This window comes from Ruegeria sp. THAF57 (assembly GCF_903914075.1).
GTDB lineage: Bacteria > Pseudomonadota > Alphaproteobacteria > Rhodobacterales > Rhodobacteraceae > Ruegeria.
In genome coordinates, this window is the sequence record NZ_CAIWNQ010000003.1 from 168982 (window position 1) to 225734 (window position 56753).

General features: G+C 57.9%; 55 protein-coding genes (2 of these 55 only partly in view). 36 read left to right on the plus strand and 19 right to left on the minus strand.

The annotated features are described in order from the left end of the window. The 10 genes from RUESEDTHA_RS08735 to RUESEDTHA_RS08780 form a co-directional block, all read left to right on the plus strand. Positions 1–440 carry the 3' portion of an SURF1 family protein gene (locus RUESEDTHA_RS08735; RefSeq protein WP_180886244.1) on the plus strand. Its footprint begins 238 nt before the window's first position, so 440 of the gene's 678 nt are visible here — the last part of the coding sequence; its start codon lies off the left edge, out of view; its stop codon occupies positions 438–440. Continuing rightward, positions 437–1825 carry a threonine synthase gene (gene thrC, locus RUESEDTHA_RS08740; RefSeq protein WP_180886246.1) on the plus strand — a complete coding sequence of 463 codons (1389 nt, stop codon included), beginning with the start codon at positions 437–439 and terminating at the stop codon, positions 1823–1825. Before RUESEDTHA_RS08735 ends, thrC begins: the two co-directional genes overlap by 4 nt. After that, the gene (locus RUESEDTHA_RS08745; RefSeq protein ID WP_180886248.1) at positions 1822–3084 is read left to right on the plus strand and encodes a pitrilysin family protein; all 1263 of its coding nucleotides are present in this window, start codon (positions 1822–1824) and stop codon (positions 3082–3084) included. The genes thrC and RUESEDTHA_RS08745 overlap by 4 nt, the downstream gene beginning before the upstream one ends. Then, positions 3084–3668: a GNAT family N-acetyltransferase gene (locus RUESEDTHA_RS08750; protein WP_171121872.1), complete on the plus strand. Its 585-nt coding sequence runs from the start codon at positions 3084–3086 to the stop codon at positions 3666–3668. Before RUESEDTHA_RS08745 ends, RUESEDTHA_RS08750 begins: the two co-directional genes overlap by 1 nt. Before the next feature lie 228 nt (positions 3669–3896). Then, positions 3897–5759: an adenylate/guanylate cyclase domain-containing protein gene (locus tag RUESEDTHA_RS08755; protein ID WP_180886251.1), complete on the plus strand. Its 1863-nt coding sequence runs from the start codon at positions 3897–3899 to the stop codon at positions 5757–5759. A 298-nt stretch (positions 5760–6057) separates the two neighbouring features. Next, complete coding sequence (locus RUESEDTHA_RS08760) at positions 6058–6648, plus strand: TetR/AcrR family transcriptional regulator (protein ID WP_180886252.1); 591 nt, start codon at positions 6058–6060, stop codon at positions 6646–6648. After that, positions 6645–6908, plus strand: a complete 264-nt coding sequence (locus RUESEDTHA_RS08765; RefSeq protein ID WP_180886254.1) for a hypothetical protein — start codon at positions 6645–6647, stop codon at positions 6906–6908. Before RUESEDTHA_RS08760 ends, RUESEDTHA_RS08765 begins: the two co-directional genes overlap by 4 nt. A gap of 9 nt (positions 6909–6917) precedes the next feature. Continuing rightward, on the plus strand, positions 6918–8069 hold the full coding sequence (locus tag RUESEDTHA_RS08770) for an aromatic ring-hydroxylating dioxygenase subunit alpha (protein ID WP_180886256.1): 1152 nt from the start codon (positions 6918–6920) through the stop codon (positions 8067–8069). A gap of 18 nt (positions 8070–8087) precedes the next feature. Next, complete coding sequence (locus RUESEDTHA_RS08775) at positions 8088–8561, plus strand: hypothetical protein (RefSeq protein ID WP_180886258.1); 474 nt, start codon at positions 8088–8090, stop codon at positions 8559–8561. A 12-nt stretch (positions 8562–8573) separates the two neighbouring features. Beyond that, positions 8574–9632, plus strand: a complete 1059-nt coding sequence (locus RUESEDTHA_RS08780) for a ferredoxin--NADP reductase (protein WP_180886260.1) — start codon at positions 8574–8576, stop codon at positions 9630–9632. Positions 9633–9710: 78 nt separating this feature from the next. On the opposite strand, the gene RUESEDTHA_RS08785 is transcribed toward RUESEDTHA_RS08780, so the two are convergent. Next, positions 9711–10364: a glutathione S-transferase gene (locus tag RUESEDTHA_RS08785; protein WP_255431661.1), complete on the minus strand. Its 654-nt coding sequence runs from the start codon at positions 10362–10364 to the stop codon at positions 9711–9713. A 453-nt stretch (positions 10365–10817) separates the two neighbouring features. On the opposite strand from RUESEDTHA_RS08785, the gene RUESEDTHA_RS08790 reads away from it, so the two are divergent. The 3 genes from RUESEDTHA_RS08790 (at position 10818) to RUESEDTHA_RS08800 (ending at position 15113) form a co-directional block, all read left to right on the plus strand. After that, positions 10818–12575 carry an adenylate/guanylate cyclase domain-containing protein gene (locus RUESEDTHA_RS08790; RefSeq protein WP_180886262.1) on the plus strand — a complete coding sequence of 586 codons (1758 nt, stop codon included), beginning with the start codon at positions 10818–10820 and terminating at the stop codon, positions 12573–12575. 262 nt (positions 12576–12837) lie between these two features. Then, positions 12838–13659 carry an MBL fold metallo-hydrolase gene (locus tag RUESEDTHA_RS08795; RefSeq protein ID WP_180886264.1) on the plus strand — a complete coding sequence of 274 codons (822 nt, stop codon included), beginning with the start codon at positions 12838–12840 and terminating at the stop codon, positions 13657–13659. A gap of 38 nt (positions 13660–13697) precedes the next feature. Continuing rightward, a complete protein-coding gene (locus tag RUESEDTHA_RS08800; protein ID WP_180886266.1) occupies positions 13698–15113 on the plus strand; it encodes an FAD-binding oxidoreductase in 1416 nt (471 codons plus the stop codon). Between the two features lie 36 nt (positions 15114–15149). Here RUESEDTHA_RS08800 and RUESEDTHA_RS08805 read toward each other — a convergent pair whose 3' ends face one another. From RUESEDTHA_RS08805 to RUESEDTHA_RS20850, 3 genes are all read right to left on the minus strand, one after another. After that, positions 15150–15632 carry a fasciclin domain-containing protein gene (locus tag RUESEDTHA_RS08805; RefSeq protein ID WP_180886268.1) on the minus strand — a complete coding sequence of 161 codons (483 nt, stop codon included), beginning with the start codon at positions 15630–15632 and terminating at the stop codon, positions 15150–15152. Between the two features lie 169 nt (positions 15633–15801). Further along, positions 15802–16341, minus strand: coding sequence for an adenine phosphoribosyltransferase (locus RUESEDTHA_RS08810; protein WP_180886270.1), 540 nt, complete (start codon positions 16339–16341; stop codon positions 15802–15804). Between the two features lie 80 nt (positions 16342–16421). Then, positions 16422–16556, minus strand: coding sequence for a hypothetical protein (locus tag RUESEDTHA_RS20850; RefSeq protein WP_255431662.1), 135 nt, complete (start codon positions 16554–16556; stop codon positions 16422–16424). Positions 16557–16662: 106 nt separating this feature from the next. Between RUESEDTHA_RS20850 and RUESEDTHA_RS08815 the strand changes: the two genes are divergently transcribed. Continuing rightward, positions 16663–16836, plus strand: coding sequence for a hypothetical protein (locus RUESEDTHA_RS08815; protein WP_219635839.1), 174 nt, complete (start codon positions 16663–16665; stop codon positions 16834–16836). A 4-nt stretch (positions 16837–16840) separates the two neighbouring features. Here the strand turns inward: RUESEDTHA_RS08815 and RUESEDTHA_RS08820 are convergent, their stop codons facing one another. Beyond that, positions 16841–17470: a LysE family translocator gene (locus tag RUESEDTHA_RS08820; RefSeq protein WP_180886274.1), complete on the minus strand. Its 630-nt coding sequence runs from the start codon at positions 17468–17470 to the stop codon at positions 16841–16843. A 52-nt stretch (positions 17471–17522) separates the two neighbouring features. Beyond that, on the minus strand, positions 17523–18539 hold the full coding sequence (locus tag RUESEDTHA_RS08825) for a DUF418 domain-containing protein (RefSeq protein WP_180886276.1): 1017 nt from the start codon (positions 18537–18539) through the stop codon (positions 17523–17525). Positions 18540–18776: 237 nt separating this feature from the next. On the opposite strand from RUESEDTHA_RS08825, the gene RUESEDTHA_RS08830 reads away from it, so the two are divergent. Next, positions 18777–19634, plus strand: a complete 858-nt coding sequence (locus RUESEDTHA_RS08830) for an alpha/beta hydrolase (RefSeq protein ID WP_180886278.1) — start codon at positions 18777–18779, stop codon at positions 19632–19634. Positions 19635–19637: 3 nt separating this feature from the next. On the opposite strand, the gene RUESEDTHA_RS08835 is transcribed toward RUESEDTHA_RS08830, so the two are convergent. After that, on the minus strand, positions 19638–20510 hold the full coding sequence (locus RUESEDTHA_RS08835) for an S-methyl-5'-thioadenosine phosphorylase (RefSeq protein ID WP_180886280.1): 873 nt from the start codon (positions 20508–20510) through the stop codon (positions 19638–19640). A gap of 72 nt (positions 20511–20582) precedes the next feature. Further along, a complete protein-coding gene (locus tag RUESEDTHA_RS08840; RefSeq protein ID WP_180886282.1) occupies positions 20583–21143 on the minus strand; it encodes a hypothetical protein in 561 nt (186 codons plus the stop codon). Between the two features lie 167 nt (positions 21144–21310). Here RUESEDTHA_RS08840 and RUESEDTHA_RS08845 point away from each other — a divergent pair, with 167 nt between their 5' ends. Next, the gene (locus RUESEDTHA_RS08845; protein ID WP_180886284.1) at positions 21311–22945 is read left to right on the plus strand and encodes a SulP family inorganic anion transporter; all 1635 of its coding nucleotides are present in this window, start codon (positions 21311–21313) and stop codon (positions 22943–22945) included. A 139-nt stretch (positions 22946–23084) separates the two neighbouring features. Here the strand turns inward: RUESEDTHA_RS08845 and RUESEDTHA_RS08850 are convergent, their stop codons facing one another. Next, a complete protein-coding gene (locus RUESEDTHA_RS08850; RefSeq protein WP_180886286.1) occupies positions 23085–23690 on the minus strand; it encodes a flavin reductase family protein in 606 nt (201 codons plus the stop codon). Positions 23691–23762: 72 nt separating this feature from the next. On the opposite strand from RUESEDTHA_RS08850, the gene RUESEDTHA_RS08855 reads away from it, so the two are divergent. The 5 genes from RUESEDTHA_RS08855 (at position 23763) to RUESEDTHA_RS08875 (ending at position 26808) form a co-directional block, all read left to right on the plus strand. Continuing rightward, on the plus strand, positions 23763–24257 hold the full coding sequence (locus tag RUESEDTHA_RS08855) for a GNAT family N-acetyltransferase (RefSeq protein WP_180886288.1): 495 nt from the start codon (positions 23763–23765) through the stop codon (positions 24255–24257). Positions 24258–24310: 53 nt separating this feature from the next. Next, positions 24311–25054: an EcsC family protein gene (locus tag RUESEDTHA_RS08860; protein WP_180886290.1), complete on the plus strand. Its 744-nt coding sequence runs from the start codon at positions 24311–24313 to the stop codon at positions 25052–25054. A gap of 121 nt (positions 25055–25175) precedes the next feature. Next, positions 25176–25640, plus strand: coding sequence for an NUDIX hydrolase (locus RUESEDTHA_RS08865; protein ID WP_180886292.1), 465 nt, complete (start codon positions 25176–25178; stop codon positions 25638–25640). Between the two features lie 71 nt (positions 25641–25711). After that, entirely contained in the window at positions 25712–26167 is a 456-nt protein-coding gene (locus tag RUESEDTHA_RS08870; RefSeq protein ID WP_171121888.1) for a DUF1178 family protein, read from the plus strand. A 2-nt stretch (positions 26168–26169) separates the two neighbouring features. Beyond that, on the plus strand, positions 26170–26808 hold the full coding sequence (locus RUESEDTHA_RS08875) for an SDR family NAD(P)-dependent oxidoreductase (protein ID WP_180886294.1): 639 nt from the start codon (positions 26170–26172) through the stop codon (positions 26806–26808). On the opposite strand, the gene RUESEDTHA_RS08880 is transcribed toward RUESEDTHA_RS08875, so the two are convergent. After that, entirely contained in the window at positions 26805–27158 is a 354-nt protein-coding gene (locus RUESEDTHA_RS08880) for a hypothetical protein (protein WP_180886296.1), read from the minus strand. The two genes, RUESEDTHA_RS08875 and RUESEDTHA_RS08880, sit on opposite strands and share 4 nt — an antisense overlap. A gap of 165 nt (positions 27159–27323) precedes the next feature. Here RUESEDTHA_RS08880 and RUESEDTHA_RS08885 point away from each other — a divergent pair, with 165 nt between their 5' ends. The 6 genes from RUESEDTHA_RS08885 (at position 27324) to RUESEDTHA_RS08910 (ending at position 36125) form a co-directional block, all read left to right on the plus strand. Then, positions 27324–28562, plus strand: a complete 1239-nt coding sequence (locus RUESEDTHA_RS08885; RefSeq protein ID WP_180886298.1) for an aspartate kinase — start codon at positions 27324–27326, stop codon at positions 28560–28562. Positions 28563–28609: 47 nt separating this feature from the next. Continuing rightward, positions 28610–30853 (plus strand): phosphoenolpyruvate--protein phosphotransferase, encoded by a 2244-nt coding sequence (gene ptsP, locus RUESEDTHA_RS08890; RefSeq protein ID WP_180886300.1) that lies wholly within the window; start codon positions 28610–28612, stop codon positions 30851–30853. Between the two features lie 141 nt (positions 30854–30994). Beyond that, positions 30995–32440 carry a glucose-6-phosphate dehydrogenase gene (zwf, locus tag RUESEDTHA_RS08895; protein ID WP_171121893.1) on the plus strand — a complete coding sequence of 482 codons (1446 nt, stop codon included), beginning with the start codon at positions 30995–30997 and terminating at the stop codon, positions 32438–32440. A 2-nt stretch (positions 32441–32442) separates the two neighbouring features. Continuing rightward, on the plus strand, positions 32443–34248 hold the full coding sequence (edd, locus tag RUESEDTHA_RS08900) for a phosphogluconate dehydratase (protein WP_255431663.1): 1806 nt from the start codon (positions 32443–32445) through the stop codon (positions 34246–34248). A 3-nt stretch (positions 34249–34251) separates the two neighbouring features. After that, a complete protein-coding gene (locus RUESEDTHA_RS08905) occupies positions 34252–34884 on the plus strand; it encodes a bifunctional 4-hydroxy-2-oxoglutarate aldolase/2-dehydro-3-deoxy-phosphogluconate aldolase (RefSeq protein ID WP_180886302.1) in 633 nt (210 codons plus the stop codon). A gap of 50 nt (positions 34885–34934) precedes the next feature. Then, positions 34935–36125: an alanine--glyoxylate aminotransferase family protein gene (locus RUESEDTHA_RS08910; RefSeq protein WP_180886304.1), complete on the plus strand. Its 1191-nt coding sequence runs from the start codon at positions 34935–34937 to the stop codon at positions 36123–36125. A gap of 28 nt (positions 36126–36153) precedes the next feature. On the opposite strand, the gene RUESEDTHA_RS08915 is transcribed toward RUESEDTHA_RS08910, so the two are convergent. Then, entirely contained in the window at positions 36154–37260 is a 1107-nt protein-coding gene (locus RUESEDTHA_RS08915; protein WP_180886868.1) for a pyridoxal phosphate-dependent aminotransferase, read from the minus strand. Between the two features lie 94 nt (positions 37261–37354). Between RUESEDTHA_RS08915 and RUESEDTHA_RS08920 the strand changes: the two genes are divergently transcribed. Together RUESEDTHA_RS08920 and RUESEDTHA_RS08925 are read left to right on the plus strand one after the other, a co-directional pair. After that, complete coding sequence (locus RUESEDTHA_RS08920; RefSeq protein ID WP_180886306.1) at positions 37355–38431, plus strand: SMP-30/gluconolactonase/LRE family protein; 1077 nt, start codon at positions 37355–37357, stop codon at positions 38429–38431. Positions 38432–38489: 58 nt separating this feature from the next. Beyond that, entirely contained in the window at positions 38490–39272 is a 783-nt protein-coding gene (locus tag RUESEDTHA_RS08925) for a crotonase/enoyl-CoA hydratase family protein (protein ID WP_180886308.1), read from the plus strand. On the opposite strand, the gene RUESEDTHA_RS08930 is transcribed toward RUESEDTHA_RS08925, so the two are convergent. The 3 genes from RUESEDTHA_RS08930 to RUESEDTHA_RS08940 all read right to left on the minus strand — a co-directional run bounded on the left by RUESEDTHA_RS08930 (position 39273) and on the right by RUESEDTHA_RS08940 (position 44076). Then, positions 39273–39605 (minus strand): DUF1992 domain-containing protein, encoded by a 333-nt coding sequence (locus tag RUESEDTHA_RS08930; protein WP_171125628.1) that lies wholly within the window; start codon positions 39603–39605, stop codon positions 39273–39275. A gap of 32 nt (positions 39606–39637) precedes the next feature. Next, positions 39638–40801 (minus strand): benzoate/H(+) symporter BenE family transporter, encoded by a 1164-nt coding sequence (locus tag RUESEDTHA_RS08935; RefSeq protein ID WP_180886310.1) that lies wholly within the window; start codon positions 40799–40801, stop codon positions 39638–39640. A gap of 125 nt (positions 40802–40926) precedes the next feature. Next, positions 40927–44076 (minus strand): valine--tRNA ligase, encoded by a 3150-nt coding sequence (locus RUESEDTHA_RS08940; protein ID WP_180886312.1) that lies wholly within the window; start codon positions 44074–44076, stop codon positions 40927–40929. Between the two features lie 134 nt (positions 44077–44210). Between RUESEDTHA_RS08940 and RUESEDTHA_RS08945 the strand changes: the two genes are divergently transcribed. After that, a complete protein-coding gene (locus RUESEDTHA_RS08945) occupies positions 44211–46502 on the plus strand; it encodes a xanthine dehydrogenase family protein molybdopterin-binding subunit (protein ID WP_180886315.1) in 2292 nt (763 codons plus the stop codon). Then, positions 46480–47556 (plus strand): DUF2235 domain-containing protein, encoded by a 1077-nt coding sequence (locus RUESEDTHA_RS08950; protein ID WP_180886318.1) that lies wholly within the window; start codon positions 46480–46482, stop codon positions 47554–47556. Before RUESEDTHA_RS08945 ends, RUESEDTHA_RS08950 begins: the two co-directional genes overlap by 23 nt. A gap of 140 nt (positions 47557–47696) precedes the next feature. On the opposite strand, the gene RUESEDTHA_RS08955 is transcribed toward RUESEDTHA_RS08950, so the two are convergent. From RUESEDTHA_RS08955 to RUESEDTHA_RS08965, 3 genes are all read right to left on the minus strand, one after another. Continuing rightward, positions 47697–48215, minus strand: a complete 519-nt coding sequence (locus RUESEDTHA_RS08955) for a GNAT family N-acetyltransferase (protein ID WP_180886321.1) — start codon at positions 48213–48215, stop codon at positions 47697–47699. 290 nt (positions 48216–48505) lie between these two features. Continuing rightward, complete coding sequence (locus RUESEDTHA_RS08960; protein ID WP_170377923.1) at positions 48506–49081, minus strand: GcrA family cell cycle regulator; 576 nt, start codon at positions 49079–49081, stop codon at positions 48506–48508. Between the two features lie 70 nt (positions 49082–49151). After that, on the minus strand, positions 49152–50075 hold the full coding sequence (locus RUESEDTHA_RS08965) for a DMT family transporter (protein WP_180886324.1): 924 nt from the start codon (positions 50073–50075) through the stop codon (positions 49152–49154). 294 nt (positions 50076–50369) lie between these two features. Here RUESEDTHA_RS08965 and RUESEDTHA_RS08970 point away from each other — a divergent pair, with 294 nt between their 5' ends. Beyond that, on the plus strand, positions 50370–51557 hold the full coding sequence (locus tag RUESEDTHA_RS08970; protein WP_180886328.1) for an aspartate aminotransferase family protein: 1188 nt from the start codon (positions 50370–50372) through the stop codon (positions 51555–51557). A 75-nt stretch (positions 51558–51632) separates the two neighbouring features. After that, positions 51633–52559 carry an ornithine carbamoyltransferase gene (argF, locus tag RUESEDTHA_RS08975; RefSeq protein WP_171210907.1) on the plus strand — a complete coding sequence of 309 codons (927 nt, stop codon included), beginning with the start codon at positions 51633–51635 and terminating at the stop codon, positions 52557–52559. Here the strand turns inward: argF and RUESEDTHA_RS08980 are convergent. Together RUESEDTHA_RS08980 and RUESEDTHA_RS08985 are read right to left on the minus strand one after the other, a co-directional pair. After that, positions 52556–53119, minus strand: coding sequence for a ferric reductase-like transmembrane domain-containing protein (locus RUESEDTHA_RS08980; protein WP_180886330.1), 564 nt, complete (start codon positions 53117–53119; stop codon positions 52556–52558). The two genes, argF and RUESEDTHA_RS08980, sit on opposite strands and share 4 nt — an antisense overlap. A 36-nt stretch (positions 53120–53155) precedes the next feature. Further along, positions 53156–53635 carry a twin-arginine translocation pathway signal gene (locus RUESEDTHA_RS08985; RefSeq protein ID WP_180886333.1) on the minus strand — a complete coding sequence of 160 codons (480 nt, stop codon included), beginning with the start codon at positions 53633–53635 and terminating at the stop codon, positions 53156–53158. A 180-nt stretch (positions 53636–53815) separates the two neighbouring features. Here RUESEDTHA_RS08985 and RUESEDTHA_RS08990 point away from each other — a divergent pair, with 180 nt between their 5' ends. The 3 genes from RUESEDTHA_RS08990 to RUESEDTHA_RS09000 form a co-directional block, all read left to right on the plus strand. Further along, entirely contained in the window at positions 53816–54661 is an 846-nt protein-coding gene (locus tag RUESEDTHA_RS08990; RefSeq protein WP_180886335.1) for a phytanoyl-CoA dioxygenase family protein, read from the plus strand. A 117-nt stretch (positions 54662–54778) separates the two neighbouring features. Beyond that, the gene (locus RUESEDTHA_RS08995; protein WP_180886339.1) at positions 54779–55741 is read left to right on the plus strand and encodes a pirin family protein; all 963 of its coding nucleotides are present in this window, start codon (positions 54779–54781) and stop codon (positions 55739–55741) included. Positions 55742–55808: 67 nt separating this feature from the next. Then, positions 55809–56753, plus strand: partial view of a 2-dehydropantoate 2-reductase gene (locus RUESEDTHA_RS09000; protein ID WP_180886342.1) — the 5' portion only. 30 nt of this gene lie beyond the right edge of the window; 945 of the gene's 975 nt are visible here — the first part of the coding sequence; it begins with the start codon at positions 55809–55811; its stop codon lies off the right edge, out of view.

A 56753-nucleotide genomic window follows, 5' to 3' on the forward strand; every position in this document is an offset into this window, starting at 1 on the left:
CGGTCAAACAGGTCGGGGCGGGGTATCGGATTATCCAGTCGTTCAGCACGCAGGACCGAACTATTATGGTGGATCGCGGTTTTGTGCCGACCACCGCGAAACAGGCCGAACGCCAGAATGGGCCAATGACCGCGACCGGCAACCTGCACTGGCCGGATGAGATCGACAGCTATACGCCCGAGGCCGATATCGACGCCAACATCTGGTTCGCGCGCGACGTGCCCAATCTGGCCGCCGCGCTTGGGGCAGAGCCGATCCTGCTGATCGCCCGATCGGAAACCGATCCCGGCATAACGCCCTTGCCAGTGGATACGGCGGGCATCCCGAACGATCACCTGCAATACGCAATCACATGGTTTGGTCTGGCTCTGGTCTGGGCCGCGATGACCGGTTATTTCCTGTGGCGCAACCGCGCCCCTGCAAAGAGTGAAGAGCAATGAAATACATCTCGACCCGTGGCCAAGCGCCGGAACTGACCTTTGAAGAGGCGATGCTGACTGGATTGGCCCGCGACGGTGGCCTGTACCTGCCCGCCGAGATTCCGGTGATGAGCCATGATGAGATCGCGGCATTGGCCGGTCTGCCCTATGAAGAGATCGCGTTCCGCGTGATGTGGCCCTATGTCAGCGGCTCGTTCTCGGAAGATGAGTTCAAAGACATCATCGCGCGTGCCTATGAAGGCTTCGGTCACGACGCCCGCGCGCCTTTGAAACAGTTGAACGAAAACCACTTCCTGCTGGAGCTGTTCCACGGACCGACACTGGCCTTTAAGGACTTCGCCATGCAACTGATCGGTCACCTGTTTCAGGTTGCCCTGAAGCGGCGCAATGACCGCGTGACCATCGTTGGCGCGACCAGTGGCGATACCGGATCTGCGGCGATTGAGGCGTTCCGGGGTCTGGACGCCGTGGATGTGTTCATCCTATTCCCGCATGGCCGTGTGTCCGAGGTTCAGCGCCGGCAGATGACTACGCCTGCCGACAGCAATGTTCATGCGTTGGCTGTGGATGGCGATTTTGACGATTGCCAGGCGGCGCTGAAGGATATGTTCAACGATTTCGACTTCCGCGACGGGGTGAAGCTGGCCGGGGTGAACTCGATCAACTTCGCACGGGTGCTGGCACAGATCGTCTATTACTTCTCGGCAGCCGTCAGCGTCGGTGCGCCGCATCGCAAGGTCAGCTTTACAGTTCCGACCGGCAACTTTGGCGATATCTTCGCGGGTTATCTGGCCAAGCGTATGGGCCTGCCGATTGACCGCCTGGTCGTTGCAACGAACCAGAACGACATTCTGCATCGCTGTCTCTCGGGTGAGGGGTATTTCAAGGGTGACACCATTCCGTCGATCAGCCCGTCGATGGATATTCAGGTCAGCTCAAACTTTGAACGGGCGCTGTATTATGCCTATGGCGAGGATGGCAGCGCCGTGGCACAATTGATGGATGAACTGAAGACTGGTGGTTTTAACGTCAGCCAGGGCGCAATGGAAGCGCTGCGCGAAAGCTTTGACTCGGGCCGTGTGTCCGAGGATGAAACGCTTGAGACCATCAAGCAGACGCTAACCCATAGCGCTGAGCTGGTCTGCCCGCACTCGGCCATTGGTATCAAGGTCGGTGAGGAGCATCGCTCGGCAGAGGTTCCGATGATCACGTTGGCCACCGCACATCCGGCGAAATTCCCGGCGGCGGTTGAGAAGGCGAGCGGGGAGCATCCGCCTCTTCCATCCCGCATGTCTGATCTGTATGAACGTCCGGAACGGGTGACCCGGATTGCCAATGATCTGGACGCCCTCGAGGATCATATCAAAGGGCATATCGCCGAGTGACTGTCAGACAAGATCAACTGAAGAACGGATTTCGGATCGTCAGTGAACATATGCCGGGGCTGCAATCTGCGGCCATCGGTATCTGGGTGACCGCGGGTGGGCGGCATGAGCGGATCGAACAGAACGGTATCGCGCATTTCCTTGAACACATGGCCTTCAAGGGAACCGAGCGTCGTTCTGCGCTGCAAATCGCCGAGGCGATCGAGGATGTAGGCGGATATATCAACGCCTATACCTCGCGCGAGGTGACGGCCTATTACGCGCGTGTTCTGAAAGATGACGTGGCGCTGGCCATGGACGTGATCGGCGACATCGTTCTGAACCCGGTTTTCGACCCGCGCGAGATCGAGGTCGAGCGCGGCGTGATCCTGCAGGAAATTGGTCAGGCATATGACACGCCCGACGATGTGATTTTCGACTGGCTGCAAGAGCAGAGCTATCATGACCAACCTTTAGGCCGCACCATTCTGGGGCCGACCGAGCGGGTCTCAGCGTTTTCGCGTGAGGATCTGTCCGGTTTTGTGTCCGAGCATTATGGGCCGGAACAGATGATCTTGTCGGCAGCTGGTGCGGTGGACCACGACGCGCTGATGAAAATGGCCGAGAAGATGTTTGGCCATCTGCAACCGCGCAAAGGTTTGATTGCCGAAGCCGCTCGGTTCACTGGCGGGGAAGCCCGACAGCAAAAGGATTTGGAACAAGCCCATTTCGCGCTGGCTTTTGAAAGCCCCGGCTACCGTGATGATGCGATCTATACGGCCCAGATTTACTCGACCGCGCTAGGTGGTGGAATGTCCTCGCGCCTGTTTCAGGAAGTCCGCGAGACTCGCGGCCTGTGCTACACGATTTTCGCGCAGACCGGTGCCTATGCCGACACCGGGACCACGACGATTTATGCCGGAACTTCGGCAGATCAGGTTGGCGAACTGGCGACCATCACCATCGACGAGATGAAGCGCGCCGCTGATGACATGAACCCCGAAGAAGTTGCCCGTGCCCGCGCACAGATGAAGGCCGGAATGTTGATGGGGTTGGAAAGCCCATCGAACCGGGCCGAGCGATTGGCGCGGCTGGTTCAGATTTGGGGTGACGTGCCGCCGCTTGAAGAAACAATCGCCAAAATTGACGCTGTCAGCACCGTTGACGTGCGCGATTTTGCTGAACGTCTGGCGATCAGTGCTCCGGCCGCGCTGGCCTTGTATGGCCCAGTATCCGGCGCGCCAACGCTGGCTAAATTGCAGGAGAGGCGTGCGGCGTGATGCTGTTGGGCCGACGCAAGCTGAAACTTGAGACAGCGCGTCTTAGCCTGCGCCCGCCGGTTCATTCCGATTTCAACGATTGGGCGGCGCTGCGGCGGGCCTCGAAAGAGTTCCTGACGCCGTGGGAGCCGATCTGGGCCAAGGATCACCTGAGCCGCAAGTCGTTCACCAACCGGGTCTATTGGGCGCAGCGCTCGGTGGCGAGCGGAACGGCGATCCCATTGTTTCTGTTCCGGCGCGAGGATGATGTGCTGGTGGGCGCGATCACGCTGGACAACATCCGCCGCGGCCCGGCGCAGGCGGGAACGCTGGGCTATTGGACGGGGCAGGCTTATGCGCGCAATGGCTATATGCGCGAGGCGATTGGCGCGGTCGTGCACCATGCGTTCACCCGACTTGACCTGAGCCGGATCGAGGCGGCGTGTTTGCCCGAAAATAAACCTTCGCGCGGGTTGTTGGAGCGGTCGGCGTTTAAATATGAGGGCGTGGCGCAGTCCTATTTGCAGATCAACGGTCGGTGGCGGACGCATGTTCTGTATGCGTGCCTGCGGTCAGATCGGCGTGGCAAGACGGACGCGGGGTAGGGCGCAGCCAAGGCGTCGAATGCACTTTTGTCTAGTGCCGCCCCGTATTTGTCAGCATGACTACAATTCACTTACGCCCTCGCGTATTTTCCACCGGCAATGCGATGAGTGCGCAATCAAGCTGACGCCGTTCGTTTGAAGCAATATCCAAGGTTTTTTGGCCAATCTCCGTCTACTCGACGAATGGTTCTTGTTTGGGTTAGGCTTGGCCTAGCGGAGATATGAACCTTGGAAATCGACGAACATGAACGCAGATTGACGACGATCCTCTCGGCTGATGTCGTGGGCTATTCGAGCCTAATGAGCCGCGATGAAAGCGGCACCCTGACGGCACTTCAAGACCTCCGGCGTATTGAGATAGATCCCCGTATCGAACGGCACAATGGCCGCATCGTTAAGCTGATGGGAGATGGAAGCCTCGTTGAATTTGTCAGCGTCATGGATGCGGTACGCTTTGCAGTTGATGTGCAATTCGCCATTACTGCGGCCCAAACAGGCCGTGCCGAAGATAAGCGCATTCAGTTTCGCATTGGGATCAACGTGGGTGACGTCATTGCAGCGGGGGACGACATCTATGGCGACGGCGTGAATGTTGCCGCTCGGGTCGAAGGGCTTGCGGACCCCGGTGGCATTTGCATAACGCGCACTGCCTTTGATCAAGTGAACGGTAAGCTCGATCTCACCTTTGCATCTATGGGCCCGCAGGAGGTTAAGAATATCTCCGCGCCGGTAGAAGTTTATCAGATCGAATTGGATGAGCGCTCGCAAGCGCTTGCACTGGACACTCCTCCAAAGATCACAAAACCCGACGTCAAATTACCCCACCACATGATGAAGAGGTGGCTGCTGGCCGCTGCAATTGTGGTTCTGGCAGTCGCAGGTGTCGTGAATTTCTTGCGACCGGAGGTAGCTAAGCCGCCGGTTATCGCTGTGCTACCTTTCGAGGATTTTAGCAGTCCGGAACACAAGGGTTTCTTAAGTGATGCGGTGAGTGGCGGGATCATCACATCCTTGGCGCGGTATCCGCAGATGAAAGTGATTTCAAGGCGATCCAGTTTCAAGTTCCGTGACACCGATCTGGGTATCTCTGACATTGCCGATCAATTGGGCGCCGACTTTATTCTCGAAGGCACGCAACAGTACGATGGTGCACGGCTGCAGATTTCGGCGCATTTGATTGACGGCGAAACCGAAGCACATATCTGGGCCGATGATATGGATGTCCCTCTCGAGGATTTGCTGAAAACGAACAATGTGATCAGTTTGAATGTAGCTGAATCTGTTGGAAACAAGGTTATTGAAACCGAGGTGGCGCGGATGACGAAAGATGATGTCAGCGCGCTGATGATTGCGAATGCTGCACAGAGCCGGATCATGAGAAACTTCAGCCGCGAGAGCCTGTTGAAGAACATCGAGGAACAGGAGCAATCCTTAAAAGACTACCCCGATTCTGCTTGGGGTCACCTTGGGCAGGCACTCTCGCTGCGGATCGGCCTGCGCTATGGTTGGATCGAAGGCGATGAAGAGACGATACGCATAAGGATGCTCGATCTGGCTCGTCGGGGGGTAGAGCTTGATCCAAATAATTTCATGGCCTATCACGCATTGGGGCGCGCTTTGACGATGAACAACGATCCTCGCGCCGCAGCAAATGCGTTCCGTCGTGCGATCGAACTCAATCCATCATCATCGTTTGCAAGAACCACGTTGGCGCAGACGCTGGGCTTTATCGGCGAGACAGAAGAGGCATTGGAAGTGATCGCGGAGGCCGAACTCGTAGATCCATTTTATGGGCACGACGTTCAGTGGGAAAAAGCGAGAATTCAGTGGCAGGTAGGAGAGTGTAAACAAGCACTTGAGACGTTTCAGGCGTCGCATTCAATGCCAATTGCGGCCAACAAGATGCTTGCTGCAATTCATCACTGCCTTGGCAATGGCGAGGAAGCCAAAAAGGCAATGACGGATTATCTTGCTGAAAATCCAGACTGGACCGTCGCCCGAGAACGAGACGTTAATGCTGGTCTTTGGATAGCACCGGGTGTTCTCGATCGCTGGCTCGGAGCGATGGAATCTTCCGGAATGCCTTTGTAGCGCAGCCGCTACGTAGGATCGCTTTGTTCGCACTGCTGACCTATTCAACGACGAACCGGTTTCAAAAGAATCGACGGAAATCAGACGGTCGTTAGGGGTGTGTGATTGGCATTACTAGACGTTAGATACTGCCAAATATGACGAACAGATCCGCGTAGAGCTATGGCTGCCTTTCCGTCTGCGCCAAAAATCTTCCGACACAGGTTTGGTGAAAAGGGGCGACAAAAAAGTAAATTGTCATGATTGACAAATAACTTTCGATTGTTATTTGTCAATCATGACAATTTATGGGACCCTTATGCCTAGACCTTCGCTAAAAGACCAAAGATCTCAGGAAATTCTGGATGCTTACCTGTCCTGCGTTGCGCGGTATGGGCTTGAAGGGGCGACGCAGGCGCGCATTGCCGAGGAAGCTGGCGTCAAGCGACCGCTTCTGCGTCATTATCTGGGCAACAAGGATGATATGATCACAGCGTTGGCTGAATATGTTGTTGCCGGATTTACGGATTCTCTGGACGGGCTTCGTGAGGTCTTGCCGAACGGGGCCACGCCGTCTGATCTTGTGGACGCGCTTTTCTCCGATGACAGCGGAACCGATCCAAGGCTGATGCTGGCTTATCAGGCGCTGGTGGCAGCCGTTCCAGATCGACCGGATCTGAGACAAGACCTGATGGACAGCCTTACAGAGTTCTTCGACGTCGTCGAAGACGTCTTGAAACGCGCAAGCCCGGACGCATCGGATGAAAACATTCGGGCGGTGACACAGGGAATCTCGGCGATTTTTGTCAGCATGGACGCCTTGTCTCCGCTGGAGCTTCCCGCACAATGGCGCGCGGAGTTGAAATTGGCGGCCTCCATGCTTGCGTCTACATTGGAGACCGCGCCATGAGCCGCGCCAGGGCTGCGAACTACATCGCGCTGCCAATATTGTTGGCGGCCACTGCGCTGGGTCTTTATTGGGTTTGGGGGTTGCTCTTTGTTTGGTGGATTGTCCCGACACTTTTGAACGGACAGGCCTTTCTGGTTTTCGAGATCAACCGCGCAGAGGACTCGGTCCTGTATTGGGCCATCGTCGGTCTGTGGGCTGCGTTGGGTCTGATGATGATCGCCGCCAGCCTGTTTCCCCAATACGCCCACCTGCTTGCCTGAGGATGTGAGATGACCAAGATGTATCACAATCTACCGGTCAAGGCTTATACCGGACAAGACTGGTTCGACCGCGAACAACAGACGATCTTTTCCCGCACGTGGAGGTTTGCGGGATTGGTCGAGGATATCGAAGGCCCGGGACATTACATTTCGGTTCAAGCGGGCCTGAACAACCTGTTCATTGTGATGGGGCGTGATCACCGGCTGCGCGCCTTTCACAATATCTGCCGCCACCGGGGCACACAGTTGATCCGCGCCGTGGGCAAGACGCAAAAGGCACTTACCTGTCCATATCATGACTGGACTTACGATCTGGAAGGCAACCTGATCTCGGTGCCCGATGAGGCGTCCGAGTTTCCCAATGGCATTGATAAGTCCTGCCTGGGCCTGAAACCGGCCAGCGTGGATGTCTGGCGCGGCATGTTGTTTGTTCACCCCGACCCGGACGCGCCGACCTTGGCGGAATGGTTTGGGGACGTTGATCCCTTCCTAGGTCCTCATCACCCTGAGGAACTTGTCGAATATGCAGAAGGGCGGAACAGCTACGAGATCAGGGCCAACTGGAAGATCGTTGTTGAGAACTACATCGACGTCTACCACCTGAGCCATCTGCATTCGAACACGCTGCATATGTATGACCATGCCAAGGCCGAATACGGGTGGAAGGGGCCGCATTATCACTTTTGGGAGCCCCCGTCGGCTGAGTATGCAAAGAACCACGAATCCAACATACCTATGCCGCGCACGATCCCCGAACCGCATGTCGGGGCGTGGGTTCCAATGCTGTTTCCCGGCATTGGTATCGGGGCCAGTGAAGAAAGTTGGAACCTGTTCATCATCACGCCACTAGCCCCCGACCTGACACGGATTGAGAACCGGACAAAGCTGGCGAACGCGTCGGACTGGGCGTTTCAGACGCAACAGTGGAAAAGCTGGGGTTTCTGGAAGGATTTCGGGGGTGCAAAATATCAAGGGGATGACGCCGCTGGTGAAGATGACCCCATGGCGTCCGGAGATTTCACGACCGAGGATATCTATGCCTGCGAACAGCAGCAGAAATCTCTGAAAAGCCCGTATCTTGAAATCGGACCGGCCGGGGTGGGTGAAAACCCGATCATCCAGCACCAGAAAGTGGTGCTTGAGTTCATGCAAGACGACTGAACGATGCAGAGACAGATCATGAGAGCAATCCAAGCCACCCTGATCGGAGCCGCGATTGCCTCGGCCTTGGTGCTGACGGCACAGGCGGACGCCCCCGAGGTTATCGCGGCACGCATCCTGCAAGCCCAAGACGAACAAGGCCTGCTGGCAACATGGGGAAACTGGCACCCCGATGCGACACATCGGATCATCCTGAAATATGGCATGGGGCAAAAGGACGATGTCTTTTCATACCCGGTTGCCGAAATCACCAATGCAAAGGACCCACAGCTAGCCAAGGCTTTGGAAGGGTACAGGGAAACCGCACGGTCGGCACCTCAGATCACTGTGGGGCCCAAGGACGAAGTTCAGCGCGTCACCGCACTGACACATGTCGATTATGATTGGCGCGGCTATGCTGGCAAAATGCGTCAGACAGATGAGTTTGTCTTTGAAACCTATTTGGGCGAGCTGGTCGTCCTTTCATTGACCTCGACATATGACTACCGATGACAGGTTTCCCTGATGCAACGTGACTTTCATCCACTGACCGTATCCGGCCTTCAAAAGGAAATCGGAGGTGCCGCAACCAGTGTCACCTTTGACGTTCCTCAGGTCTTAGCTGGTTTGTTTCAATGGACAGCCGGACAACACTTGACGGTCAGGTTTCTGATCGACGGTATTGAACAAAGGCGCAGTTATACAATCTCAAACCCTCCGGTTTCCGCGCTGCGTATTACTGTGAAGCGCGTGGAAAATGGAATTGTCTCGAACCATATCGGCGACACGCTGTCGGTTGGGGACAGGGTCGAGGTGATGCCACCCTTCGGGCAGTTCACCTTAATCCCCGGTGCTTTGCAGCGCCGTACCCACTATTTCTTTGGTGCCGGTAGTGGCATCACACCGCTGTACGCGATGATCAACGCAGTGCTTGCGGACGAACCTCATTCCGTGGCCCACTTGATCTTTGGAAACACCAATGCGAACAGCATCATTTTCCGTGACCCGTTGGAGCGACTGCAAACGCAATATCCGCAGCGGTTCACGCTGCGCCATGTTCTGTCCCACCCTTCGATGCTCAGTTGGTTCAGCCCTTGGCGCACCGGACGACTGGATGCAGACGCCGTTCAGGCCGCCATTTCAGAAACTCCGCCAGTTGCGCAAGACACTCAGTACTGGATCTGCGGACCGGGCAGCATGAATTCGGACATTCGGGCTGCGCTGCAAAATCTGGATGTCCCTGCCGACCGCATTCATACCGAGAGTTTCGGTGGAGATACCGAAAGTGACCTGAGTGTTTCCGGGGTCGCGGCGACAGCCCGAATTCAATTGAATGGCGCATGGCACGACGTTTCGGTTGCGGCCGGTCAAACCATATTGGACGCTGCTCGGTCAGTAGGGCTTAGCCCACCATTTAGTTGCCAATCCGGAGTCTGCGGTGCCTGCGTGGCACACTTATCCGAAGGCACCGTCCATATGCGAAACAGAGCTGCACTTGAAGCAAAGGATATTTCCAAGGGGTTCATACTGTGTTGCCAAAGCGTAGCCACGCAAAAGAATATTGTTTTGAGGTTTGAGGATTAGTTTATGTTCGGTGGTGAACTTAGGCAGTTCAGGTTGCGCAAGAACGGCAGATATGGGCTGTGCTGCCGGGTGCTGCATTCAGCCGTTGAACAGAACCGGAGCATCACCTTCCGACCAAGGTGTGCGTTTGTGCATAACAAGCGAAAACACTGCGCTGTCCAAGAACCGATCCAGCCAAGCCACTAAATTCGGCCACTCCTGCGCGTCAAACCACGCCCGGTCTATATGTGCAAACTGGCGAACAAATGGTAACAACGCCAGATCGGCTAGGGTAGGTCGATCTCCGAAAAGCCAGGTCCGGCCAACTAGCTGCTCGTTCAGGTCGAGCAAATAGCCCGATGCTTTTCTGCGTTCTTCTTGGACATCTAAATCTGGAAATCGCGTGGCGTATTTTGTGTGGTCCAATGCGTCCTTGAATGGGCCATCATTTACCGTAATGAGGTCCCAGCCTACTTGAGGCATCTCCAAAAGTCGCTGTGGATCACTGTGTTTAAGCGCCCAAATCATGATCTCAAGGCTTTCGTCTAGAACCTTGTCTGTAAGTCGAAGCGAGGGCACTGTGCCGGAAGGGGATGTCTGTAAGAAGGCCGCTGGCTTGTCCCTCAAGAGAATTTCGCGCAGTTCGACAGTGACACCTGAGCTTGCCAACGCCAACCGGGCCCTAATCGCGTAGGGGCAGCGACGGAACGTCCATAAGATAGGGTGATCAGCCATAAGGGCATCTATCTCCATTCTGCCAATGCGGTCAAACCATCCATTTCGCATCACTGGTCAAGCTAACGTGCGTTTCACTCGCTGTCGTTAGGGGTATTGGGGCAGATGACGCTTTGATCTAGGCGAGGATGCGCTCATCCGATTGATCTGATTATGCGGCGGACTTGCAGTGCAACAAGCACATAGTTTGGAGTGCCTTTCGTTTGAACCTTTCTTGTTGTTTTGGAATGGTCTGCCCGCGTCTGATGTAAACATCAGGGGATGTGTGGTTTTATAAGCTTTCGCGGTAACGCCAGTTCTCTTTGCATCTTTGACAGCAACGGCACGTCGCGATATTTGCTCGTCTTCTTTTAGACTTGCAGGACGGGAGCGCCGCGCCCAGAGTGCGGAGCGCCGCTCACTTCAACTCGTTAAGTGCGTGTGCCATACTTCTTGCGATAGGAAACGAACAACGGGATACCCAAGGAGAACGTGACGCAGTCCGTACCAAACCGCCGTCTGGCTGCCATCCTTATCGCAGATGCGGTTGGATTTTCGACACGAATGGCCGAAGACGAGGTGTCTGCGTTACGCGCGATAAATGCATGCCTTGAAGCCTTGGAAACTGTCGCAGGGCTTAACGGTGGCCGCATCGTTAAAACTCTGGGGGATGGATTGCTGGCCGAATTTGCCTCGGTCGTAAATGCAGTTTCCGCAGCGGCCGCGATGCAAACCCGATTAGCTGAACGCGCCAGAGATTTGCCTGAGGCCGCCAATTTCGACTTTCGCATCGGTGTACATGTCGGCGATGTTGTGGCCTCGGGCGACGACCTGCTGGGCGAAGGGGTAAACGTCGCAGCGCGCCTCGAAGCTGCGGCTGATCCCCGAGGCGTGCTGATATCGGCCAGTACCTACGAGCACGTGGCCGGAAAACTTGAATTGCAATTTGAAGATCGCGGTTTGCTAAAGCTTAAGGGCATTCCCCAGCCAGTTGGCGTTTTTGCTTTGCCGGGATTGGCTGCGCCACCGGCCCCGGATGCGCCGACACTTCCCAATAAACCCTCTATCGCGGTTTTACCTTTTATCAACATGTCGTCCGATCCCGAGCAAGGGTTCTTTGCCGATGGGTTGACGGAAGATATCATCACAGCTTTGGCGTCGGTGCACACTTTGTTCGTGGTGTCGCGCAACTCGTCTTTCACCTATAAGGGAGCCGCCGTTGACGTACGAGATGTCAGTCGCGATCTGGGCGTTGCATACGTTCTAGAAGGTTCAGTGCGTCGCGCAGGCCAGCGGTTGCGCATATCCGGTCAATTGATCGATGCACGGAGTGGTGCCCATCTTTGGGCGGATCGTCTTGACGGAAATCTGGACGATGTTTTCGAATTGCAAGATCAGGTAACCAAAGCTGTCGTTGCTGCAATCGCGCCTGAAATCCACATTGCCGAGCAAGCGCGGGCAGTGTCAAAACGCCCCGAGAACCTGACTGCATATGACCATCTGCTGCGGGCTTTGTCGTCTTTGGGTCGGGCACAGACACGACAGGCAATTACACATGTCGATGCAGCGATCCAAGCGGCGCCAAACTATCCCAGAGCGCTTGGGTTGCGCGCTTGGCTGCACACTCTTCAGAATGGCTGGCTGGGTGAAGACAGGTTTGAAAACCACGCCCGGGCTGGGTTGTCATGCGCCGAGAAGGCACTTGAACAAGGCGGTGACGATGACGAAACAGCCGCCTATGCCCATTACGCTCAGGCTTACTTTTCCGACCTCGAAGCGGACCGAGCGCTGACGTTCTTTCGTGGAGTGACGCATCGACGGCCCAGCTTTTTGTGGGCGTTGACATCTTTGGGCATCCTCGAAGGACTACAAGGTGATGCAGAGGCTGGAATAGACTATGCCGCGCGCGCCATTCGCCTATGCCCGCGCGATCCACTGGCATTCCGAGCCCATCTCGCCATGTGTTGTTCAATTTTCTACTCCAACCGACCTGGCGTTGAATACCTTCCGCATGGTCGCGCGGCACTTGCCCAAAACCCGACAATTTTCTCGACATACGTCCAATTCGTGACTTGTTTGCACGAAGCTGGTGAAGAGCGGGCGTGTGCTGTGGCGAAGCGCGAACTTTTTGCAAGGTGGCCGGACGCCTCGGTCAGCAGATACAGATCATTGTTTTTGCAAAACAGGAACTACAACCGTCATGCTGATAGAATTGATGAGCGAATACGCGCGACTGGAATTCCGGAATAAGTGAGACTGGCACTGTTGAGGCGTCCTCTGCTGCCTATCCGGCGGTGATTATCCGGTTAGGATAGATTTGGCGTTTGCGCCCGGGGCGTTGTCTTAGAGATCGCATTCAAGGACGATAGTTTTTCGACGTTAGGGGAAGTGTACCGATCGAACGGGGTAGGGGGCGCTGCCCCCGTCGCGGCAAGCCGCGCCTCCCCCGAAGTATTTTTGAACAGAAGAATAAGGGGCATGACTTGGCGAACGCTTGCGCTACAATCAAGTCATGCGTTGGACGGTAGCAGCGGCATTGTTGGTGATCTCGGGTGGGGCGGCGGCGCAGGAACGACGGCCCAGCCACTGTATTGCCATCGCCGACGCGGCGCCGGGGATTGAATATGTTCATAAGGCTTCGTGGCAGGACCCGGTTCCCGAATTTTCAGTTCGGATCAGCTATGTCGCTCATGCCTCTTTCCTGATTCAGACGCAGGGTGGATTGAACGCGGTGACGGATTTCACCGGCTTCATTGGCGGTGCTGATCTGATTCCTGACATTGTCACCATGAATCACGCCCACAGCACCCACTGGACTGCTCATCCTGATCCAGCCATTCCGTATGTTCTGCCCGGTTGGGGAGAGTTCGGGCAAGGTATCGACCATTATCTTGATCTGGGTGAGATGCTGGTGCGCAATGTCTCGACCGATATCCGCTCGGCCTATAGTGGTATCGAAGAACGTGGCAATTCCATCTTCGTATTCGAGGTCGAAGGGCTGTGCATCGGGCATCTGGGTCATCTGCATCATGTTCCGTCAGACGAGCAATTCGCGGCGCTGGGCCGGTTGGACGTGGTAATGGCCGCCGTGGATGGTGGTACGACCATGCCATTGCCGGATATGATCCAGGTGCTGAAACGGTTGAAAAGCTCGGTCATTATTCCGATGCACTGGTTTTCGGGCTTTTCCCTGGATCGGTTTCTGGTCGATATCCGTGATGAATTCCCTGTGCAGCGGGACGGGGTTTCGGAAATTACGGTGTCTTTGAAGACACTTCCCGACCGGCCAACCGTTGTTGTTCTGGAGCCGCAATACCTGATCGATCTGGAATAGGGCTTGTGGCACAGGCGCGGCTTGGGCATGGAAAGGGCATGAGACTGAACCCGGCAGATGATACCTTTGCCCATCGCATTCGCGCCGCTTTGGGTGACGATGTGCTGCGACACGTATCCGAGCGATATGTTGAGGAACCGCGCCGCCGGTTCCACGGTAAGGCCGGGCTGTTGGCCCTGCCGCGGTCGGTTCAGGAGGTTTCGACTCTGGTCCGGTTGGCGTCAGAGGCGACTGTGCCGGTGGTTCCGTACGGTGGCGGTACGGGGCTGGTTGGTGGCCAGATCATGCCCGACGGCCCGGCCCCGTTGCTTGTTTCGTTAGAGCGGATGTCCGCAATCCGCGCCATCTATCCTACTGAAAACCTGATGATTGCCGAGGCCGGCGCAGTCCTGGCAGATGTTCAGTTGGCTGCCCAGAATCAGAATCGTATTTTTCCCCTCTCGCTGGCGGCGCAGGGGTCTTGCAGGATCGGCGGGAACCTTGCCACCAATGCGGGTGGGGTCAATGTGCTGCGCTATGGCAATGCGCGTGATCTTTGTCTGGGTCTGGAGGCCGTTTTGCCGAACGGCGAGATTTGGAATGGCCTAAGCCGCCTGCGGAAAGACAACACCGGGTACGACCTGCGCAACTTACTGATCGGGGCCGAGGGTACGCTGGGGATCATCACGGCAGCATCGCTTAAGCTGTTTCCACGCCCGGCAGCCACCGGAACTGCGATGGTGCAGGTGGTCTCACCCGAAGCGGCGATTGATCTGCTGGCCTTGGCCCGAGACCAGATGGGCGACAGCGTCAGCGCGTTTGAGTTGATCCACCGCCAGGGTTTGCAATTCCTGTCCGAGGTTTTGCCTAACATCCGACAGCCTTTCGCTGCGCATCCCGAGTGGTCAGTATTGATCGAGGTCGGGTTATCTGCCGGGCAGTCACCAATGGATGCACTTGAAAGGCTCTATGAAGCGGCGGATGCGCGAAATCTGGTCGTGGATGCGGTGATCGCGCAAAGTGAAGCGCAGCGCATGGACCTTTGGTCTGTTCGCGAACATATCCCCGAGGCCAACAGGTTGATCGGGTCGGTGTCCAGCCACGATATCTCGGTCCCGATCTCTGAGATACCTCAGTTTATTCGCAAAGGCGCGGGTGTGATCGAAAAGATAGGTCGCTTTCGCATCAACTGCTTTGGGCATCTGGGCGACGGCAACCTGCATTACAACGTCTTCCCTACGCAGGGACGTGACCGATCAGAATTTGATGGGGTGAGGGCCGAAATCAAAGGCGCGGTCCATGACCTTGTGTACGCGTTCGGTGGATCCGTGAGCGCAGAACATGGCGTAGGGCGCCTGAAAGTGGGCGATCTGGAAAGATACGGAGACCCGGTCAAGCTGGACGCGATGCGCGCCATCAAGGCGGCGCTTGATCCGAAGGGGATCATGAACCCCGGTGCGGTGTTGAAGGTGTAAGCGCGGCCCGGGCTTACCCGGGCCGCCAACAGGTGTCTATGAAGCGGGCAGAATGACCTTGTCGATCACATGGATCACGCCGTTCGACGTTTCGATATCCGCCTGAACGACCGATGCGTCATTGACCATAACGCCATTGTCCAAGTCGATCGTAATCTCTCCGCCTTGGACTGTGGCGGCCTTCATGTCATCGGACAAATCCCCTGACATAACTTTGCCGGGAACCACGTGGTAGGTGAGGATAGCAACCAGTTGGTCTTTGTTCTCAGGTTTTAGCAAGGTTTCAACCGTGCCCTCGGGCAGGGCCGCAAAGGCCTCGTCAGTTGGTGCGAATACCGTGAACGGGCCTTCGCCCTTCAACGTATCGACCAGTTCAGCCGCCTGAACCGCAGCGACAAGTGTTTCAAAGCTGCCGGCACCGACGGCTGTGTCGACGATGTCTTTCGAGTGGCCATCCGCGAAAGCGGTTGATGAGACGAACAGGCTTGCTACGCCAGCGATTGCGAGTTTGCGAAACATGATAAACTTTCCCTTGTTGGCATGCCTTCAGCGGCATCAACAGGGGTACGGGGAACCCTTGAAACAGGATCATTGAATATGTCTATTGCGTTGGGTTGATCTGGGGCAGGCTGGCGCTAAGCCAGCCTGTGCTGGAACTTCCACTCACGATTCTGTGATCGGTTGACCGCTAAAGCCCTTCGAATTCGCAGAGAACGTGCACATCCATACCCATGTCTTCCAGCACCTTGCGACCCCCCAATTCGGGAAGGTCGATGATGAACGAGCACGACACGATCTCACCGGCCAGCCGCTCGATCAGTTTGATACCTGCTGCGGCGGTTCCGCCAGTTGCCAGAAGATCGTCGACAACCAGGATCTTTTCACCGGGTTGGATGGCATCATCGTGGATTTCGACAATCGCCTCGCCATATTCCAGCTTGTAATCTTGGCTGATTGTGGTCCCCGGCAGCTTGCCCTTTTTTCGGATCGGCACAAAGCCAACGCTAAGTTGGTGTGCGATTGCCCCACCCAGAATGAAGCCGCGCGCCTCAAGCCCGACGACCTTGTCGATCTGTTCGCCTGCATAGGGGTGCAGCATCTGGTCGATGGCCATGCGGAACCCGCGAGGGTCAGCGAACAGCGTCGTGACATCGCGGAACATGATCCCTTCATGCGGGAAATCAACGATTGTTCGTATGTAATCCTTGACCGACTTGTTTCTGGACATGTCCAACCCCTTTGGCGTGAAAACACGCTGGGCTGTTTGGCCCATTGGCATCGGTCATGCAAGAAAAGATTGCCGCCGTATTACTTGCGGTTTTTCGAAACCGAGTTCGGCAACCCGTAATAACGATACAATGCGGCAGGCAGCCACGAGAGGTGAGGTTTGCGCCAGTTACGCTGATCTCGCAACAGAAATGCCTGAGCTGCGTGAAGGTTCATTGCCATAATCCTATTTTATTGTTAGGTGCTCGATAACTACATCTTCTATGCTATGTATATACAATGCATCGCTCAAAGAATCAAGGTTTTGATGGGGACAAGGCGCGTGGGAAAGAAAGACGGCAAGGGTTCTACCAAGAAAAACAGTCAGTTGGTTTTGCGCCTGGATAAGGATGAACGCGACGCTTTTGTCGAGTTGTGCAAGGAATTGGATACGTCGGCCGCGCGGGAAATCCGGCGGTTCATTCGCGGCTTCATGAAGGAAAACGCCAGCGACTGACGGGTCAGGCCGGGCGTCGTAATATCGCGGTCGCCACACCCATACCGATTAAGGTCAACCCGCCGAACCGTGTAATTGCGGTGATGACGTCCGCGCGTCCGATCATAACGCGCAACCGATCAGCCAACAGCGCATAGGCCAGCGCGTTGAGCCAGGCCAAGCCCACGAAGGTGGCGATCAGAATTGTGAATTGAGGGCCCAAAGGCTCTGCCGGGCGCAGAAATTGTGGCACGAACGCAATAAAGAATGCGATGGACTTGGGGTTCAGGGCGGTGACGGCGGCTGCATGGCCAAACACACTGCGCGCCGTGACATCCCGCCCAGATTCCACGGTTTCCAGCCCGCCAGATGGGGCGCTGCGCAGCAGTTTTATGCCCAGCCAGACCAGATACGCCGCGCCAACCCATTTCAGAACAGAAAATAGTGTAGCTGACGCCAGAACCAGCGCGCCCAGTCCAAGCAACGAGGCCGTCATTGCCACAAGATCCCCCAGCGCCACACCAGTGGCCGATGCAACGGCGACGCTTCGACCCTTTGACAAAGCGTAGCTGAGAACCAGCAGAACAGTCGGTCCAGGGATCAGCAACAGGGCTGTTGATGCAGCGACAAACGCCAGCCAAAGCTCTAGGGACATGAGGGTTCCTTTCGGGACAGTCGTGACACCAAGCCTTGCCCAAGCGCGAAGGTCAAGCCCGGCGAGGCTCGGTAACACGGCGCATCAGCGCTTCAAGCGGGCCGCGTTTGAATTTGCGCGCCCAAATCACCGCAAAAACCGATGATACGGCGCAGAACCCAAGCGCATAAGTTACGACTTGCAGCGCGGATAGCGAGCCGTTCAGAAGTCCGGCTGCCTCTAGAATGCCCATTCCGATCAGGATATGCGCCATATACAGCGTCAGGCTCATCCGTCCGGGCGCGGTCAGGGCAGGGGCGAGACCGGTTTTTTCAATCCGTGGCCAAAGTTTCAGAAGTAACCCGATTGCCATGCAGGATGTGCCACTTCCCGCGAGGATGTAGAACGGCCCCGGCGGAATGGACTCAGTCCCCAGATAGGTCGCAAGTTCGGGGCCAGACACCAGAATCTGAGGGAATGCAGCCAGTACTGCCGCACCAAACCCCCACATGATCAGACGATGCTGAATGCAGATTGTGTTTAGCTCTGACCGACCGATCGCCATTCCAATTAAAAGGAACGCAGCCCAAGGAAGAACGGGGTGCCAGCCGTTGAATAGCGTGTTGCGCAAGAACCCCGGCATTGTCCAAAGGTCTGTATATGTCAGCGTGGCCCAGTCCCACCCGCGATCATAGTCGAGTACAAGGTTCGCCGGGATTGCCAGACCGACGATTACAAGCGCGCCTGCCCATAGGCCGCGTGTTGTCGAGGTCAGAAACGCAGCGCCCACCACGAAATACAGCGCGTAGAAATGCAGGATATCGGCATCGAACACGTTCATGTTGATCAGACCCAGCACAAACAAAAACGCTGCGCGCCGCAATAGGACCAAAGCCGGGACGCTGGACAGACCCACGCCTACCCCGGCCAGAATGACGAACAGCGCCGCCGCGCGCCCTTCCAGCGCATCGACAAAGGTGGTTGCCCAACCATTGCCGGGCGCAACCTGCGCAGCAATGCGGAAATTCACCAATACCATGCCGCAAAATGCAAAAAAGCGAGCGGCGTCCAATGCGTCTAGTCGTTTCATGTCTGTCCTTGCCTCAACTGCCCCTGCTTGTCGCAACTTTGTGGCGCAACTGGGGCTGCGGTCAGTAAACAAATCGGGAGGTCAGCTACGCAGTTTCAGCGGTTGACTGCGAATTGGCCGGGCGTCTGGCGTATCGGCAACAGTCTAAAGATTGCATTAAGCCGCGCGCCTGAACCTTGAAACGAGCGGCAGCTCCCCCAAACTCAGATCATCCGGCACCTAACCGGGAGGAGAGCAATGACCGACACGCACAACGAAACCGCGCCTGTGTTCAAGCGCGAGGGAAGGTCCGCAGTATTCAAGAGCGTTCTGATTTTGGCGGTCGTCCTTGGTGCAGCGGTCTACGCTGGCATCGTGGGGTATATGTACCTCAACCAGCAATCTCTGCTGTTCAAGCCGGACGGAGACCTGCCAGAGCCCCGCGCAGTCGGTCTGGCCGATGTAGATGTGATCTCGATCCCGATGGCAGATGGCGCAGTCCTGACAGCGTGGAGCGCGCCTCCGGCAACAAAAGGGGCACCGACGGTCCTGTTTTTTCATGGCCAGACCGGAAATCTGGGGGATCGTGCGGATCGTATGCGCGAGATCCTCAATAGCGGCTTTGGTCTGTTCGCCCCCAGCTATCGCGGCTATCCCGGCAGCGAGGGCGAGCCGTCCGAGCCAGCACTGATAGCAGATGCAATCCAGATGTACGACAAATTGGCAGGCGAGGGCGCGGATATCGTGCTGCATGGTCAAAGCCTTGGCACGGGTGTGGCTGCAGCGGTGGCAGAGCAGCGTCCAACCGCGCAACTCTTAGTGCTGGAGGCACCATTTACCGCCACCGTCGACGTAGCCGCAGAACGGTATCCGTTCCTTCCGGTTTCTCTATTGATGAAAGATCAGTTCGCGACCAGAGAGTTGATTGACCGCGTTACCGTGCCCACTTTGATCTTTCATGGAGCCGAAGATGAAACGGTCCCATTGCATCACGGTCAGGCACTGGCTGACATGGCAGGCGACACCGCGCAGCTTCACGTTATCCCGGAGGGCACCCATAACGACCTGTGGTCCCACGGGCTGTGGGATGAAGTTCAGCAAACGCTGGCGCAATAAGCGTCAGAGCACGCGCCCGGCAACGGCATCCAGCTTGGCAAGCAACGCCGGGTCGCGTTTGTCAGGCGCAGTTAGGATGGCATATTCCAGTGCCCGGTCACATCCGTGCGGACAGAGTGCGCGCTGGACTCCCAGCAGGTTCGGCAGACCTTTGACCAAGGCGCGACCTTTCTCGGCATTGCCTGTCAGCGTCGCGATAATTGATGTCACGTCGACCTCACCATGGTCGGGGTGCCAACTGTCATAGTCAGTGACCATCGCGATTGATGCATAACAAAGCTCGGCCTCGCGCGCGAGTTTTGCTTCGGGCATGTTGGTCATGCCGATCACATCGCAGCCCCACTGTTCCCGATACATCTTGGATTCTGCCAGGGTCGAGAATTGCGGCCCCTCCATTGCCAGATAAGTTCCGCCGCGATGGATATTGATACCAGCGGCTTTGCCTGCCGCTTCACAGGCATCCGACAGGCGCGGGCAGGTCGGGTGGGCGACACTGACGTGTGCGACGCAACCCGAACTGAAAAAGCTTTTTTCCCGTGCAAAGGTTCGATCAATGAACTGATCGACGATCACAAAGTCACCCGGTGCCATATTTTCGCGGAACGACCCGCATGCAGATACCGAGATCACATCCGTCACACCAAGACGTTTCAGCGCGTCGATATTGGCGCGATAAGGCACATCGGTTGGCGAATGAACGTGACCCCTTCCGTGACGGGGCAGAAATGCCATGCCCACCCCCTCCAGAGATCCGGTCAGAATTTGGTCCGAAGGGTCACCCCAAGGGGTTTCAACGGTGACCCATTCGGCGTTCTCCAGCCCGTCGATGTCGTAGATGCCTGATCCGCCAATGACTGCAATCTTGGTTTGGGTCACGTGAATTCTCCGGTTGAGGTGGCTGCATCTGGATTTGTGGGCTGTGTCGTCCTGATTGACAAGAGGGAATGCCTAATGCTGTGACGTCAACAGGTTACGGGCCTGCGCTTGGTGTCGAAAATCCTGCCAAGCCGCATCGAATTCTTGCAACGGCCAAGTCAGGTCCTGCGCTTGCCCGTGCCGGTCGCGGAAAACAAAACGATATCCATCGCCGTCCAGCATCGCCTGAACGATCTCATCTGCGCGCGGCCCTTTGAATCTGCAGCCAAGCCCCGTCAGGCAGCCTGGCCTGCGCGTGCGCCAGGCAACGCCCTGCTCTCCATCAATGCGAAAGCCCGAGGGCGAGAACAGGGTTCCCGGCTCTATGCCAAACTCGATTTCCACGCCGTCGGGGGCCGGGGTGATGAATATGTACTGTGCTCCAAATTTGGGTCGATAAGAAAAGACCTCGGCGCGTCGGATATAGCACCGCTGTTTCAAGGCGCCGTATTCTTCGCGTTCATCGCAGATCGAATTCCACACGCCGTGGGATGCGTAATGCGTCACGCGCCAATTGCTGGCAGTGTCATTGCCCTGCAGGTCTTGCGCAAGCACAGTGACCGGGGCCAGTAGAAAAAGGATCAACCATCGCATGCCGCATAGGTGCGTGCATTGGTTCAACTGTTCAATTCACGACTTTGCGAGATGCCTGATATGCGTCTGGCGCATACCAGCCTCCCACTAGGCGCGGTGGCTTTGCGGGGCAATGCCGGGTAGAAGACCCCTTTCGCGCGAACAGATCAGACCGACAGGACCATCCGATGCCCCGAGCTATGCTGGCAAGCTTTGCCTCTCGAATTGCCAAACCCGACCTGCGTTGGGTGCCGGACGAGGGGCTGACGGTCTCGCGGTTGCGGATTGAGCTGTTGTCCGGCCTTACGGTCGCCTTGGCTTTGGTTCCCGAAGCGGTGGCATTCGCGTTTGTCGCCGGCGTGCACCCTCTGGTGGGGCTTTACGCGGCGTTCATGGTGGGCCTGATCACGGCGCTGATCGGTGGCCGCCCCGGTATGATTTCAGGTGCGACTGGTGCTTTGGCCGTTGTGATGGTGGCACTGGTGGCAGAACATGGGGTGGAATACCTGTTCGCGACAGTGGTCTTGATGGGCATCCTGCAGGTGATCGCGGGGGCTATGCATTGGGGCCGATTCATTCGACTGGTCCCACACCCGGTCATGCTGGGCTTTGTGAACGGTCTGGCGATCGTCATCTTTCTGGCGCAGTTGGGCCAGTTCAAAGTGCCTGGTACAATGGAGAACACCGGCCATGGCGTTGGTGGCGGAGAGTGGCTCTCGGGCCTGCAACTCTATACTATGTTGGGGCTTGTGGCGCTGACCATGGCGGTGATCTGGATCATGCCACGCATTACCCGCGTCGTTCCCGCACCCTTGGCGGGGATTGCCGTGGTGGCTGCTCTGGTGATCGGCTTTGGTCTGGACGTTCCGCGCGTTGGGGATTTGGCGTCGATTGAGGGAGGTCTGCCGCCCTTCCACATTCCAATGGTCCCTCTGAACTGGGAAACATTTGAAATCATTCTGCCCTATGCTGTCATTCTTGCTGCCATTGGCCTGATCGAATCCTTGCTGACCCTGAACCTTGTCGGCGAAATTACAGGAAAGCGTGGCGGTGCTTCACAAGAGTGTATCGCTCAGGGCGTCGCGAACGTCGCCACCGGGTTTTTTGGCGGCATGGGCGGATGCGCGATGATTGGCCAGTCGATGATCAACGTGAAATCCGGGGGCCGCACCCGTATCGCAGGGGTCGCCGCGGCCTTGTTCCTGTTGGTCTTCATCCTGTTCGCCTCACCCCTGATTGAGCAGATCCCGCTTGCCGCTCTGGTGGGTGTGATGTTCATGGTTGTGATCGGTACCTTCGCTTGGAACTCATTCAATATCATGCGCAAAGTGCCGCTGATGGACGCATTCGTCATCGTCTTGGTCACTGTTGTGACGGTAATGGAAGACTTGGCCGTGGCTGTTGTCGTCGGCGTCATAGTTTCGGCCCTGGCCTACGCTTGGAACAACGCAAAGCGCATTCATGCAATCACCCGTGAATCCGAAACCGAAAAAGGCGCGAAGGTCTATGAAATCCAGGGCCCACTTTTCTTCGGGTCGTCCGATGGCTTCGTCGAACTGTTCGATGTTCCAAGTGACCCGGAAACAGTAATTGTAGATTTTGCCGAAAGCCGTGTGGTTGACCAGTCAGCCTTGCAGGCGATCGAGAACATCGCAGCCAAATATGAGGCGGCCGGCAAGCGCGTGATGCTGCGCCACCTCAGCCGCGACTGTCATAAACTGCTGAACAAGGCAGGTCACCTGATGGTTGATAGCGACGATGACCCGGATTACGAAATCGCGGTGGACTATTCTGTCCGAACTGGGATTCTGGGTGGCCACTGAGTCTTTTGCGAGGCTCTGCCTCGCGCTCCGGGATATTTGGGGCCAGATGAAGTACGGATCCCCCGCTTCATCTGGCTAGAAATATCCCGGGGGAGTCGCCCTGCAAGGGCGGCGGGGGCAGAGCCCCCTTGTTGCGCGTTCAGTCATCCGGTCGATTCAGCGAGAAAAGGTCGGTGACCACCGAATAGTCGCGATACCCCAGCCGGGCCAGGGGTTGGAAGGACGTGATATCGAACAACCCGTCTTTCAGGCAATCGTCGCGCAGGTGAATGCCGGTAACTTCTCCGAACACAACGCGATTTGCCTCGCCGGGGAGCGTTACGATTTGAGTGAGTTTGCATTCCAGCGCTGCGGGTGCATCCGCAACACGGGCACAGGGGATCGTTTCGCACTCTATCGGTGTAAGTCCTGCGTGCTCAAATTCGTCAACGTGTTTCGCGAGCCCCGCTGAACTTGCGTTCATTGCGTCTTTGTGCGCATGGGCAACCACATTGACGCAGAAGAAACCTGTAGCCTCGATATTGGCGACGCTGTCTTTTCCAACATCCTGATCATGTTTTGTACCCGTCGTTGCGAACATGACCTGCGGAGGCGTGTAAGCGACTCCGTTAAAGAACGAGTAGGGCGCAAGGTTGTTTATCCCGTCGGCATCCCGCGAAGAAATCCATCCTATGGGCCGCGGGGTTATGATGGCATTGAAGGGGTTGTGTGGCAGGCCGTGGCCGTCTTCGGGGCGATAGAACATGTGGTCTCCAAGCATTTGCCCAAGGCGTAACGAAGTGTTAGGCCAAATTCCAGCAAGGAAAAGAGGGCAGGCGTGCAGCAATTCGGGATCAGGCCGGAAGAGCCGGACGATTGGTGGGAGGTCGAAGCGCTTTATGACCTGTGCTTTGCGCCCGGACGCGAGGCGCTGTCGTCCTATCGTCTGCGTGATGATATCCCCCCGGTGTCGGGGCTGTCTTTGGTGGCACGCGACGCGCAGGGTATTCTGGCAGGGGCGATCCGGTTCTGGCCCGTGCATGTGGGAAGTCACGACGCATTGCTGTTGGGGCCCGTCGCAGTTCACCCGACCCATCAGGGAGAGGGCCTTGGCGGTTTTCTGATCCACGAAGGTTTGCAGGCCGGGCGCGACAAGGGCTGGCAGCGGGTTATGTTGGTCGGAGATGCCCCGTATTACGCGCGCTTTGGATTCTCGCGTCTGAATGGTGTGGAAATGCCGCCCCCTACCAACCCTGACCGTGTATTGGGCGCAGAGTTGGAACCGGGCGTTTGGCGTGGCGTGAGCGGTCCTGTTGCACGTTGGACGCGTTGAGCTATTGAATTTGCAAAGCTAAATTCCAATGTTTTTAGGGCAGGAGGGAACGTATGCAGGACGTGGTTCTTGTCGAAAAACTGGATGCAGAAGCCGAACTTGACCGCTTGGCCCGCTACTACAAGTCTGCCGGTGGGCCAGGTATCAAGTTGCTGAACAGCCTCGGGGGATCGGCTGAATCCCTGTTGGAACAATTGCCTGCATCCGTCAGGCAAGGTTTGACAGGGGCAACTGAGCAGGCGCTTTGGATGGCAATGCACGCTGCGGAAAGCTCTCGCCGGGCTGTGCCCGATCAGCGACCTTGGGTCAACACGGCGCTGACGACGGCGATGGGTGCGGCCGGAGGAGTTGGCGGCGTTTCAACCGCTTTGATGGAACTGCCGGCAACGACCACCATGTTATTGCGCGCCATTCAAGGTGCCGCAGCGCAAGAGGGTTTTGATCCTTCGGAGGATGGCGTGAAATTCGACTGTGTCCGTGTATTGTCCGCGGCTGGTCCGCTGTCTTTTGACGATGGCGCGGATCTTGGTTTTTTCTCGGTACGGCTGACCCTGACGGGACCCGCGATGCAGCGGTTGATCGCGGCCGTTGCGCCGAAACTGTCCGTTGTCTTGGGACAGAAGTTGGCAGCGCAGTCCGTTCCTGTTCTGGGGGCGATTGCGGGGGGAGGGACAAATTTTGTCTACACCCGGTATTACCAACAGATTGCGCGCGTCCATTTTGGCTTGCGGCGTTTGGCGCTGGATGCCGACATTCCGCATGATGATCTTGTCCGAAAGCTGGCGGTCCGTATGTAATTTCCCGTAAGTGCTTGGAATAAAACACTTCATGTGGTAGGGTTGCTGCCAAGCCCCACCAAATAAGCGTCAAAGCGCAAAGGGGCTTGCGGAGACGGAGGCAGACGACGGGCGGCAAAGCGTGATCGAGCACAGGCTTTGGAAGCAAAATCAACAACTCACCGGACATGTTCCGGTCAAAAGGCAGTCGGCTGCCTTGTGCTATCGTGTTCTGGAAAACAGCCCCGAGGTCCTGCTTGTGACAAAGCGCAAGTCAGGCCGTTGGATCATACCCAAGGGTGGGCTGATAGATGGGTTGTCGCCATCAGCCACGGCAGGACAGGAAGCGTGGGAAGAGGCGGGGGTAATTGGCGATTGTACGCCCGACGTGATCGGAAATTTCTTCTATTACAAAAACCGGCGCCGGAAAGGGCCGGTGTTATGTGTGGTGGACGTGTTTCCGCTTTTGGTCCGTTCCACGGCGGCGCTTTATCCTGAATGCCATGAGCGTCAGCGCGCGTGGTTATCGCCGCTAAAGGCTGCCAGTCGGGTTCGTTCACCCGATCTTGCCCAATTGTTACGCAAGGTAGCCCTGTTTGCACACTGACACGGGTTTATCGACCCTTGCTATTGGCTTGCGGGTCAGTATCTATTTTGCAATCGAACTTTGGATGGAACATGATTCAATACGCGTTGAAGTGCAGCAAGGGACACTCCTTTGATAGCTGGTTTCAGTCGGCCACAGCTTACGACAAGTTGGCAGCCGCCGGTATGGTGACCTGTGCTGTTTGCGGCGATGCGCAGGTTGAGAAGGCGATCATGACCCCGCGCGTTCGTTCTGCACGCAGTGTTGAGGCACGGACCGAAACGGCGGCCCCATCCGAAGACGCCGTGAACATGACCAGCCCGACCCCGGAGGTTGAGCAGGCACTGAGCGAGTTGCGTCGCAAAGTCGAAGAAAATTCGGACTATGTTGGCAAGGACTTTGCAAGCGAAGCTCGGAAAATGCATCTGGGCGACGCACCAGAGAGGTCGATCTATGGCGAGGCGAAGCCGGAAGAGGCCAAAGCCCTGATCGAAGATGGGGTGCCGGTCGCACCGCTTCCTTTCATGCCCAGCCGAAAGACGAACTGATCATGCATATTGTGATTACCGGAGCCAACCGGGGCATCGGAAAGACACTTGCCGACCGGTATCGGGCGCAGGGCCATGACGTGACCGGAACCGCTCGGGATGGCAGCGCCGAGGTGGTGCTGGATGTGACCGACACCGGTCACCAGGCGGATATGGCTGCGCAATTGGGCGATCAGCCTGTTGACCTTTTGATCTGCAATGCCGGTGTTTATCTGGACAAGGCTGAACGCATTAATGGTTATCCCGCCGAGATGTGGGCGAAGACATTTGCGGCGAATGTGACCGGGGTTTTCCTGACCATTCAGTCTCTGCTCCCTAATCTTCGCGCATCACAGGGCAAAATCGCGATCTTGTCCTCGCAAATGGCATCACATACGCGAGCACCCGGAGGTAGTTATATCTATCGCGCATCGAAAGCTGCCGCGCTCAATCTGGGGCGTAATCTTGCCGCGGACCTGCGCGGCGACGGGATTGCTGTGGGTATATATCATCCGGGCTGGGTGCAGACGGATATGGGCGGTGCTGCGGCTGCGATCACGGTGGATGAGGCTGCGGATGGTCTGGTTGACCGTTTCGCTGCCCTGTCTCTGGATACTTCGGGATGTTTTGAGACCTATGACGGTCAGCCGCACGATTACTAATTATTCAAAGCGGCTTTGGGAAGTTCGTACACTTCGCCCGGTTCAACAAAAATGACCATGATGTCGCCCCGCGTTTCATAACTGAGCTTGGCGGTTGAATTGGTCGAATCCGGGATGCCATCCGTGAAATAGATGTTGCGCACCTCGCCATTGCCCATACCCACGGCCAGCGTTGCACCGCCATCGTCACGGCGCCTAAGCTCGGCGTTGCAGCTACGCAGGGCGTCGCCCGCAATGGTCGCGCAAGGGATGGTCCCCAAAGAGTTCTTGCCGTCGGTTCCAGCCAGCGTGGTTTCCTGTGCCAGCGCGGGCGTTGCAAAGACTGCTAAGGCGAGGATGAAACGTGGCATGGGGAACCTCTTGGTAAATCTGGTACTGGCAAGCTGACACCCCCGCGATCCGATGTAAAGCGATCGAAGGCAAGGATTTAAACGGTTTTGAACACTTGCCCTTGGGGTCCCCCTGACATAAGACGCACGAAACCTGAATTCCAAGGCGCGGAGACACTAGCCCCCATGCCCGTACTCGTGATGAAATTCGGCGGCACGTCGGTCGCCAATCTGGATCGCATCCGCCGCGCGGCGAAACGCATCGGCGTTGAAGTGGCCAAGGGATATGATGTGATTGTCATCGTGTCGGCCATGTCGGGCAAAACCAACGAGCTGGTTGGCTGGGTAAACGAGACTTCCCCGCTGTTTGATGCGCGCGAATATGATGCAGTTGTGTCTTCGGGCGAAAACGTCACCGCCGGTCTGATGGCTCTGACGTTGCAGGAAATGGATATTCCCGCGCGCAGCTGGCAGGGCTGGCAGGTTCCGCTGATGACGACCAGCGCCCACAGTCAGGCCCGGATCGAGGAAATCCCGACCGAGAACCTGACCCAGAAATTCGACGAGGGTATGAAAGTCGCCGTCGTTGCCGGGTTCCAGGGTATCAGCCCCGAAGGGCGGATAACCACGCTGGGCCGGGGTGGGTCGGACACCACCGCTGTGGCCTTTGCCGCGGCATTTGGGGCCGAGCGTTGCGATATCTATACCGATGTGGATGGCGTCTATACCACCGACCCGCGCATCTGTGAAAAAGCGCGCAAGCTGGACCGGATCTCGTTCGAGGAAATGCTCGAACTGGCCTCGTTGGGGGCCAAGGTGTTGCAGACCCGTTCGGTGGAACTGGCGATGCGCTATAAGGTGAAACTGCGCGTTCTTTCTAGTTTCGAAGAACAATCCGACGAGGCCGGTACACTGGTCGTCGATGAGGAGGATATCATGGAATCCAATGTTGTGGCCGGTGTTGCCTATTCCCGTGACGAAGCCAAGATGACCGTCGTGTCCGTGGCCGACCGCCCCGGCATCGCCTCGATCATCTTTACCGCGCTCAGCGATGAAGGCGTGAACGTGGACATGATCGTGCAGAACATCTCGGATGAGGGGCGCACAGACATGACCTTTTCCTGCCCGACCGATCAGGTGGCGCGCGCAGAAAAAGCACTGCTGGCGATTAAGGACGCGGGCGAGTTGAACTACACCGAACTGGTCGCGGATGAAGACGTCTGCAAGGTCTCGGTCGTCGGGATCGGGATGCGGTCGCAATCCGGCGTGGCGGCAAAAATGTTCAAGATACTCTCGGATGAGGGGATCAACATTAAGGTCATCACAACCTCTGAGATTAAAATTTCCGTCCTTATGGACAGGAAATACATGGAACTTGCGGTTCAGGCACTGCATGATGCCTTTGAACTGGACAAGGCGGCCTGAGCATTTTCTGCTAAGGGTCTCGCCTGACGCACTAATTTGGGTGGGCCATGGCGGACGGCACTGAAACAGAATCCCGCAAGCTGCTGGGGCGGCTGCGCGAAGAAATGGCGAGCGAAGCCGCCGGTCAGGAACGTCTTGACCGGATCACTCATCTGATCGCTGACAGTATCCGGGCCGAGGTGTGCTCGATTTACCTGTTCCGGGATGAGGATACGCTTGAACTCTGCGCGACCGAAGGTCTGTCGCCCGAGGCGGTTCACAAGACCCGTATGCGTATGGGTGAGGGGCTTGTGGGTCGCGTTGCCAAATACGGCAAGATCGTGAACACCCCAGATGCGCCTGCGGCCAAGGGATTCCGCTATATGCCCGAAACGGGCGAAGAACGGTTTTCGTCTTTCCTGGGGGTGCCCATTCAGCGTCTGGGTGAAAAGCTGGGCGTTCTGGTCGTGCAGTCCCGCGATGCGCGCGAATACTCGGCTGATGAGGTTTACGCGCTGGAAGTGGTCGCCATGGTTCTGGCCGAAATGACCGAGCTGGGCGCGTTCGTGGGTGAGGGCGCCGCCCTGTCGCCCCGCCACCAACAATCTGTGCAGCTAACCGGTGGTCCGGCGCAGGAAGGTTCCGCCGAGGGGCATGTCTGGCTGCACGAGCCACGTGTGGTGGTTACCAACCCCATCGCCGAAGACCCCCATCGCGAGCGTGAGCGTCTGGCCGAAGCGGTCGAAGAGTTGCGCGTGGGCGTCGACAAGATGCTTGAGATTTCCAAGGACGGCGACACCGAACAATTGCAAGTGCTGGAAGCCTACCGGATGTTTGCGAACTCCAAGGGCTGGAAGCGCAGGATGGAAGAGGACATCGCGCGCGGTCTAAGTGCCGAAGCTGCGGTTGAAAAGGAACAGTCACAGGCGCGTGCGCGGATGGGGCAGGTTACCGACCCTTATCTGCGCGAAAGGCTCGCCGATCTGGACGACCTCAGCAATCGCTTGCTACGCATTCTAACTGGGCAGGGCAACACCAACGGGGCGGATCTGCCGCCCGACCCGATCCTGATTGCCCGTAACATCGGCCCGGGCGACTTGCTGGAATATGGCCGGTCGCTGAAGGGCATCGTGCTTGAGGAAGGCTCAGTCGGCAGCCACGCAACCATCGTGGCCCGTGCGTTGGCGATTCCTTTGGTGGTACATGTCGGCCGGATCACGACCGAGGCGTTGAACGGTGACCATATTCTTGTGGATGGGGATCAGGGCACCGTTCAATTGCGACCCGAAGACACAGTCGTCAGCGCGTTTCGTGACAAGATCGCGATGCAGGCAAAGGCGCAGGAACGATACGCTTCGATCCGGGATACTCCGACCGTCACTCGGGATGGTGAACGCATAAATCTTGTGATGAATGCTGGTCTTATGGCGGACTTGCCTTCGCTGGATAATTCCGGGGCGGAGGGTGTGGGCCTGTTCCGGACCGAGTTGCAGTTCCTGATCCGAAACCAGATGCCAAAGCGGTCGGAACTTGTGACCCAGTATCAGCGCGTTCTGGACGCGGCTGGGGAAAAACGGGTGGTATTCCGAACGCTGGATATCGGCTCGGACAAGGTTCTGCCCTACATGAAACACGTAGAAGAACCCAATCCTGCATTGGGGTGGCGTGCGATCCGGGTCGGTCTGGACAAGCGCGGCGTAATGCGGATGCAGTTACAGGCCCTGATGCGCGCAGCGAACGGGCGCCCCCTGACACTGATGTTCCCGTTTGTGGCGCAGGCGGATGAGTTTCGCGAGGCGCGTTGGGAGGTCAACAAGACCATCGAACGCGAAAAGCGTCTGGGGCATGTCCTGCCCGAAAGAATAGAAGTAGGCGCAATGCTCGAGACCCCGTCCTTGGGCTTTGCCCCTCAAAAATTTTATGATGAGGTGGATTTTGTCTCGATCGGGGGCAACGATTTGAAGCAGTTCTTTTTCGCGGCTGACCGAGAAAACGAACTGGTGCGCCGCAGGTATGATACGCTGAATGTAAGCTTCCTCAGTTTCATCGAACGTATTGTCGAACGCTGCAACATATCGAATACACCGCTGAGTTTTTGTGGCGAAGACGCGGGCCGCCCGGTTGAGGCGTTGTGTCTGGCGGCCATGGGTATCCGTTCGCTGTCGATGCGGCCTGCCTCGATCGGACCTGTCAAAAGCGTGTTGCTGCGTGCCGACTTGCAGTCGCTGCGGAAGATCATTGCCGACGCGCGTCACCGGGGTGAGCAATCCGTTCGCCCGGCTGTGATGGAATGGCTGCGAAACCAAGGGTGACCGAGTCGTCGATTTTGAATTTTTTTTTCAAATCCAGTGTTGATTCTTAGTATGGTTTTTTATACTCCCACGTTGAATGTTAGCGATAACATTGCTGGTGTGGCAAAACGATGTGCCAGTGACAACTGAAGGAGCCTGCAGATGGTTTCACGCGTAATTCCGGTAAATCCGTTCGACCTTGTGTTGTTTGGCGCAACGGGCGATCTGGCGCAGCGCAAGATTTTGCCGGGTCTGTATCACCGGTTTGAAGTGGACCAGATGCCCGAAGAGGCCCGTATCATCGGAACAGCCCGGTCGGACATGGACAGTGATGCTTTCCGAGAGCAGATACGCGCATCCATGAAGAAATATGCCCCGGGGTTCAAACAGGATGTATTGGACCGGTTCCTTAGCCGGGTCGACTATGTCCCTGTTGATGCGCTGGGTGACTCAGGGTGGGCAGACCTTGCTGAAAAATTGCGCCCCGACGTGGTGCGCGCGTTTTATCTGTCTGTAGGCCCCAGCCTGTTTTCCGGCATTGCTCAGCGGTTGAATGATAACGGGCTGGCAACACCGGACAGCCGAATTGTGGTGGAAAAACCGTTCGGTCATGATTTGGCTTCTGCCAAGGCCCTGAATGAAGGGTTGCGCGCCTGTTTCGAAGAACATCAGATTTATCGCATCGACCATTATCTGGGCAAGGAAACCGTCCAGAACCTTATGGCCCTGCGTTTTGCCAATTCCCTGTTCGAGCCGCTTTGGAATTCGACCCATGTTGATCATGTTCAGATCACAGTTGCGGAAACCGTAGGTGTTGAAGGGCGGGGGGCATACTACGACCAGTCTGGCGCAATGCGTGATATGGTGCAGAACCATCTTGTCCAATTGTTGTGCCTGACCGCGATGGAGCCTCCGTCCAAGTTTTCGCCCAATGCGGTACGAGACGAAAAGGTCAAGGTTATCGAGGCGTTAGAGCCCGTGGACCCTTCGGATATCGCGCGGGGCCAATATCGCGCTGATCAGGGGGAGGACGGTTACTTGGATCACGTTGGCAACCCGGCCAGCCGCACCGAAAGCTATATCGCTCTGAAGGTGCATCTTGGTAACTGGCGTTGGGCCGGAGTGCCGTTCTATCTGCGGACTGGAAAGCGTTTGCGCGCACGTGAATCCGAAATTGCCGTGTTCTTCCGCGACCCACCGCATACGATTTTTCCCAACGTAGGCCCCTTGCGAGGCAACGTTCTGGTCATTCGGTTGCAGCCCGACGAAGGCATCACATTGCGCACAACCATCAAAGATCCCGGTCCGGGTGGATTCCGCCTGTCAGATGTGTCGCTGGACATGAGCTTTGCTGAGGCGCTGGGCACGGATGCGCGTGCTCAGGATGCTTATGAGAGGCTGGTGATGGATGTGATCCGGGGTGATCAAACCCTGTTCATGCGCGGGGATGAAGCCGAGGCCGCCTGGGCCTGGGTCGATCCCATCATTCAGGGGTGGGAAGATAGGGGTGACCGGCCAGCCAAATATGATCAGGGCAGTTCAGGCCCGGAAGAAGCATTGATGCTGATGCATCGCGATGGACGCCGCTGGCGTCAGATCGGAGGGTAATCATGGTACATTCCGTCATCACCGACGTCACACGGCGCATCATCGACCGCAGCGCCGATTTGCGCGGCTCGTATCTTGAGCGGATGGAGCACGCCAAGTCCAAAGGGCCGGCCCGTGCGCACCTATCTTGCAGCGGTCAAGCTCATGCCTATGCCGGTGCGGGTGAAGATCAGCAATCCATGGCCACTGGTACAGCCGGAAATCTGGGCATCGTCACCGCCTATAATGACATGCTCTCGGCGCACCAGCCGTTCGAACGCTATCCGGCGCTGATCCGTGACGCGATCCGCGCGGCGGGTGGCACGGCGCAGGTCGCAGGCGGCGTTCCCGCCATGTGCGATGGGGTCACGCAGGGCGAAGCAGGGATGGAACTGTCGCTGTTCTCGCGCGATGTGATTGCGCTGGCCACTGGAGTGGCGCTTAGCCACAACACGTATGACGCCGCCGTGTTCCTTGGCGTGTGCGACAAAATCGTGCCGGGTCTGGTCATCGGTGCGCAGGCGTTTGGCCATCTACCGGCGGTCTTCCTGCCTGCCGGCCCCATGACAAGCGGCCTGCCGAACGACGAAAAGGCCAAGGTTCGTCAACAGTTTGCCACCGGAGAAGTCGGTCGTGACGAATTGATGAAGGCGGAAATGGCCGCCTATCACGGGCCGGGCACCTGCACCTTTTACGGAACCGCCAACACCAACCAGATGTTGATGGAATTTATGGGCCTGCATCTTCCTGGCTCCAGCTTCATCAACCCGAATACACCTTTGCGCGATGCGTTGACCGAAGAAGGCGCGCGCCGTGCCTTGTCACTTAGCGCGCTGGGCAATCACTATACGCCGGTCTGTCAGGTGCTGGACGAACGCGCCTTTGTGAATGGTATCGTCGGGTTGATGGCAACCGGAGGGTCCACCAATCTGTTGATCCACCTGATCGCCATGGCGCGTGCCGGAGGTATCGTTCTGGATTGGGAGGATTTCTCGGACATCTCAGCCGTGGTCCCTCTGGTCGCGCGGGTCTATCCCAACGGTCTGGCCGACGTAAACCATTTCCATGCAGCAGGGGGCCTTGGCTATTGCATTGGCACGCTGCTCGAGGATGGCCTGCTGCATCCTGATACGTTGACGGTCGCCGGGCAGGGTCTGCACAACTATACCAAAGAGCCAAAGCTGAAAGATGGTGAACTGGTCTGGGAAGAAGGCACTGCACACAGCCTGAACGAAAAGATCGTGCGCCCGGCCAAGGATCCGTTTCAGCCCACAGGTGGCTTGTCGCGCCTGACCGGAAATCTGGGCACCGCCGTTATGAAGGTATCTGCTGTCGCGCCCGAGCATCAGGTGGTCGAAGCTCTGGTACGTGTCTTCCATGACCAGGAAGAGGTCAAAGCTGCGTTCAAGGCCGGTGAGTTCACGGATGACGTCATCGTTGTTGTTCGCTTTCAGGGACCGAAAGCCAACGGAATGCCGGAACTGCACTCGCTGACGCCGATGCTTTCGATCCTTCAGGGCAGAGGGCAAAAGGTGGCTTTGGTTACCGACGGGCGGATGTCAGGGGCATCGGGCAAAGTCCCCGCCGCGATCCATGTCGTCCCTGAGGCGCTTGATGGTGGCCCCATCGCGTATTTGCAGGACGGAGATGTCTTGCGCGTTGATGCGGTCAACGGCGAATTGGAGATCATGACACCCGGTGTCCTTGACCGCGCCCCGGCAACCGCAGACCTCTCGGCAAACCAGCACGGCGTTGGCCGCGACCTCTTTGGCGCGTTCCGCCAGAATGTCGGGTCGGCCGACACTGGTGCCAGCATTTTCGGAGTTTAATTCATGTCAAAAACTCAACGCACCCGCGAAATTTGCGCGCTTGCCCCTATCGTTCCTGTGTTGGTCATCGACGATGCCAAAGATGCACGCCCACTGGCCGAGGCGCTTGTCGCTGGCGGGCTTCCTGCGCTTGAGGTCACGCTGCGGACGCCTGCGGCGTTGGACGCAATCCGCGCAATGTCTCAAGTGCCGGGCGGTGTTGTAGGGGCTGGAACGCTGGTGACCCCTGATGATGTCCGTGCCGCGAAAGAGGCAGGTGCACAATTTGGTGTCTCTCCCGGCGCGACTGACGCTCTGATCGCTGCGTGCGAGGCCGAAGGCCTGCCCCTTTTGCCCGGCGCGGCGACGGCAAGCGAGGCGATGCGTTTGCTGGAACAGGGCTATGACATGCTCAAGTTTTTTCCTGCCGAAGCATCAGGCGGTGCGCCTGCATTGAAGGCTATTGGTGCTCCGCTGCCGCAGATCACGTATTGTCCAACCGGAGGTGTCTCGCCTGCGAACGCCCGTGATTACCTGTCTTTGTCCAACGTTGTCTGCGCGGGTGGCAGTTGGGTTGCGCCAAAACAGATGGTTTTGGATCAGGATTGGGCGGGCATCGAAACACTTGCGCGCGAGGCGTCCAAGCTGATGGATTGACGCTGCCCGGCCACACGTTAGGGTGAGGCCAATTCTAACAGGTTGATCCCATGAAAAATCACAACTCTCTCGCGCAGGGGCGTGAGTATTTGGCTATTCCCGGGCCGTCGGTAATACCCGACGCCGTTTTGCAAGCGATGCACCGTCCCTCGCCCAATATCTATGATGGCGAGTTGATCGAGATGATGCCCGCGCTCACCCGTGACCTTTGTCGCGTCGCCCGGACCGAGCACAACCTCGCAATTTATATCGCCAACGGGCACGGCACTTGGGAAGCTGCCCTGTCGAACGTCATTGCCCCCGGCGAACGTATTTTGGCACCGGCTTCGGGTCGGTTCACCCACGGCTGGGCAGAGATGGCAGAAGGGATCGGCGCAACGGCGCAATTGATCGACTTTGGTACGTCATCTGCCTGGGATTTCGAACGTATCGCCGATGCGTTGCGCGCTGATAAAGCGTATGAAATCAAAGCGGTTCTGGCCGTGCATGTGGATACCTCAAGCTCGATCCGAAACGACATTCCAACGCTTCGGGCGTTGCTGGATGACTTGAACCACCCGGCGCTTTTGATGGCGGATTGTATCGCCTCGCTGGGGTGTGATCGGTTCGAAATGGATGCCTGGGGTGTCGATGTCATGGTCACCGCCTGTCAAAAGGGGCTGATGACGCCCGCAGGTGTGGGGTTTGTCTTTTTTAACGACAAGGCGCAGTCCAAGCGCGCCGTCATGCCCCGGGTGTCGCAATATTGGGATTGGGTGCCGCGGGCTAATCCGGAGCTGTTTTACCAGTATTTCAACGGGACGGCTCCGACCCATCACCTATATGGGCTGCGCGCTGCCTTGGATATCATCCATGCCGAGGGGATCGAACAGGTTTGGGCGCGTCACGAACGACTTGCAAGGGCTATTTGGACGGCTTGCGAAACCTGGGCCGAGGGCGGTGCTTTGCACTTGAACGTCGCAGATCGCCAAGACCGCAGCCGTGCCGTAACCGCCTTGCGGCTGACCGACGGTCGGGGCACGGCCCTCCGGGAGTATACAGAAACCCAACTGGGCCTGACCTTGGGTATCGGCCTTGGGATGGAGGACTGGGACGGCTGTTTTCGACTTGGTCACATGGGGCATGTGAATGCGCAGATGGTAATGGCCATGTTGGGCGGGGTTGAAACCGGGCTGGCCGCACTCGGAATCCCGCGCGGCACAGGCGCGTTGGAGGCTGCGGCGGCTGCGTTGGTTTCGTAACGCGAACTGCCGAGCGTATTGGCGCAGTTCATGCGCGCGCGTTTGCGGCCTCAAGCGCCTTTGGCAGGGCTGCGGCAAAGGCATCCAGATCGGATGCCTCACCGCAGCTTACCCGAATGCACCTGTTCTGAGGCGCAGCAAAGGGCATTCGAACGAACACACCCTGCGCGACCAGCGTCTCAAGAACCGCTTTGGCAAAGGCTCCGTCCTGCCCGCAATCAATGGCAACGAAATTCGTGGCTGACGGCAAGGGGGTCAGACCATTCTTTGTTGCGATCTGTCTGATCCGGGTGCGGGCCTCAGCGATCTTGTTCTGAATCCGTTTTAACCAGGCGTCGTCTTGCAGCGCTGCCAGCGCCCCAGCTTGTGCTGCGCGGTTCATGCCGAAGTGATTCCGCACCTTGTTGAACGCCGATATCAATCCCGGCGCGCCAATCGCGTATCCGACGCGCGCCCCTGCCATTCCATAAGCCTTTGAAAAGGTGCGCATTCGGATAACGCGGGGATCATCGGCCGCGACCGGGGCTTCGGTCCCTTCCGGTGCGCATTCCACATAAGCCTCATCCAGAACCAGCAGGCACCCGTCAGGCAGATCGTCCAGCGCGGCGACGATATCCTTGCCGGAATGCCAGCTTCCCATAGGGTTGTCGGGATTGGCCAGATAGACCAGCTTGGCATCCGTTTCGGCGGCCAGAGCAAATAGGGCCGCCGGGTCTTCGTGATCGTCGCGGTAAGGAACAGTGTGCAGCGCACCTCCGAAACCTGCCACGTGGTAATTGAAAGTTGGATAGGCACCGTCCGAGGTGACAACAGCGTCGCCGGGTCCGATCAAAAGCCGGACGAGGTAGCCCAAAAGCCCATCAATCCCTTCCCCCACGACGATATTGTCTGCCCCAATGCCATGATGTTCAGCCAATGCGTGGCGCAGGTCATGGTTTTCTGGGTCGCCGTACATCCAGATTTCAGTATTTGCCATCGCCTCGACCGCGCGCGGCGAGGGGCCGAAGACACTTTCGTTCGCGCCAAGCCGAGCAATGAAGGGCGCACCCCGCTGGCGCTCCTGTGTTTCGGGGCCGACAAAGGGCACGGTCGCAGGCAGGGACAGAGCAAGCGGGGTGTAGCGTGGGTCAGTCATATAGGCAGATAAACGTAAGGTCACAGGGCGAGCAACCTTGTGTTGTGCGCGATTGCCACCCACCCTACACAGAATTGTTTAGGGAGGGGTGCAGATGCGCGTTTTGTTGGGGCTGATCCTGATCGGGCTGGCCTATCTGATTTTTTGGCCGGTTGAGGTTGAGCCAGTCGCGTGGGAACCACCACAAGCACCTGAGTTCGTAGGCGAGTTTGTCGAAAACAACGCGCTGGACCAGCTTGAATTGATTGCATTTCCTGATGATGAGCTGGGTCCCGAAGACATCGCCGTATTGCCGGATGGAACCGCTTATACAACCACAGCTTCCGGCGCTCTGTTCCGTATTGACGGCGAAGCCCCCACCAAGGTCGACGAACTTGATGGGCGTCCGTTGGGCCTCAAGGCGGGCCCGGACGGTGCGCTGTATATCGCGGACAGTTTTCGTGGGTTGATGCGTTGGAATGGTCCCGGTTCGTTAGAGTTGCTTACCTCTGAAGTTGACGGGAAGCCCTTGATCTATGCCAACCAATTGGATGTGGCCCGGGACGGGACGGTATATTTCTCCAACTCTTCAGATCGTTTCGACCCCGAAACAATGGGCGGTACCAAACCCACATCCGTGATGACGATCTGGGAGCAATCGGACACCGGGTATGTCGCCAAGTACGCACCCGACGGCAGCACCGAAAAGGTGGCCGATGGGTTCGTCTACACGAACGGTGTTGCGCTGTCTCCGGACGAAGATTTTCTGCTGATCGCGGAAACCGGGCGTGCACGGGTCCATAAACTATGGCTGACCGGTCCAAATGCGGGCGAGCGCGCAGTTCTGATGGACAATTTGCCAGGCTATCCGGACAATATCGAGGCGCAGGGCGACGGCACCTATTGGATGGCGTTCGCGAGCCCGCGCGTGCCGACCGAAGCTTTGATGCCTTATCCGTTCCTGCGCAAGGTGATCTGGCGGCTGGGTCCGATGGTGCGACCTGCACCGATCCATCGCGGAATGCTGATTCAATTCGACGGAGAGGGAAACGTCCTACAAAACCTGCAGGACCCACAGGGCCGACTGGGGATTACAACCGGCGGAAAGATCGTTGGAAACCAGTTCTATGTCATGACGCTGGATTCCCCGTGGTTTGGGCGTATGGCCGTCCAGGGATTGCCCCTACGTTGATCTGGAACTTTGTGGGTGTTGCAGGCATCTTTGCCGAAACTGTAATAGGGAAGTTCACATGTCGCGTGTATCCGTAGAATACAAAGATCACATTGCCCACGTCACTTTGACGCGCGGCGAGAAGATGAACGCGCTGGATGACGCGATGTTCAATGCAATTCTGTCCGCAGGGCAGGAGGTTGCCGCCTCGGACGCGCGTGCGGTTGTTCTGTCGGGGCAGGGCGGAAACTTCTGCGCCGGTCTGGATATGGCCAGCCTTGCGAAATACGCCAATAACAACCCGTCCGAATGGCTGATGACCCGCAGCCATGGGGATGCCAATGATCTTCAGGAACTGGCGCTGACATGGCGCCGCGTTCCGGTCCCGGTGATTTGCGCTATCGAAGGCGTGGCCTATGGCGGCGGTCTTCAGATCGCGCTGGGCGCCGATATTCGTATTGCGCACCCCGACAGCAAACTCGCCGTGCTTGAAATGAAGTGGGGCATTATCCCGGATATGGGCGCGATGTATATGCTGCCGCATCTGGTTGGCAGCGATGTGATCCGCCTTTTGACTTATACCGCCCGGCCAGTTGGGGCGCAGCAGGCGGCGGATTGGGGGCTTGTGACCAAGCTTTCCGACGATCCTTTGACCGAGGCAACGGCAATTGCCGAGGATATCGCGTCCAAAAGTCCGTCGGGCATTCGTGCGGCCAAGCGGGTCATAGATTTCGCCGAAAGCCATAGCCGCGCGGAAACCCTGATGGAGGAATCCGTCGAGCAGGTAGAACTGATCGGAAAACCGGACCAGATGGAGGTTATTGCCGCCCAGATGCAGGGCCGCAAGCCTGTATTCAAGTAACTAGCGCGTAAAGGCGCGCCGTGCATCACGTGCCATGTTGTACCGCATTTCCAGATCGGCGATGCGGGCCATCGCCTGTTTGCGCGCTTGCGGATCGGTAAGGGTGGTGTAGTCCTGGCGCGCTGCGTCCAGATCTTTCTTGATCTTAAACTCTTCGGGCAGCACCCCGGCCTGAGCCATTATTCTGTATCCGGCGGCAGTTGCCGGGTCGCTTTGCGCCTCGCCAGAGCGATCGGGCAGGGGACGGCCTTCGCCTTCAAGCCCTTGCAATTGTCCTTCGGCTTGCGCCTTTTTGATCTGACGCTCAATGAGCTTTCCCAGCGATCCAAACATATCTTTGTTCTACAGTTTACCGGGCCGCGCGGCTAGCGGCTTCGGTTTGTCATCACATAGGCGACGCCGCCAGCCAAAAGGCCCCAAACTGCGGCCCCCAGCCCGAAGACGGAAATACCAGAAGCGGTGATCGCAAAGGTCAGGATTGCAGCTTCGCGTTCGGCAGGCACTTCGAGCGCCGCAAAGGTTGCATTGGCCATCACGCCGATCAGGGCAACGCCGGTCAGCGTGCCCATCAGCAACGGATCGGCATGAACGGCAAACCCTGTAATTGCGACGGCAAACACGCCGAACACGCAATAAAACACACCAGCCATCACAGCGGACCAATAGCGTTGATTTGGATCGGGATGGCTGTCTTCGTTCGAACACATCGCTGCGGTGATCGCAGCAAGGCAGGTTGCTGGCGCACCGAATGACGCGGACAGGACACTTGCGCCACCCACGGCCGAAAACAGGCGCCCTGACACGGGCTGGTAACCAAAGCTGCGCATTACGGCGATGCCGGGGATGTTCTGCGTGGCCATCGTGACGATGAACAACGGAAGTCCGATGCCGATAATGGACGCCACTGAGAATGTGGGCCAAGTCCAGACCGGAGTGGCCACCACCTGTGCCGGCGCAACCGATACACCTTTGGCATTTAGAACGACCACGACGGCCGCCGCGATGACGGCGGCAGGCACAGCGAGCAGCCGGTTGAAACGCCCGGCGACAAACCATGTCAGGATCACGGGAAGCGCCTGCCACGGCAGGTCAACGGCGGCTTTGAAGGGCAGAATGCAAAGCGGCAACAGAACCCCGCCCAACATCGCTTGTGCCAGCGTGGTAGGGATCGCCGCAGCAAGGCGGCCCAGCGGTTTCCACAGCCCGGCCAGAACTGTTAACGCACCTGCGCACAAAAACGCACCCACGGCGTCTGAAAAGCCCGCCACCGGCGTGGCGGACACGGCAAGCAGGGCTGCTCCGGGTGTGGACCATGCAACGCTGATGGGTTGGTGATACCAAAGGCTCAGACCTATGGCCGCCAGACCCATGGCGATAGCCGCCATCATCAACCCCGAGGCTGCTTGGGCCGGTGACGCCCCCATCGCAGTTAAACCCTGAAGGACAATGGGAAATGAGCTGAAGAAGCCGACGATGGCCACAACCAGCCCGGTCGAGACAGTTTGGATCGGAGGGGCTGCGCGCGTCATTTCGGCCTCGGTGGGGTTGCCTCGAACCGTGCTACCAAGCGCGGGGGTGGCGGGGCAACCCCCAGTTGCGCAAAAGAAAACCCCGCCAGTAAGACGGGGTCAGAGTGTTGGGGCGTGAAGACGGATCAGGCGATCTCGGACAGACGGGCCAGTGCCTCATTCAGCTTCGCTTCTTCTTCTTCACGGGCGGCGAGGTTGGCTTTGGCTTCTTCCACAACCTCTTCCGGTGCCGAAGCCACGAATTTGGGGTTGTTCAGTCGCCCGCGCAGACCGCCGAGTTCCTTGGCCAGCTTGCCTTTGGCTTTCTCCAGTCGTTCCTTTTCCGCACCGATGTCGATGATATCGGCCAGCGGCAGGCCGAAGGACGCGCCGGGCGCGGCGATTGAGATCGTGCCTTTGGGCAGTTCATCCGCCGGGGTCAGGCTGTCGATCCGCGCCAGACGCTTGATCAGCGCCTCATTGCGGTCCCATGCGGCTTGGCCATGGGCGTCGATCTCTGTCACCAGCATCGGTACGTACAGCCCCGCCGGAACCCGCATCTGCGCACGGGCCGAGCGGGTGTTTTCGATGACCGAGATTACCCAGTTCATTTCGCGATCTGCATCCGCATCGACCAGTTCGGTGCCATAGGTCGGCCAATCGGCGTGGACGACCATCTTGGCGCGGTCGCCGGTTAGGCCCCAAAGCTCTTCGGTGATAAACGGCATGATCGGGTGCAGCAGGACCAGGCACTGATCCAGAACCCAGCGCATCGTGGCGCGGGTCTCGGCCTGTGCCTCGGCGTCGCCTTGCAGCAGCGGTTTCGACAGCTCCACGTACCAGTCGCAGACCTTGCCCCAGACAAAGGCATAAAGCCCGTTCGCTGCATCGTTGAAGCGGTAACTTTCCAGCGCCGCGTCGATCTCGGCCCGCACGCGGGCGGTTTCGCCGATGATCCAGCGGTTAACGGCCGCTTTGGGTTTCAGGTCGGCCACGTCCAGTTGCGGAACGGCGTCGGTGAAGACCTCGTTCATCTCGGCAAAGCGGACGGCGTTCCATAGCTTGGTGCCGAAGTTGCGATAGCCGGTGATGCGTTCGCGGGACAGTTTCAGCACGCCGCCAATAGCCGCCATCGAGGCGTTGGTAAAGCGCAGCGCGTCCGCGCCGAATTCGTCCACGATCTCCAGCGGGTCGATGACGTTGCCGGTGGTCTTCGACATCTTCTTGCCCTTCTCGTCACGGACGAGCGAGTGCAGGTAGACGGTGTGGAACGGGATTTCGTTCACTACGGCCAGTTGCATCATCATCATCCGGGCCACCCAGAAAAACAGAATATCTGCGCCGGTGATCAGCACGTCGGTAGGGAAATAGCGCTCCAGCTCCTCGGTCTGTTCGGGCCAGCCCAGTGTGCCGATGGGCCAGAGGCCGGATGAGAACCATGTGTCGAGGACGTCGGGGTCGCGCCAGACCGGGTAAACCAACTTGGTCGGGTCTTGTTCAACTGCATACTGAGCAAGGCTTTCCGCGAACCGATGGATCGCTTCGTGCTTGTCAGCAACTTCGATAACTGTCGCGTGGCTTAGAGGGCTTGGAATGTCGGCGTTGTCGTCGAGGAACATTTCGGTGGCAGCTTCAAAGCTGGGTGCACATTCCATAACACTGCCACGGTGCAGCATGCCGCCTTCATTCAGCAGGCGACCCAATTCGACCAGATCAAGGTCTCCGTCATTCTCATCGTCGACAAAGTTTTCGGCGGACAGGTCCAGCCCATACCAAACCGGAATCTGATGCCCCCACCACAGCTGGCGCGAGATGCACCAAGGCTCGATGTTTTCCAGCCAATGGTAATAGGTCTTCTCGCCCGACTCGGGGATGATCTTGACCGTGCCGTTCTTGACCGCATCCAGCGCGGGGCCGACGACCTTTTCAGCGTCCACAAACCACTGGTCGGTGAACATCGGCTCGATGACCACTTTCGAGCGGTCGCCGAAGGGCTGCATGATTGGTTTGCTCTCGACCAGCGGGACGAGTGCCGCCGGATCTTCCTCCTCGCCCAGCTTGGTGCCCAGACGCGAGTCATCCGCGCGGGTCATAACAGCCAGACCGTCGGCGGTGATTTCCTCGACAACTTTCGAGCGCGCTTCGAACCGGTCGAGGCCGCGCAGGTGATCGGGGATCAGGTTGATCGCGTCGATCTCGTTCTCGGTAAAGTCCTTGCCCCGCGCGTAGTCCTGCGCCTTTCCGGCCTCTTCCGCGTAAGGTGCGCCATCTGCCCGCATCGCGCCTTTGGTGTCCATGAGGCGATACATCGGGATGCCGCCGCGCTTGGCGACCATGTTGTCGTTGAAGTCATGCGCACCGGTGATCTTCACCGCGCCCGAGCCGAAATCGGGGTCCGGGTACTCATCGGTGATGATCGGTATCTGACGGCGATGCTCTTTCGGGCCAACCGGGATTTCGCAGAGTTTGCCCACAATTGGTGCGTAACGTTCATCCGATGGATGAACCGCGACCGCGCCATCGCCTAGCATGGTTTCGGGGCGGGTCGTGGCGATCGAGATGTAGTCACGCTCTTCCGTCAGCACGACGTTCCCATCCTCGTCCTTTTCGACATAGGTATAGGTCTCGCCCCCGGCCAGCGGGTATTTGAAGTGCCACATATGGCCCGGCGTTTCGATATTCTCAACTTCCAAATCCGAAATCGCAGTCTCAAAATGCGGGTCCCAATTGACCAGACGTTTGCCGCGATAGATCAGGCCTTTTTCGTACATGTCGACGAAGACCTTGATCACCGCGTCGTGGAAGTTGGCCGAGTTTTCGTGGCCTGTGCGTGGGTCGCGCGGCGCGCCTGCCATGGTGAAGGCGTTGCGTGACCAGTCGCAGGAAGACCCCAGCCGCTTCAACTGTTCGATAATCGTGCCGCCATATTCGCCTTTCCACTCCCAGACCTTGTCAAGAAATGCCTCGCGCCCCAGCTCGGTCCGGCTGGGCTGCTGTGTGGCGGCCAGCATCTTTTCGACTTGCATCTGTGTGGCGATGCCCGCGTGGTCCTGACCGGGCTGCCACAGCGTGTCGAACCCGCGCATCCGGTGCCAGCGGATCAGGATGTCCTGCAGCGTGTTGTTGAACGCATGGCCCACATGCAGCGCGCCGGTCACGTTGGGCGGTGGGATCATGATGGTAAAGCTTTCGTCGCGCGATTTGTTCGCGCCTGCCTTGAAGGCCCCGGCCTCTTCCCAGGTTTTATAGATACGGGCCTCGGCCTCGGCCGCGTTGAATGTCTTTTCCATCGCCATGGGGTGCGTCCTGCGTCATCAATCTTGGGTCAGCGCCTGCAATAGCGAATGCATGCGCCAAGGGGAAGGCCCCCTATGGACATCGTCCCCTCGCAGGCTAGTGTCGCGCGGTAGAGCAGCGGCAGGAGCGTTCCATGGAAAAGTTCGGTAAGAGTCAGCCCGTCAAACGGACTGAGGATCAGCGATTTCTGACCGGGCAGGGGCATTACATGGATGATGTTGTGCCCGAGGGCGCGCTGCACGCTGTTTTCGTGCGCTCTCAGGTGGCGCATGGGGTGATATCCAGTCTGGACCTAGAAGAGGCGCGGTCGGCGGATGGGGTGCGTCTGGTGATGACGTTGGACGATCTGAAGGCCGCAGGGATCGACACCGTAATGAATGCTGCAATCCTAGACAATCGGAACGGATCGAAAGCCGCAGCGCCGGAGCGTCATATGCTGGCCAGTGGCCGTGTACGTTTTGTCGGCGAGCCGATCGCGGTTGTCATTGCCGATACCCCGTCGCAGGCCCGCGACGCAGCCGAGATGATCTGGGTCGAAATCGACGAATTACCCGCAAAGCTGGACGTAGATACGGGCGGAGAGGTTTTGCACGAAGACGCCCCCGATAATCGCGCCTTTGATTGGGGGTTGGGTGATGAGGTCGCGACCGAAGCTGCATTTCAAGCCGCCGCGCATCGGGTTTCGCTGAATGTGGCTGATAACCGGGTCATCATCACCTCAATCGAACCGCGCGGCTGTCAGGCCAACTGGGTCGATGGCCGCCTGCATTTTGCCTATGGCGGGCAGGGGGTCTGGGCGATGCGTGCGCAATTGGCCGAGAAACTGCGATTAGAGCCCGAGGCGATCCGGGTCACCACCCCGGACGTAGGTGGCGGGTTTGGCATGAAGGTGATGCCTTACCCCGAATATTTCTGCACCGCTGTTGCCGCGAAGAAGCTGGGCCAACCCGTCCACTGGATGTCGGACCGGTCCGAGGCGATGCTGGCTGATCATCATGGCCGCGATTTGACCTCGCTTGCGGAACTGGCATTTGACGACGACCATCGGATCATCGCCTATCGCGTGCACAGCAAGGTCAATCTGGGTGCCTATAACAGCCATTTCGGTCAGGCGATCCAGACCAACCTGTTCAGCCGGGTGCTGATGGGGGTCTATGACGTCCAGACCACCTATCTGCGGGTCGAGGGGTTTTTCACCAACACCACGCAGGTCGATGCCTATCGCGGGGCCGGACGACCCGAGGCGATCTATGTCCTTGAGCGTGTCATGGACCGCGCCGCGCGTGAATTGGGCATCGATCCCTGGGAGCTGCGCCACAAGAATTTCATCCGCCCAGAGGCATTTCCATACAAAACTGCGACCGGCGAGACTTACGATGTCGGCGATTTTAATATGATCCTGTCACGCACAGCTAGCCAAACTGCGGGGTTCGACGCGCGCAAGGCGACCGATGCCGAACGCGGCCTGATCCGGGGGCAGGGTCTTTGCTACTATATCGAAAGTATTCTGGGGGACCCTTCCGAGAACGCGAAAGTTGAGTTCTGCGAGGATGGCACCGTGAATCTTTATGTTGGCACCCAATCAAACGGGCAGGGGCATGAAACTGTTTATGCTCAATTTCTGTCTGACCAGACGGGTTTGCCGGTGGACCAGATCAATGTGGTGCAGGGTGACAGCGATCAACTGCCACATGGGGGCGGCACCGGGGGGTCTCGGTCCGTTACGGTGCAAAGCACGGCGACACTGGCGACAATCGACGTCATGCTTGCGGCGTTCACGCCGTATCTGGCGGATAAGATGGGGGTCGAGGAAAGCGACATCAGTTTCGACCACGAAACATTTCGCGCATCAGGGTCGAACCTGACACCAACCCTGATAGAGGCTGCTGACATGGCCCGCGCCGATGGCCGAACCGATCTGTTGCAACATCAGGCGCGCGCCAACCTGGATGCGCGCAGCTATCCCAATGGCGCGCATGTTGCCGAAATCGTTATTGATTCTTACACCGGAGAAACATGGGTCGACCGCTATACAGTCGTCGATGATTTTGGTAACCTTATCAACCCAATGCTGGCCGAAGGGCAAGTGCATGGTGGCGTCGTCCAGGGCATTGGGCAGGCGCTGACCGAGCGTGTTGTTCATGATGCGCAAGGGCAACTGCTCACGGCTTCGTTGATGGACTATGCCTTGCCGCGCGCCGCCGAGATACCCATGATTAAGTTTACGTCGGTGCCGGTTCCGTCAACTTCCAACCCTATGGGGATGAAGGGATGCGGTGAGGCCGGGACGGTGGGCGCGCTGGCTGCTGTTGCAAACGCAGTACAGGACGCGCTCTGGGAACACGGGGTGCGGCAGGCGGATATGCCGTTCACACCCAACAAAGTATGGGAATTGCTAACGCATGGATCTGTCGCGGCTGAGTAGAAAGGTACTGGGATGGCTCGGACGGCCTCTGCGGTCCGAGCACTCGGCCGAGACGCGTCATCGCGAACCGATCAGCCATGTGATTATCCTCGACGGCACCATGTCCACGCTGGAGGCGGGTCGGGAAACCCACGCGGGCCAGACCCTGCGCCTGTGCTGTGAAATGGGCAGCAAGGTCTCGGTTTTTTACGAGTCCGGGGTGCAGTGGGAAAGCTGGAAATCCTCGCTGGACGTGATGATGGGGCGGGGGATCAACCGCCAGATCAGGCGCGCTTATGGCTATCTGGCGTCGCGCTACAAGCCCGGCGACCGTATCTATTTCATCGGCTACTCGCGCGGGGCCTATGGCGTGCGCAGCCTTGCGGGGGTGATCGACCTGATCGGGCTGCTCAAGGCCGAACACTCGACCGAGCGGAATATCAAGCAGGCGTACCGCCATTATGAGTGCAACGCCAATGGCTCGGCTGCGGCCGAATTTCGGCGGGCCTTTTGCCACGAGGATGTGGCGATTGAAATGGTCGGCGTCTGGGATACCGTCAAGGCGCTGGGCCTGCGCCTGCCGCTTCTGTGGCGCTGGGCCGAGGAACGCCACGCCTTCCACAACCACCAGCTTGGACCCGCCACCCGCCACGGCTATCATGCCATGGCACTGGACGAGACCCGCGAGGTGTTCGAGCCGGTATTGTGGAAATGTACTCCTGAGTTCAAAGGCCATGTGGAACAGGTCTGGTTCCGAGGTACCCACGGCGATGTCGGGGGCCAGTTGAACGGGTTTGAAGAGGCCAGACCCCTCAGCAACATTTCCCTCATCTGGATGTTGGACAAGGCCGAGATGCACGGCCTGCCCCTGCCCGAAGGCTGGCGTGAGCGGTTCCCGACCGACACCCACGCGCGCTCGGTGGGAACATGGCGCGGCTGGGGCAAGATTTTCCTGCTGCGCAAGCATCGGAAGGTGGGGCGTGACCGGTCCGAGCGGTTGCACGTCTCGGTCTCGCCGGATGAACTGCCCGGCTGGGTGCCGATGCCGGATTTGCCGTCGCATCCGGCGCAGTGAAAGGCTGAAGGTGGGCCAGGGGTTACAAGATAACTGACGGCGCAATTTCAAGTTCGAACCCATTTTGAAAGATGCTGCGCGACGGGCGAAAGCCCGCTTTGCACGGCATGGACACGGGTAAAGTCGCAAACCTTGCGCGGCTAGGCCAGCGAACGCTCCATGAAGTAGACCTTGTCTTGCCACTTACCCGGGAAGCTTTCTGGTTGCGGCATGGGAACAAAGCCAGCGTCCTCATACATCGCCCGGGCATGTGTCAGAAACGTAGCTGAAGAGAAGAAGACGTGACTGTACCCATCTGCTGTCAACTGCTTGAACATTTCGTTCAGCAGTCTGCGGCCAAGTCCGAGGCCGCGTCCTGCCTGACTTACAAACATTCGATTGAACTCGGCGGTGCCGGGACGGGCTTCACTGTACATGACGCACCCCATCGGTTTGCCATCCACCGATGCAACGATAATTCCGCCTAATGGTCGCTCGTGCAGAGCGGGTAGTTCCTTCAATATGGCCTCGAAACTTTTTGGGTTCATTGGATGATCGTCACCCCTAGGCCAATCGGAGGGGTAGTTTTCCCAGTGCCACTTCAACCATTCTCGGCACAGCATACGTGCCGCCTCAATATCGTCTTCGCAGCTTGCGAGCCGGACAATTATATTGGTCATTGTGGTACCCCGAACAAAGTATAGAAAGCGTGCTGAAACGGGGTGCATGAGTCAATCAGCCGCGAGCCGAAAGCCGCCATTGGCGCAAAAGCTGCGAATTGGCGCATTATCCGCACAGCTGACACTCCGATCTAAGACACCTTCGCAGCTTTCAGTGAAGGTGTTTCCTTTGTCAGAGCTAGTTACGCCTTGCATTGTTTTTTACTATGCAACACTTCCGGTAAGAGGCGTGGCGAAACGCCTGCGCCCCTTTCACATTCCACAATGGAGACTTGGGTTTAGGTTCTCAATTACCGCCGCCGATCCCGGCGCGAGCTCATGGGTTGGAAGGCCACGCCCACATGCGCTTCGCAATAGGGCTTGCCTGCCTCAACCGGCAGGCCGCAGAACCAGAAATCCTCGGTCGCGGGGTCGCCGACGGGCCATTTGCAGGTTTTCTCGGTCAGCTCCATCAACGTCAGCTTCTTGGCCTTCTTCTCGACCTCGTTGACCTTGGCGAGCGCCTCGGGGCTGATCTCATTGGCCGAGGGCTGCGGCGGTAGGGGCTGACCGGCCGGGATGATCTGACGGCGGGCGGGCACAGCAGGCTTGGCTTCGGCCGCCGGAGCAGGCGCAGGGCGCGCAGGTTCGGTCTTGGGCGCGGGCTTGGGCTTGGCCTCGGCCTTTGGTGCTGGTGCCGGTTTTTCCTTGGGCTCGGCCTTGGCTGGGGTCGCGCCAGTTGCGCGGTTCGACAGGCCCAGACGGTGGACCTTGCCGATCACCGCGTTGCGGGTCACGCCACCCAGTTCCTTGGCGATCTGGCTGGCCGACTGGCCCTCGCCCCACATCTTTTTCAGCAGCTCTACACGCTCGTCAGTCCAGGACATCATTTGCCTTTCAAAAGCGGAAAGCGGCCCCGGATTCGGGCCGCCTTGTGAATTCGTCTCGGTCCCTATTTTAATCACTGTGTGCCGAGTTACAAGCAGTTCTCGAATCAGTCGCTGAGTGACGGTGCCGCGCTTCACGCCAGACCAGAATCAGCCCCCCGGTCAGGATGATCGCAGAGCCGATCATGCTGATTCCATCCGGGATCACACCGAACACCGCAAAGTCATAAACTGCGGCAAAGACCAGCGTGGCATAGCTGATGGGCGCCACAAAAGACGCATCGGCGCGCGCCATCCCGTTTACAAAGCACGCCTGCGCGCAGGCCATCAACAGGCCGATCCCAGCCAAGGCCGCCCATTGCTGGGGCGTGGGCCATTGATACACAAAACTCACCGCGACAGAGGCGATGGTCAGCCCCATTGCATTGTTGATCAAAAGGATCTGAATCGGAATTTCGCGTCCAGCGAGTTTCTTGATAAAGATCAGCTCCATTCCGATCACGGCGGCGGCAGTCAGAGCCAGAAGCGCCGCAGGCTGGAAGCTTTCAGGCGTTGGACGCAAAAGGATCAGCGCCCCAGCCAGCGCAACCGCTGCGGCCAGCCAACGCCAAGGGCCAACACCTTCTTTCAGCAAAGGGATGGCCAAAACCATGGCAAAGACCGGGTTCAGAAAGGAAATCGCGGTTGCGTCGGCAATCGGGATGAATGCGACCGAGGCGAACATCAACGTGATTCCCAGCCATCCAAAGCTGGTTCTTCCCAAATGAAGCCCCCAATGCGGACGGGTAAGGCGGGGGCGCAGAACGGCCACTGCGCTGACGATCACCAGAAATGCGAACAGAAAACGGCCATGGCTGATCTGCAACGGATGCAGAGGCGGGCCCAGCACATCCGTTCCCAATGCTTTTGCCAGCAGGGTGGTTCCGGCAAGTAAGGCGCTTGCTGCAACGATCAACAGGGCCGCAAGCGGCGGGTTCTGGCGCGTGGGTGTCATATGCCAGCGGTGCGCTAGCGCGGGGTAAATGGCAAGCGGCAATTGTACGGCTCGTTAAGGAAATCAGACTGCCCCGGGCAATTCGGGGTTTTCAGATGAGTCGAGTACGGCTATACGAGCCGCCATGATCAAACACGCACATATCCTGCGACTCCGACGCCGACGCATTGCCGCGTAATCGGCCCGTTTGATCCTGTGTGCGCTGAGAATCCGCGCACTTCCCACCAAATCAGTTGACTAACATGGCCTTCGTGTATCACTCACGGGGCTCAATTTATCGAAAAGGATGATCCGATGATCCCGTCCGTTCTGCCGACCTATAACCGTGCGCCCCTGACCTTTGTGAAAGGCGAAGGTGCCTGGCTGAGCGAGGCAGATGGCCGACGTTTTCTGGATCTGGGCGCAGGTATCGCGGTAAATGCGCTGGGCCACGCACATCCGGCTTTGGTGAACGCGCTGACCGAACAGGCGCATGCGCTGTGGCATGTCTCGAACCTTTATCACATCCCGCAGCAGCAGGCGCTGGCCGACAAACTGGTCGAGCATACCTTTGCCGATACAGTGTTTTTTACCAATTCCGGCACTGAGTCTTGCGAACTGGCCGTGAAAATGGCGCGCAAGTATTTCTATGACAAGAATCAGCCAGAGCGGGTCGAGATCATCACGTTTGATGGCTCATTCCACGGTCGGTCCTCAGCCGGCATTGCGGCTGCGGGGTCCGAGAAGATGACCAAGGGGTTCGGCCCGCTGCTCCCCGGTTTCGTGCATGTCACCTTTGGCGATCTCGACGGCGTCACCAACGCCATCACCGACAAAACCGCCGCGATCCTGATCGAACCGGTTCAGGGCGAGGGTGGTATACGCCCGGTTCCCGACGCCGAGCTAAAGGCGCTGCGCCAAATCTGCGACGACAACGGCCTTCTTTTGATTCTTGATGAGGTCCAGTGTGGTGTTGGCCGTACCGGGAAACTGTTCGCACATGAATGGGCCGGGATCACCCCAGACATCATGATGGTCGCCAAGGGCATCGGCGGCGGATTTCCCCTTGGCGCAGTTCTGGCAACCGAAAGCGCGGCCAGCGGAATGACTGCGGGAACACATGGCTCGACCTATGGGGGCAACCCGCTGGGCTGTGCGGTGGGCTGTGCCGTGATCGACCAAGTGGCCACACCCGCGTTTCTGGAAGGCGTGAACCGAAAGGCAGGCCTGTTACGGCAAAAGCTCGAAGGTCTGATCGCAGACCACCCCGATGTGTTCGAAGAGGTGCGTGGCACCGGCCTGATGTTGGGTTTGAAATGCAAACCGACCAATATCGACGTGGTGAATGCGGGCTATGACAACGAGGTCATCACCGTCCCAGCCGCCGATAATGTGATCCGCCTACTGCCGCCACTGACCCTGACCGAGGACGACATCGCGCAGGCCGTTATCCGCCTCGAGAAAGCCGCGCAACAGGTTCACGCCAATCTGACCACCGCCTGACTCTTCTTCTGTTCCGAAATACTTCGGGGGTGTGGGGGCTGGCCCCCCCCCGCCGCCAACCAAAAGCGACAAGATATGAACCACTTCCTTGATATTCACAAAACTGATGCCGCTGACCTGCGGAAGATGATTGACCAGGCCGGAGCGATGAAACAGGCCCGCCTCGGTCGACCCAAAGCCGCCCATGATGACGACCAGCCGCTGGCAGGTCGCATGGTTGCGCTGATCTTTGAAAAGCCATCCACCAGAACGCGGGTTTCTTTTGACGTTGGCGTGCGTCAGATGGGCGGTGAAACCATGCTGCTGTCCGGCAAGGACATGCAGCTTGGCCATGGCGAGACGATCGCCGATACTGCCCGTGTCCTGTCGCGCTATGTCGACTTGATCATGATCCGGACGTTCGATGAAACGATCTTGACCGAGATGGCCGAATACTCGGACGTGCCTGTGATCAATGGCCTGACCGACCGCACCCATCCCTGTCAGATCATGGCCGATGTCCTGACCTTCGAAGAACATCGCGGCCCCATCGCGGGTAAAAAAGTGGTCTGGACCGGCGATGGCAATAACGTCTGCGCGTCGTTCCTGCACGCGGCTGGTCAGTTTGGCTTCAACCTGACCTTCACCGGCCCCGCGCAGTTCGACCCGGAGGAAGAGTTCATGGGGTTCGCCCGCCAAAAGGGATCGCAAATCGTGGTCGAGCGCGATCCGTTCAAAGCGGTCGAAGGCGCGGACCTTGTCGTTGCCGATACCTGGGTCTCGATGCACGATTCCCAATCGGCCAAGGAACGGCGTCACAACCTGCTGCGGCCCTATCAGGTCAATGAAGAGTTGATGTCGCACGCCAAGCCGGATGCGCTGTTCATGCATTGCCTGCCAGCACACCGCGAGGAAGAGGCGACATCCGAGGTCATGGACGGTCCGAACTCGGTTATCTTTGATGAGGCGGAAAACCGTCTGCACGCGCAAAAGGCGATCATGCGCTGGTGCCTGGGCGTCTAGCGCCTGCGTATATCCCACACTCGAAGCTTGGCGAGCGTCCAGACGCTCGCCAACAAGACCAGAAGGCAAAGTGCGGTTTTGGACATAACTTCCATCGTGCCTTCGATCAGCATGGCATGAACAACGCTGCCGACGATTGTGATGAAAGCCAACCCCGCGTGCCCAAGTCTCCAGAAGCGAAACCGAAGATGAAGGCGTTGCCGCAGCAAACCCAGAAGGGCCGCCGCGATAGCGGCCCACATTGCTGCGACTCCCCACGCTGAAAACGGGGTGGGTGATACAAACAGCAGGGCATCCAACATGTCAGGGGGGCTGGTGATCCACAATCCGGCCACGTGAATGACAAGGGCACCCACCAGGGCAAGGCCGCATCTGCGGTGCCATCGACGGCTTTGCATGGAAGACAGCCCAGGCAGCCATCGACCTGCCAGCAAGGGTTGAAGCAATAGCAAACTCAGGCTGATAATCCCGGCAAACCCAGCCGCGATGTAGACGGGGCTTCGCCACGCCAGGTAGGGGCTGGTTGCGGCCGCAAGGATGGGAACCAGCAAGACGACCATTAGCGCGGTCCAAACTGCAAAGGATCGCGTCACGTGTCAGGCAGGTTGCAATACGAAATGAGCGGCCAAGGTTTTGTCCCTTGCGCTTGCCATGACCGGACGCAGGAACACGGTTTCGAATTCACCGCTATCATAGGCCAGGTGGCCATGCGGCTGACCAAAGGCGGGTACGATTTGCGGCATTTCCAGCCGGAACTCTCCTTTTTCATCGGTCAGGGTCGCGCCGTGGCTGTGGGGGTCGCGTTCATGCCCTTCGGTTGTATGAGCCCAGATCTGAATACGTTGACCGGGCAGAGGGGCACCGTCTCCCGCGCGCCGGACTGTTCCGGTCATCCAGAACCCACCGCCGCCAATGCGCTGCACGATCGGCGCACCGGGCCGATAATTGTTGGCCCCTCCCCGCATTGACGGGGTAGGTGCAAGGCCATTGGCGCGGGCGGGCAACGGCAGGCCGGATGCAAGGACAGCTCCGCCTGCAGCAATCAAAGAGCGTCGAGTGAGTGAAACACGGGTCATGGGCCCCTCGCTTTCAAAGCCAGTTCGTTTGCCCGCATTATGCCGGGCGCTGTTGCCATGACAGAGTAGCACGAACGAACGATATTTCGAGCCAACAGAGGGAATTGTGAATTGCTTTGACGGCCCGTCCGCCGGGTGCGATCCTTTGTACACGCCCCTCCTGCCGGAAGGCCCTGGCCCATGACCCAGTCCGAGTACGTTTCAGCCGCAGAAGTTGCTGCGTTCCAGCGCGACGGAGCAGTCGTGTTACGCTCAAAATTCTCTGCGTCTTGGCTGCAGACACTGCGCGATGGGATCGGCGCTGACCTGACAGCACCTACTGAAAATTTTACCCGCCACACGAAAGACCCGGATGCGCCAGGTTACTTCGAAGATTTTTGGGCGTGGAACAAAATCCCGCAATTTACGGATTTCGTATTCAACTCGCCCTGCGCCCCGCTTGCGGCGCAGCTGTTGGGCGCGCCGTCGATCAATCTGGTCATGGATAACTGGTTTCTACGTGAGGCCGGGTCGATGTCTCGCCCTCCATTTCATCAGGATCTGTCCTATTTCGATTTCGAAGGAACGATGTGTGTCCTGTGGCTTCCTTTGGAGCCAGTGATCAAGCAGAATGGCATCGCATTCGTGAAAGGATCGCATTTGTGGGACAAGCTGTTCATGCGGGTGCGTTTCGCGGATGGGCATCCCAGTTACGAACCGACCGAGGTGGCCGGCCTCACCTATCACCCTCCGCCAAACGTCAACGCAAATCCCGACGCCTTTGACTTGCTGCAATGGGATATGCAGCTGGGGGATTGTATCTTTTTCGATATGCGAACCCTGCACGGGGGGCTTTCCTCGGTCACGCCAACTGAAACGGTGCGGCGTTTTACACTGCGGATGACAGCCCCAGACGGAGCCATCCGGTACCGAGGGGACTGGGCCAAAGAGGAACGCGCGCAATTCGAAGCGGCGGGGTATCGCGGAGGTGATCGTTTAGACGGCGCGTTCTTTCCCCGGCTTTGGCCGCGACCCACTGGCGAATGAGGATAGGCCGGGAAAGCTCCGCACGATTTGTGTGCGGATTTGCAAATTTATTTCGTAAATTTCGCCCTATATTCTGCATCAGTGAACGAAAATTCTTTGAACGCAAGAGGTGCAGGAATGAGTTGGAATCCCACACATAACCCCGACTGTGTTTCTGAGAATTCAGCCCTTGAAACGCTGATCATACCACGCGCTCGTGATCTGGGCGGGTTCGAAGTGCGCCGCGCTCTGCCGTCGGTAAAACGACAGCTTGTGGGGCCTTTCATCTTCTTCGATCAGATGGGTCCGGCTGAATTTATTACGGATGGTGGTATTGATGTGCGCCCGCATCCTCATATCGGTCTGGGAACCGTCACTTATCTGTATCAGGGTGAATTTGAGCATCGCGACAGCCTTGGCACGCATCAGATGATCTACCCTGGTGAGGTCAATTGGATGGTGGCAGGTCGCGGCGTGACCCATTCTGAGCGAACCAGCGAAGAAACGCGCAGCAAAAGGCACAACCTGTTCGGTATCCAGACCTGGATCGCGCTGCCCGAAGCGCATGAGGACATGGCCCCTGATTTTGAACATCACAAACAAGGTGTGCTGCCCCATATTCAGGATAACGGCGTCAGCGCCAGATTGATCCTCGGGTCGGCATATGGTGAGACCAGTCCCGTTACGATGTTGTCTGAGACCTTTTACCTCGACGTTCAGTTGGATCCGGGTGCCTCGTTTCCCTTGCCAGATGATCATGAGGATCGCGGCGTCTATGTCACCCAAGGCTCTGTCGAGATTGCAGGCGACACGTTCGAGGAAGGCCGGATGATGGTCTTTCGCCCGGGTGATCGCCTGTCGGTCAAGGCTGGTCCGTTGGGCGCGCGCCTGATGCTTCTGGGGGGCGCGACATTGAATGAGGATCGATATATCTGGTGGAATTTCGTGTCCTCTTCGAAAGAAAAGATCGAGACAGCGACCCGCGAATGGAAGACGGCTGACTGGGCAAATGGAGCTTTTCACCTGCCGCCCGGCGACGACCAGGAGTTCATTCCCATCTCGGAAGAATTGGCGCGTACCCGCCCCCGTTTGGCGCGCTAACCGAACGTAAAGGGGTCTTGCCCGCGTCCTGAATCCCGGCAATCCTTGCGCCTAGACGGAGGATGCCATGAAAATCGTGATTGCGGGCGCGGGCAGCATTGGATGTTACTGCGGGGCATTGTTGGCGGATGCCGGACATGACGTAACCTTGTTGGGGCGCGCTTATGTTCTTGATCCAATCCGTGCGCAGGGGCTTAGGGTCAGCGATTTTGCGGACCTGAATCGCCGCGTGCCCGCTGCGAAACTGACCCTGACCCAAACGCCAGAAGGAATGGAAGACGCGGATTTGGTGATCGTGACTGTCAAAACCGGCGCGACGGCAGATATGGCGGCGCAGATCGCGAAACATGCGCCCAAAACGGCCCCTGTACTGTCGTGGCAAAACGGGATGGAAAACGTTCGAACCCTGCGTGCCGCCTTGCCGGACTATGACGTCCGTGCAGGAATGGTGCCTTTCAACGTCGTCCCATCCGGTGCTGGCAGTTTCCACAGGGCGACATCGGGCGAGATTGTAATTCAAAGTGGCCCGGGCGACCTGGGGCGGCTTCTAAGCAACGTTGATATGCCCGTGGTCGAAAGTGACGACATTGACGCCGTGCAATGGGGCAAACTGGTCATCAATCTTAACAACGCGCTGAACGCGCTTTCCGGGCTGACGCTGAAACAGCAACTTCTCGATCGAAACTGGCGTCGCCTGATGGCGGATCAAATGACCGAGGCACTCGCGGTTCTAAAGGCAGCCGGGCTTCCTGTCGCCTCGACCACGCCGTTGCCGGCGTGGATGACGCCGCATATTCTACGTTTGCCGACACCCGTGTTTTCAAGAATAGCTGCGCGGATGGTCAGCATTGACCCCTCGGCGCGCACATCCATGGCCTATGATCTGCTTGCGGGGCGGACGACAGAAATCGACAGCCTGCAGGGGGAAATTGTCCGGCTGGGTGAAACCAGCGGTATTCCTACGCCAATCTGTCGGCGGGTGCGGGCTCTGATCGAACAGAAACCGAAAACA

Coding starts and splice junctions, on each gene's coding strand:
- thrC (WP_180886246.1), top strand. CDS start 437: ATGAAATACATCTCGACCCGTGGCCAAGCGCCGGAACTGACCTTTGAA.
- RUESEDTHA_RS08750 (WP_171121872.1), top strand. CDS start 3,084: ATGCTGTTGGGCCGACGCAAGCTGAAACTTGAGACAGCGCGTCTTAGC.
- RUESEDTHA_RS08760 (WP_180886252.1), top strand. CDS start 6,058: ATGCCTAGACCTTCGCTAAAAGACCAAAGATCTCAGGAAATTCTGGAT.
- RUESEDTHA_RS08765 (WP_180886254.1), top strand. CDS start 6,645: ATGAGCCGCGCCAGGGCTGCGAACTACATCGCGCTGCCAATATTGTTG.
- RUESEDTHA_RS08770 (WP_180886256.1), top strand. CDS start 6,918: ATGACCAAGATGTATCACAATCTACCGGTCAAGGCTTATACCGGACAA.
- RUESEDTHA_RS08775 (WP_180886258.1), top strand. CDS start 8,088: ATGAGAGCAATCCAAGCCACCCTGATCGGAGCCGCGATTGCCTCGGCC.
- RUESEDTHA_RS08780 (WP_180886260.1), top strand. CDS start 8,574: ATGCAACGTGACTTTCATCCACTGACCGTATCCGGCCTTCAAAAGGAA.
- RUESEDTHA_RS08785 (WP_255431661.1), bottom strand. CDS start 10,364: ATGGAGATAGATGCCCTTATGGCTGATCACCCTATCTTATGGACGTTC.
- RUESEDTHA_RS08795 (WP_180886264.1), top strand. CDS start 12,838: ATGCGTTGGACGGTAGCAGCGGCATTGTTGGTGATCTCGGGTGGGGCG.
- RUESEDTHA_RS08800 (WP_180886266.1), top strand. CDS start 13,698: ATGAGACTGAACCCGGCAGATGATACCTTTGCCCATCGCATTCGCGCC.
- RUESEDTHA_RS08805 (WP_180886268.1), bottom strand. CDS start 15,632: ATGTTTCGCAAACTCGCAATCGCTGGCGTAGCAAGCCTGTTCGTCTCA.
- RUESEDTHA_RS08810 (WP_180886270.1), bottom strand. CDS start 16,341: ATGTCCAGAAACAAGTCGGTCAAGGATTACATACGAACAATCGTTGAT.
- RUESEDTHA_RS20850 (WP_255431662.1), bottom strand. CDS start 16,556: ATGAACCTTCACGCAGCTCAGGCATTTCTGTTGCGAGATCAGCGTAAC.
- RUESEDTHA_RS08820 (WP_180886274.1), bottom strand. CDS start 17,470: ATGTCCCTAGAGCTTTGGCTGGCGTTTGTCGCTGCATCAACAGCCCTG.
- RUESEDTHA_RS08825 (WP_180886276.1), bottom strand. CDS start 18,539: ATGAAACGACTAGACGCATTGGACGCCGCTCGCTTTTTTGCATTTTGC.
- RUESEDTHA_RS08830 (WP_180886278.1), top strand. CDS start 18,777: ATGACCGACACGCACAACGAAACCGCGCCTGTGTTCAAGCGCGAGGGA.
- RUESEDTHA_RS08840 (WP_180886282.1), bottom strand. CDS start 21,143: ATGCGATGGTTGATCCTTTTTCTACTGGCCCCGGTCACTGTGCTTGCG.
- RUESEDTHA_RS08845 (WP_180886284.1), top strand. CDS start 21,311: ATGCCCCGAGCTATGCTGGCAAGCTTTGCCTCTCGAATTGCCAAACCC.
- RUESEDTHA_RS08850 (WP_180886286.1), bottom strand. CDS start 23,690: ATGTTCTATCGCCCCGAAGACGGCCACGGCCTGCCACACAACCCCTTC.
- RUESEDTHA_RS08860 (WP_180886290.1), top strand. CDS start 24,311: ATGCAGGACGTGGTTCTTGTCGAAAAACTGGATGCAGAAGCCGAACTT.
- RUESEDTHA_RS08870 (WP_171121888.1), top strand. CDS start 25,712: ATGATTCAATACGCGTTGAAGTGCAGCAAGGGACACTCCTTTGATAGC.
- RUESEDTHA_RS08875 (WP_180886294.1), top strand. CDS start 26,170: ATGCATATTGTGATTACCGGAGCCAACCGGGGCATCGGAAAGACACTT.
- RUESEDTHA_RS08880 (WP_180886296.1), bottom strand. CDS start 27,158: ATGCCACGTTTCATCCTCGCCTTAGCAGTCTTTGCAACGCCCGCGCTG.
- RUESEDTHA_RS08885 (WP_180886298.1), top strand. CDS start 27,324: ATGCCCGTACTCGTGATGAAATTCGGCGGCACGTCGGTCGCCAATCTG.
- ptsP (WP_180886300.1), top strand. CDS start 28,610: ATGGCGGACGGCACTGAAACAGAATCCCGCAAGCTGCTGGGGCGGCTG.
- zwf (WP_171121893.1), top strand. CDS start 30,995: ATGGTTTCACGCGTAATTCCGGTAAATCCGTTCGACCTTGTGTTGTTT.
- edd (WP_255431663.1), top strand. CDS start 32,443: ATGGTACATTCCGTCATCACCGACGTCACACGGCGCATCATCGACCGC.
- RUESEDTHA_RS08905 (WP_180886302.1), top strand. CDS start 34,252: ATGTCAAAAACTCAACGCACCCGCGAAATTTGCGCGCTTGCCCCTATC.
- RUESEDTHA_RS08910 (WP_180886304.1), top strand. CDS start 34,935: ATGAAAAATCACAACTCTCTCGCGCAGGGGCGTGAGTATTTGGCTATT.
- RUESEDTHA_RS08915 (WP_180886868.1), bottom strand. CDS start 37,260: ATGACTGACCCACGCTACACCCCGCTTGCTCTGTCCCTGCCTGCGACC.
- RUESEDTHA_RS08920 (WP_180886306.1), top strand. CDS start 37,355: ATGCGCGTTTTGTTGGGGCTGATCCTGATCGGGCTGGCCTATCTGATT.
- RUESEDTHA_RS08925 (WP_180886308.1), top strand. CDS start 38,490: ATGTCGCGTGTATCCGTAGAATACAAAGATCACATTGCCCACGTCACT.
- RUESEDTHA_RS08930 (WP_171125628.1), bottom strand. CDS start 39,605: ATGTTTGGATCGCTGGGAAAGCTCATTGAGCGTCAGATCAAAAAGGCG.
- RUESEDTHA_RS08935 (WP_180886310.1), bottom strand. CDS start 40,801: ATGACGCGCGCAGCCCCTCCGATCCAAACTGTCTCGACCGGGCTGGTT.
- RUESEDTHA_RS08940 (WP_180886312.1), bottom strand. CDS start 44,076: ATGGCGATGGAAAAGACATTCAACGCGGCCGAGGCCGAGGCCCGTATC.
- RUESEDTHA_RS08945 (WP_180886315.1), top strand. CDS start 44,211: ATGGAAAAGTTCGGTAAGAGTCAGCCCGTCAAACGGACTGAGGATCAG.
- RUESEDTHA_RS08950 (WP_180886318.1), top strand. CDS start 46,480: ATGGATCTGTCGCGGCTGAGTAGAAAGGTACTGGGATGGCTCGGACGG.
- RUESEDTHA_RS08955 (WP_180886321.1), bottom strand. CDS start 48,215: ATGACCAATATAATTGTCCGGCTCGCAAGCTGCGAAGACGATATTGAG.
- RUESEDTHA_RS08960 (WP_170377923.1), bottom strand. CDS start 49,081: ATGTCCTGGACTGACGAGCGTGTAGAGCTGCTGAAAAAGATGTGGGGC.
- RUESEDTHA_RS08965 (WP_180886324.1), bottom strand. CDS start 50,075: ATGACACCCACGCGCCAGAACCCGCCGCTTGCGGCCCTGTTGATCGTT.
- RUESEDTHA_RS08970 (WP_180886328.1), top strand. CDS start 50,370: ATGATCCCGTCCGTTCTGCCGACCTATAACCGTGCGCCCCTGACCTTT.
- argF (WP_171210907.1), top strand. CDS start 51,633: ATGAACCACTTCCTTGATATTCACAAAACTGATGCCGCTGACCTGCGG.
- RUESEDTHA_RS08980 (WP_180886330.1), bottom strand. CDS start 53,119: ATGGTCGTCTTGCTGGTTCCCATCCTTGCGGCCGCAACCAGCCCCTAC.
- RUESEDTHA_RS08985 (WP_180886333.1), bottom strand. CDS start 53,635: ATGACCCGTGTTTCACTCACTCGACGCTCTTTGATTGCTGCAGGCGGA.
- RUESEDTHA_RS08990 (WP_180886335.1), top strand. CDS start 53,816: ATGACCCAGTCCGAGTACGTTTCAGCCGCAGAAGTTGCTGCGTTCCAG.
- RUESEDTHA_RS08995 (WP_180886339.1), top strand. CDS start 54,779: ATGAGTTGGAATCCCACACATAACCCCGACTGTGTTTCTGAGAATTCA.